A 53,604-nucleotide genomic window follows, 5' to 3' on the forward strand; every position below is an offset into this window, starting at 1 on the left:
ACCTCCGCCCATGCCCCGCCGATCGAGACGAACGACCCTATCCGGCCCATGTTGGCCACACTGTTGTCGAATTCGGCCTCGATCGTCTCGACGGTGTTGGGCTGGTAGTACTCCGGCTGCTTGGGGTTGGCGCCGTTGTCCGAGAGGAAGAACACGACGGTGTCCTCGCGCTTCCCGAGCTGGTCCAGCTCGTCGAGCAGGCGCCCGAGCTCGTGATCCATCCGCTCGATCATCGCCGCGTAGATCTCCATCTTCCGGGCCTCGCGCTGCCGGTCGTGCTCCGACAGGTTCTCCCAGGTGGGGAACAGGCCGCTTCCCGGATTGACCTCGAGGTCGGAGGAGATCAGGCCGATCTCTTTCATCCGCTCCATGCGCTCGTGCTTGATCGCCTCGTAGCCGGCGTCGTAATGACCGGCGTACCGCTGCAGATCGGAATCGGGGACCTGGAGTGGGTCGTGTGGGGCGGTGAAGGCGAGGTATCCGAGGAACGGACGGTCGTCGTCGTGCTCGCGCAGGTAGCCGATCATCCTGTCGACGAACGCGGTCGAGGTGTAGAAGTCCTCGGGTAGCTCGTCGGTGCAGAAGCGGTCGTCGTCCGCGTACATCGTCTGCTTGCCCTCGAACACGCTCAGCGGTCGTGCGTCGTGGAAGTGGCTGGCGCCGCCGCCGAGAAAGGCGAAGCTGCGATCGAAGCCACGCGCCGCCGGTCGGGTGCCCTCGGTGATGCCGACGTGCCACTTGCCGGCGAGATAGGTGCGATACCCCGCGTCACGCAGGAGCTCCGCCATCGTCGGCACCGAGTGGTTGAGGTATCCCTCGTAGCCCGGCTGCATGTACTGGTTGAGCGCGTGCAGCGGCTGCATCACGCCGAGGCCCGCCTGGTGGTTGTCGCAGCCGGAGAGCAGCATCGACCGCGTGGGGGCGCAGAGGGAACTGGTGTGGAATCCGCGGAACCGGGCGCCGGACTCCGCGAGACGCTGGAGGTGGGGTGTGGCGATCTCGCCGCCGAAGGGCTGGCAGTCGGAGTACCCCATGTCGTCGACGACCACGACGAGGAAATTCGGACGGGAAGCGGTAGCGGTGGTCATGCCGCCATCCTGTCGGCTCACGCCGGCACCCGCGTGGGAATCCCCGCCCCGATCGGCGCTCGGTCGAGCCGCGGCGGAGGGTCCGACCGCGCAGTGGGGCGGACAATGCCTAGGCTGTGCGCATGAGCTCCGGAACCGACATGCCTCGCCCAGGACACGCGGCCACCGGCCGCGAGGCCGACATCAAGCCCCGAAGCCGCGATGTCACCGACGGGCTCGAGAAGACCGCCGCCCGCGGGATGCTCCGCGCGGTGGGTATGGGCGACGACGACTGGGTCAAGCCGCAGATCGGTGTGGCCTCCTCGTGGAACGAGATCACGCCGTGCAACCTCTCGCTCGACCGGCTGGCCAAGGCCGTCAAGGAGGGGACCCACGCCGGAGGCGGTTACCCGCTGGAGTTCGGCACCATCTCGGTGTCCGACGGCATCTCGATGGGCCACGAGGGGATGCACTTCTCGCTGGTCTCGCGTGAGGTGATCGCCGACAGCGTCGAGACCGTCATGAGCGCCGAGCGGCTCGACGGCTCGGTGCTGCTCGCCGGCTGCGACAAGTCCCTGCCCGGCATGCTCATGGCCGCGGCGCGGCTGGATCTGGCGAGCGTGTTCCTCTACGCCGGCTCCACCCTGCCCGGCTTCGCCAAGCTCTCCGACGGAACGGAGAAGCAGGTCACCATCATCGACGCCTTCGAGGCCGTCGGAGCGTGCTCGCGCGGTCTCATGAGCCGGGAGGACGTCGACACGATCGAGCGGTCCATCTGCCCGGGCGAGGGCGCGTGCGGCGGCATGTACACCGCCAACACGATGGCGAGCGCCGCCGAGGCGCTGGGCATGTCCCTGCCGGGCAGCGCGTCGCCGCCGGCCCCGGATCGTCGGCGCGACGACTACGCCAAGGCGAGTGGCGAGGCCGTGGTCGAGTTGCTGCGCAAGGGCATCACCGCGCGCGACATCATGACCAAGGAGGCGTTCGAGAACGCGATCGCCGTCGTCATGGCCTTCGGCGGGTCCACGAACGCGGTCCTGCACCTGCTCGCGATCGCCAGCGAGGCCGAGGTCGAACTCACCCTCGACGACTTCGCCCGCATCGGCGCCAAGGTGCCGCACCTGGCCGACGTCAAGCCGTTCGGCGCCCACGTCATGACCGACGTGGACAAGATCGGCGGCGTCCCCGTGGTGATGCGTGCGCTGCTCGACGCCGGGTTGCTCCACGGCGACTGCCTCACCGTCACCGGCCGCACCGTGGCCGAGAACCTCGCCGGCATCGCCCCGCCGGACCCGGATGGCAAGGTGCTCCGCGCGATGTCCGAGCCGATCCACCCGACCGGCGGCATCACGATCCTGCGCGGGTCGCTCGCTCCCGAGGGCGCGGTGGTCAAGTCCGCCGGCTTCGACTCGGACGTCTTCGAGGGCACCGCCCGAGTCTTCGAGCGAGAGCGCGCGGCCATGGACGCCCTCGAGGACGGGACCATCACGGCGGGCGATGTCGTCGTGATCCGCTACGAGGGCCCCAAGGGCGGGCCCGGCATGCGTGAGATGCTCGCCATCACCGGTGCGATCAAGGGCGCGGGCCTGGGCAAGGACGTCCTGCTCATGACCGACGGGCGCTTCTCGGGTGGCACCACCGGGCTGTGCGTCGGCCACATCGCCCCGGAGGCCGTGGACGGTGGACCGATCGCGTTCGTGAAGGACGGCGACCGGATCCGACTGGACGTCTCGCAGGGGACCCTCGAGCTGCTGGTGGACGAGTCCGAACTGCGGTCCCGGCGCGAGGGGTGGGAGTCCCTGCCGCCGCGCTACACCCGCGGCGTCCTCGCCAAGTACTCGAAGTTGGTGCAGTCCGCCTCGACGGGCGCCATCTGCCGCTGAGGCCGGCCGCGCGGAACGCCGCGCCGCCCGCTGACGCGCGGGCGGCGGTCAGCCTCGCCTGACCGGGGGAGCGTCTCCGGACAGGGAGGCCGGCGTCATCGAGATCCGCGAGGAGGATCCGGTGATCTGGCCCGGTATCGCCGCGGTCGGTGCGGGTCAGTCGAGGACGGTGCCGTCGTCGAGGTGGGAGAGCGAGCCGCCGTCAGGGCGCTCCCCGGTGGCGAGGTAGACGATGCGGTTGGCGATGCTCACGGTGTGGTCGGCGAAACGCTCGTAGTACCGCGCCAGCAACGCCAGGTCGACCGCGCTGACCGACCCGTGCGGCCAGTCCTCCGACGAGATCTCCTTCATGAGGTCGGCGTGGAGTTGGTCCACGGCGTCGTCGTCGTCGTCGAGAGTCCGCGCCTTGTCGGCGTCGTGGTCGCTGAGCAGGGTCGTGAGCTGTCGGGCCATCACGCCGTCGCGGCGGGCCATCTCGCGGATGAGGGGGACGACGGGCTCGGGAACGACCGGGTGCGGATGCCGACGTCGGGCCACTCGTGCGATGTGGCCGGCGAGCGCGGACATCCGTGTGAAGTGTTCGACGATGTAGATGCCCGAGACCACCTGGCGGAGGTCACCGGCGACAGGCGCCTCGAGTAGGAGGAGCTCGAAGGCGTGCTGCTCGCTCACCTCACGGAGGTCCTCCAGTTCGGCGGCGCCGTCGATCACCTCTGTGGCGGCGACCTCGTCAGCGTCGAGCAGGGCGGCGGTGGCGCGCTCGAGCAACCGGGTGTTCGTCTCACAGAAGCGGATCAGCTGGTCCTCGAACTCGTCGAGCTTGGATCGGAAAACAGTACGCATGACACGACTGTAGTTGCGCGGTCGGGGCTCCGGCTCTCCGTTCTCCCAGTGTTCACCGCGCCGCCGTCCGGAAAGGGGGAGCCCGCCCGGGAATAGTTAGACAGAACTGTCTGTTCTCTCTACCGTGGGGCCAGACGACGAGACGACGCCCCGGGAAAGGAACACCCCCCCCCAATGACCCTCTTCCTCTACGAGATCACCCCCTCGGCGGAGCAGCAGACCGACCCCTCCGCGCTGATCGATTCCATCGCCTCGACCCTCGCGGGCTCCGGCGCCGAGGTCATCGAGACCCAGGTGACCAAGGGCGCCTCCCGCGTCTTCACCATCATCGAGCTCCCCGACGACGAGAACGGTGCCTGCGCCGTCGAGGCACCCGCCCTGGACGCGTCCGCGATCGGTGCGGCCGAGGTCACCGAGCCCGCGCAGGTGCGTCTCGTGGGCACCGACCTCGAGACCATCAAGGCGGCCCGTCCCGAGGCCGGCTACCTGGTCGAGTGGGACATCCCCGCCGAGATCGACATGGACACCTACCTCACGCGCAAGAAGGAGAAGTCCCCGAAGTACGCGGAGATCCCCGAGGTCTCCTTCCTGCGCACCTACGTCCGTGAGGACACGGACAAGTGCCTGTGCTTCTACAACGCCCCGGACACCGACGCCGTCGTCCGCGCGCGTGAGATCGTGTCCACCCCCATCTCGCGTCTGCACGAGCTGGCATGAGCGACTCCGCGACCGACACCATCACCCACGACCTCGGGGCTCCCAGGGCCCGGCTCGCCGCCGGTGAGTTCGGCAGTGTCGACGTGGCGGGTCTCGTCGCGGTGATCGACTCCGTCGCCGCACGCGCCTCCGCGCTGGACCGGAACGAGGCGGATCTGCGTCAGGACATCGCCGCACTCGCCGACCTCGGCCTCTTCGACGTGGACCGCACGCCGGTCTCCGCCGCCGCCGCGGTCATCGAGGCGGTGGCCACGGAGAGCCTGGCCGTCGCGTTCGCAGCGTGGGCGCAGCGGATGACCGCCGCCTACCTGCGGCACTCGGCCGACCGCTCCGACGCGGCGGCCCGGACCTACCGGGCCGTCGCGGACGGCGGCCGCCCCGGCGTCACCGGGATGGCCGCAGCCCAGCGGCAGGTAGTTGGCCTCGGCAACGTCCCGATCTCCGCGACGAAGGTCGACGGTGGTTACCGGATCGACGGACCGATCGCGTGGGCGTCCAACGTGTACCCGGACAGCACGATCGTTCTCGCGGCCAACACCGAGGACGGGCGCAGCCTGGTCGTCACCTTCGACGCCTCCGCGCCCGGCGTGGAGATCCGCAATGCTCCGGACCTCCTGGCACTCAACGCGACCGCCTCCATGATGATCGGTCTGGACGGCGTGATCGTCCCCGACGAGCAGGTGCTCGGCGAGGATCTCGCCGACTTCCTGTCCGGCGTGCGCCCCCAGTTCCTGGTCCTCCAGGCCGCGTTCTGCTCGGGCGTCGCCGCCCGGTCTCTGATCGAGGCCGAGGGGCGGCTCGAAGGACTCGGTGCCTTCTACTCGGACGAGCACGCCGACCTCGCTGCTCGTCATGCGCATATGCACTCCGAACTGCACCGACTCGGTGCGGCACCGCACGAGGCGTCGCTGAAGGATCTTCTGCTCCTGCGACTCGACGGGGCTGAGATCGCGCCGGCGGCGACCCGGCTCGAGGCCGTCCTCTGCGGGGGGATGGGGTACGCCCAGGCGGCCCCTGCGAACCGTCGGATGAGGGAGGCGGCGTTCCTTCCCGTGCAGTCGCCCTCCCAGTCCCAGCTGCGGTGGGAGCTCGACCGGCTCGGGGTCGCGCCGTGACGGCCGGAGTGCTCGAGAAGCCCGTGGCCGTCAGCGTCACGGGCCTCCAGCACCGGTTGCCCGGTGGTCGGCCGTTGTTCACCGACCTCGATCTGCAGGTCCGGTCCGGTGAGTCGCTCGTCCTCCTCGGCCCGTCCGGCGTCGGTAAGTCCACTCTCCTCCGGCTCCTGGCGGGGCTGGAGGAACCGGCCGGCGGCGAACTCCTTGTCGGTTCGGGCAGCATCGGCGGCGGTGGCCACTCCTATGCCGTGGTCTTCCAGAAGCCGCTGCTGTACCCGTGGCTCACGGTGCGGGAGAACGTGGCGCTGGGCGGCCGGTTCCGTGCACTGCGAGGCCGCGTCGACGCGCGTCACGTCGATGATCTTCTCGACCACTTCGGTATCGCCGAGCTCGCCGACTCCCGCCCCGATCAGATCTCGGGCGGGCAGGCGCAGCGGGTCGCGGTCGTCCGTGCCGCGGCGACGCGCCCGGAGATCCTCCTGCTCGACGAGCCGTTCAGCGCACTCGACCCGGTCACCCGGGCTGATTCGCAGCGGTGGCTCGTCGGTGTGACGGCCGACCTCGGGGTCACCACGGTGATGGTGACGCATGACGTGGACGAGGCACTGGTCGTGGGCTCTCGCATCGCGCTGCTCGGCTCCTCGGGCCGCGTGCAGCAGGAGTGGACGAACCCCTCTCACGGCACCACCGACTCGGATCCGGCCCTGCGAGAGAGCATTCTCGCCGCCTACCGGACCGCCTGACCGTCGCGGCGATGTCTGATTCTGCCGGGGCCAGGGGCCCCCTTCTCGACCGGCGGGCTCTGCTCAGGGCCGGAGGTGCCCTCGCCGTCGGGGCCGGTGCCCTCGGGGGCGCCGCCTCGCTCGGCTCGCTGGTCACGGCGGCGACGGCGTCGCGGGGCGCGGCCACCGACGACCTCCGGATCGGCTACCTGCCGATCACCGACGCGGCCCCCCTGCTCGTCGCGCACGGTGACGGATACTTCGAGCGGCAGCGGCTCATCGTCGGTCGGCCGGTGCTGTTCCGGTCCTGGTCGTCGCTCATGGAAGCGTTCCTCACCCGCCAGGTGGACCTCATCCACCTGCTCATGCCGTCGGCCGTCCAGCTCCGGTACGTGATCGGCGCGGACGTCAAGGTGGTGAGTTGGAACCACACCGGCGGCGGGGCGATCACGGTGGCCCCGGACGTGACGGAGATCGGCCAACTCGCCGGCACCCAGGTGGCGATCCCCGGTTGGTGGTCGATCCACAACATCTTGCTGCAGCGGGTCCTACGCGCGCACGGTCTCACTCCCGTGGCGCGACGGGCCCCGAGCCGGTCGGAGGACACCGTCGAACTCGTCGTCATGGGGCCGTCCGACATGATCCCGGCGCTCGCCACCGGCTCCATCTCGGCCTTCACCGTCGCCGACCCGTTCAACGCCGGTGCGGTCGCGCAGGGCGTCGGCGCGCTGCACATGCTGCTCGATCAGGTGTGGCGGGATCACGCCTGCTGCGTCACGGTCGTGCACCGGGAGCTGATCGACAACCGACCGGACACCGTCCAGGCTCTCGTCGACGCCGCCGTCGCGGCGCAGCTCGGGATCACCGCGGATCGCTCCGCGGCCGCCGCGATCCTGTCCGGAAAGGGCTATCTGCCGCAGCCGCCCAAAGCGGTCGACGTGGCCATGACCGGCACAGTTCCCGACCCCGACGGCGGACCCGCGCGCAACCGGATCGACTTCCACCCGTATCCGTTCCCCAGTTTCACCGCCGAGCTGGTGAGGCAGATGCGGACGACGGTCGTCGACGGGGAGACCCGCTTCCTCGACGGCCTCGACCCCGCGGGCGTACACGGCGAACTCGTCGACGACGGGTTCGTCCGCACCGCGATCGCCCGCCACGGCGGGCCCGCCGCCCTCGGTCTCCCCGCCTCGCTGACCCGACACGAACGGCTGATCTAGATGACACGCACCGACTCCACGCCGGATCCGGGCACCGACCCGGTGGCGGCCGACCCGATGATCGCCGGGCCCGGCGCCCCGGACGCCGGAGCCAGCAGTGCCACCGCCGACCGGGCAGGGGCCGAGCCGGCGGCACCGAGGGCTCGCCGGGGCCGAAGCGGCACGAGCGCCGGAGGCGGTCCCGCCGCGCGCTGGGGAGCCGGATTCGTCGGCTTACTCCTCGGCCTCGCGGTGTGGGCGCTTCTCACCTCCGGCCTCGTCACAGACGACCCGGTGATCGGAGGCATGTCCCCGGTCGAGACGTGGGCCGGATTCGGCGAGCTGCTCGACCGTGGGGTCTTGATCTCGGATGCCGCGGTCAGTCTGTACCGGCTGGTCGCGGGGCTCGCCGTAGCCGCCCTCCTCGGAGTTCCGCTCGGCCTGTGGCTCGGTCTCCGTCGACGCGCGGAGGCCGTCGCGGGCCCGCTCGTCCAGTTCCTCCGCATGATCTCGCCGCTGTCATGGGCGCCGGTCGCGATCGCCGTCTTCGGGATCGGCAACGAGCCGGTGATCTTCCTCGTCGCCGCGGCGGCGATCTGGCCGATCATGCTCTCCACCTCCTCCGGCGTCCACGCGATGGACCCGGGTTATCTCGACGTGGCCCGCACGATGGGCGCCAGCGGGTCGGAGCGACTGACGCGGGTCGTCATCCCGGCGGTGAGACCGGCCATCCTCGGCGGCATCCGACTCGCTCTCGGGACGGCGTGGATCGTGTTGGTGCCCGCGGAGATGCTCGGAGTTCGGTCGGGGCTGGGTTATCAGATCCTCAACGCCCGCGATCAGCTGGCCTACGACCAGGTCATGGCCGTGATCCTGGTCATCGGCGTGCTGGGGTTCGCGCTGGACTCGCTGTCCCGGCTCATCCTGCGGGAGCGCACCGCGCGCTGACACTCGGGCCCCGTCGATGGACGGTGCTGGTGCAGGTGCAGGTGCGGGCGCGGGGGTCACACCCGGCGCAGCTCCGAACGCAGGTGGTGCGTGAGGGGTACGCCGACGGCGGCCATCGCGAAGGTCGTCACCATCCGGTCGCCGGCGATCTCTTATCGGCGACGGGTGGTGACGACCTCCTTGGCGGTGGCAGTGCCCACGACGCGCGAGTCGAACTCCACCACCACGGTGTCGGCCTCGGCGACGACCGTGCCCTCGCACAGTTCGGTCTGCCCGGTGGGCTGGGCGAGGACGAACTCGGCCACGCCGTCGCGGGGCGCTCGGAGGTACCCCGTCTCGGTGTGCATGGGCGAGCCGTTCGGTGCCCACGTCCGCTGTATGTAGTGGAGGAAGGGCTTCCCGACATCCGTGAACGTGAGCTCCTCGGTGTAGGTGAAGTCGTCGATCGTCGGGTACGTTCCCGCGCCGTCGCCCTTCCAGGTGCCGAGAAGTGCCGCCAGGGGCGTGAGGTTCGGGGCGAGCGTCGATGCAGGGTCCATGGCCGTGAGACTAGGCCACGGCCGGACACGCGGCGATCTCCGCGCCGGGCTGACGCCGCTCGCGGTACTCGGGGCGCCTGCTGATCAGCCGTCCCAAACCGGGTTGCCGTCCTCGTCGAGCCGCAGGCCCTCGCTCGGGGTGTGCTCGGTGATCGAGCCCGAGTGCATCAGATGACCCACCGGTAGCTCGTGGACGGTCGCCACCACGTCCGCCACGATCCTGCGGTGGCAGCGCCACCACACCGATTCCGAGCACATCACCGCGACCCGCCGCTCGCGCGCGTCCGCCACGACGCGGGCGAGGGCCTCGCGGAAGGCGGGGTCGCGGGTCCAGGCGCTGTACGCCCGGAACGCTTCCACGCGCCACCACGTGTCGGGCGACCGGCGTCGTTGTTCGGCATTGAGGTGTCGGCGCCCGCCGAGGTCCTCCTCCCAGCGGTAGTCGATGCCGGCCTCGCCGACGATCTCGGGTACGGCGCCCTTGGCCGCCGCCTCGTTCGCTCGGCTACCGGGGAACCGCCGGATGTCCACGAGGAGCTCGACTCCGGCGCCGCGGAGCAGGCGGGCGAGTTCGTCGCGGTCGAGTCGGCCGTGTCCGACGGTGAGGAGCATCAGCGATCGGCCTCCCGTCCCGTCCCCTCGGTCGCCCGCGGGTCGCCGCCGCCCGCAACGCCGCCGCCGCGAGCCGCATCGCCGTGTTCGTCATCGGATCCCCGCCGCGGGATCAGGTGCATGACCGCGACGATCACCGCGCCCACGGCGAGTCCGAACACGAGGGCGCACGCCGTGTCGACCAGCCATCCGAGCACGGCGCCCACACCGGCGACGCCGGCCGCTGGCTCCGCAAGGACGTGCACGAGGTGGTACGGCGCGGTCACGCCGAGCTCGTCGAGGCCCACGAGGAGGATGTGACCGCCGACCCACAGCATCGCGAGCATGCCGACGAACGAGATCACCTCGAGGACGGTCGGCATCGCCTTGACCAAGCCGCGGCCGAACCGCTGGACCCCCGGGGAGTCCTTACCCGCGAGGTGCAGCCCGACGTCGTCCATCTTCACGATCACCGCGACGACGCCGTAGACGAGCGCGGTGATCCCCAGGCCCACCACGACGAGGATGATCGCGCGCGACCAGAACGACTCGGAGGCGACTTCGTTGAGGGCGATCACCATGATCTCGGCGCTGAGGATAAAATCGGTGGTCACCGCGCTGCGCACCATCCGCGCCTCGGCCTCGGGGCCCTTCTCCACGACGGGCGCGGTCTCCTCGTGGTGACCCGAGACGCGCTCCCACACCTTCTCGGCGCCCTCGAAGCAGAGGTAGAGGCCGCCGAGCATGAGGATCGGGGTGAGGAGCCACGGGACGAACTGGCTGAGCAGGAGCGCGAAGACGATGATGATCGCCTTGTTGCCCAGCGATCCGAGCGCGATCTTCCGGATGATGGGCAGTTCGCGGGACGGATCGACGTCGCGCACGTACTGGGGCGTGACGGCGGTGTCGTCGACCACCACGCCCGCGGCCTTGACGCTGGCCCGACCCGCGGCGGCCGCGACGTCGTCGGCACTGGCGGCGGCCATGCGTGCGAGTACAGCGACGTCGTCGAGCAGGGCGGCGAGTCCACCGGCCATGGAAGACCTCATTTCTGGCGGGCGGGCGCGGCCCGGTGATCGGGTGCGGCCCCGCGGACGGGTGATCCGACCGTGCCGGATCGCGTGGCCACAGCGTATCGCCGGGGCGGCGCCCGCGCCGCCGCAGACCCGGCGCTCAGTCCAGGGCGTCGAGGACCCAGCGCAGCGTGGACACGCCGGTGCGTCCCGCCGCCAGGCCCAGGTCGCGGGAACCGAGCGGCCCCGCGGGCAGCTCCAGCATCGCGCGCGCCCAGCCGGGCAGCGCCGCGACGGCGCCCGCCCGCAGGAGCGCGTACGCGGGCTTGTCGGTCCACGCCGTCGGCGGACCGTCGAGGAGGAAGCGGCGGGCGTCGAGCGCGGCGGGGGAGGCCTCCAGCTCGGGACGGTAGGACTCGAGGGCGTCCTCGAGCTCACGAACGGTCAGGGGTACGTCCCTCGCGCCGAGCATGAGGCCGGTCCGCGCGGCCTGGCGCACGTAGTCGTCCCGATCGGAGGCGAACAGCTTCTCGCGCCCGTAGAGGCGGTGGCACTCGAGGAAGCTCCAGATCTCGGCCACGTGCACCCAACGCAGCAGGTGGGGGTCGCGGGCGTCGTAGGGGCGTCCGCGGTGGTCGGTGCCCACGACCGTCCGGTGCGCGCCGTTGATGGCGCGGATGAGGGCGGAGGCGTCGGGGATGGTCCCGAAGGTGGTGGTCGCGATGAACTGCGAGGTGCGCTGCAGGCGGCCCCACGGGTCACCGCGGTAGTCGCTGTGGTCGGCGACCCCGGCCATGGCACCGGGGTGCAGGGATTGCAGCAGGAGCGCGGTCAGTCCGGCGGCGAACATCGAGGCGTCCCCGTTGACGCGGCAGATGGCGTCGTCGGGCGAGTTCCACCGTTCGCCCTCGGACAGCCAGATCTGGTGCCGGCGGGCGTCGGCGTCGTCGCCGGCGATCCTCGAGCGGACCACCAGGCCCACCCTGCGGCGGGCGCCGGTCAGGGCGCGGGACCCGGTCATCGTCACCGTGGTCATGGCGGACACCACCTTGTGCCGGAGCGGTCGTCGAGGGACGAGAGCCGTTGTGCGCGTCACCATACCCCCGGTACGGACCCGGCGCGAGGTATCGTCGGGACGATGTCACCGCACGACCGCGTCCTGTTCGACCGCTCTCGCCTCCGGGGGGTGGTCGGGGTCGTCGGGGTCCTGGGGACGTTGGTGGCCATCAACCTCACCGCGAATCTGGCGCAACTGCCGTACCGCGAGTGGATCGTGCCGCTGGCCGTGCTCATGATGGTCGTGGTGGTCAAGGCCCGCGGCATGCACTGGGCCGAATTGGGCCTGTCCGTGCGCCACATGCCGCGCGGACTGGCGTACGGCCTCGCCGCGACCGTGGCGGTGGCAGTGGTGGTGACGGCCGGGTGCCTCATCCCGGCGACCAGCCCGTTCTTCCTCTCCGAGCGCTACTCGGACCTGCGGATGGCGGTGTTCTCCGCGCTCGTGCTCATCCCGTTGATGACCGTCCTGCCCGAGGAGTTCGCGTTCCGGGGCGTCCTGCAGGGTGCCCTCGAGCGCACCTTCGGGACCACCGGGGTCTTCGTGATTGGCTCGTTGGCGTTCGGTCTGTGGCACGTCACGTCGTCGCTGGGTCTGACGGCCGGCAACGCCGGGCTGGCGGAGGTCCTGGGGACCGGCCTGGTCGGTCAGCTGGCCGGGATCGGCCTGGCGGTGGCCGCGACGTCCGTGGCGGGCGCGGGGTTCATCTGGATCCGCCGCCGCAGCCGGAGCCTGCTGGCACCGATCGGCCTGCACTGGGCGTTCAACGCCGTCGGCGCGCTGGCCGCGGCGCTCACGTGGCGCGCACTGGCCGGCTGAGGACCAGCCACGCGGCCACGACCGCGATCGTCGCGCAGGTGCCCATGACCGCGAGCATGGGGACGGCCGAGTGCGGTCCGGCGAGGCCGGTGAGCGGCGAGACCAGCGCGGCCAGGCTGAACTGTGCGGCGCCGAGCAGCGCGGACCCGGCGCCGGAGTTGCCGCGGGTGGCCTGCATGGCCAGGGCCACCGCGTTGGGCAGGACCGTGCCGATCGACAGCGTGAGCAGGATGAACCCGACCGTGACCGGCGCCAGTGCGAGGGTGCCGGCGGGGGAGAGGGCGACGACGACGACGAGGAACACGATCGCCACGACCATGCCCGTCACCCCGGTGCCCATGAGCTTCTCCGGTGCGAACCTGCCCACCAGCCGCGCACCCGCGAGGTTCGACACGAGGATGCCCAGTGCGTTGACGGTGAAGGCGATCGCGTAGGCGGTGGGCGACAGGCCCACCATGTCCTGGAAGATGAACGGGCTGGCCGAGATGTAGGCGAACAGGACGCCGAAGGTGAACACGAACACCGACACCCGGGCGGCGAACGCCCCGTGCGTGGCCACGGCCCGCATGCCGGAGAGGGTCGCGCGCACGCCGCCGGCGCGACGGTCCGCGGCCGGTAGTGACTCGGGCACGGCCACGGCCACGCCGACGGCCGTGACGGCGGCCAGTGCGGCGAGCAACCAGAACACGCCCCTCCACCCACCGAAGGGCACCACCGCGCCGCCGACGAGCGGGGCGATCACCGGGGCGACGGACTGGATGGCCATGAGCGTGGCGAACGCCTTGGCCACCCCGGCGCCCCGGCCCACGTCGACGACCACGGCCTTGGCCAGCACGACGCCGGCGGCGCCGAAGAATCCCTGGGCCACCCGCCCGGCCAGCAGCACCCAGATCGTGGGGGCGAGGGCGCAGACGACGGCCGCGAGCGCGGTCCCGATCGCGCCCGCCAGGAGGAGGGTCCGACGGCCCGTCCGGTCCGAGAGCGGGCCGATCACCAGCTGGCCCAGCGCCAGCGACACCATGAACGCCGTGAGTGTGAGCTGCGCGGTCGAGGCGGTGACCCCGAACTCGTCGACGATCAGCGGCAGCGCCGGCAGGTAGGTGTCGGTGGCGAAGGGGCCGATCGCCCCGGTCAGTGCCAACGCGACGAGCATCGTGGCCGGGACGGCACCGGCGGTCGGAGGCGGTGTCGGGGAGGGGGTCGGCGTCACGACTGGACGATATCGCCGCCGTGACCGCCCGGCCCGGCCGGGTCAGTCGGTCTCGACCTCGGCGACCCCGTCGAGGTAGGTGATGACGCCGCCCTCGAACGTGGAGATCCAGCCGCCGTCGGTTGTGGCCTCGTCTGCCGTGGGGAAGCCGAGATCGCCCGCCGGGCCGCCCGCCTCGCGGTAGGCGGCGAGGATCTCGCCCTGGACGACGAACGGGCGACCCTGCGGAGTCAGGACGATCGCGCCCCGCTCGAAGTCGACGACCGAACCACCCTCCACCTCCGTCGCGGGCCCCGTCACCCGGCCGAGCGTGCCCTGCTCGCCGCCGAGTTCCTCCCAGCGCTGGGCCACCGTCGCCGGGATGTCGACCGGGGAGCCGGCGGGCCCGGGTACGGGGGTCGAGCTCGTCGTCGTCGCCGTCTCCGCCGTCGTCACCGCGGTCGGTGACACCGGCGCGGCGGGGTCCCCCGGGGTGGGGCCGTCGTCGGACGAACAGGCCACCAGGCCGGCACCGGCGACCACCGCCAGGGCGAGAGGGGCGAGGACACGCGTGATCCTGTCCATGGCACCGATCCTAGTCGCCGGGTGCCACGGTGGGACCGTGGCCGAATCGCAACGCCGGTCCTCTTCCCGGCGACGCGCCCGGGGCGGAGACTGGGAGCCGACGCCGCCCGCCGCCGGCGGCCCGGTCGTGAGGAGCCCGTGATGGCCGAGATGAGCACCTGCCTGTGGTTCGCCACGGAAGCGCGGGAGGCCGCCGAGTTCTACTGCTCGATCTTCCCCGACTCGCGGGTGCGCGCGGTCGACACGTCGCCGATCGACACGCCGGGGCCACAGGCCGGCGACGTTCTGACCGTCGAGTTCGAGCTCGACGGGCGGCTGTTCGTCGCGCTCAACGGCGGGACCCCGCCCGAGTACACGGACGCGGTGTCCCTCGAGATTCGGTGCGACACCCAGAAGGAGCTGGACCACTACTGGGACCGCCTCCTCGCCGGCGGCGGTCGGGAGGTGCAGTGCGGCTGGCTCATCGACCGATACGGGGTCCGGTGGCAGGTCGCCCCGCGGATGCTCTACGACCTGGCCCGGGGCGACGACCCCGAGGCAGCGCGACGCGCGTTCACCGCCATGATGAGCATGGTCAAGCTCGACGTCGCCACGCTCGAGGCCGCCGCCCGCGGGGACTGAGCCCCGCGGACGACGGCCGGGAGGACGGATCAGAGGCCGGGGCGCTTGCCGATCGTCAACGTGACCTCACCGGTGTGGGCGAAGAAGTCCTCGCCCTTGTCGTCCACCACGATGAACGCGGGGAAGTCCTCGACCTCGATCTTCCACACCGCCTCCATGCCGAGTTCCTCGTACTCGATGATCTCGACGTGCTTGATGCAGTCCTGCGCCAGGCGGGCGGCCGGGCCGCCGATCGAGCCCAGGTAGAAGCCGCCGTACCTCGCGCACGCGTCGGTGACCTGCTTGGAGCGGTTCCCCTTGGCCAGCATGACCATGGAGCCGCCGGCGGCCTGGAACTGCTCGACGTAGGAGTCCATACGGCCGGCCGTGGTGGGGCCGAAGGACCCGGACGGCATGCCCTCCGGCGTCTTGGCCGGGCCCGCGTAGTACACGGGGTGGTCCTTGAGGTACTGCGGCATCTCCTCGCCCGCGTCCAGGCGCTCCTTGATCTTGGAGTGCGCGATGTCGCGCGCCACGACCAGCGGACCGGTCAGCGAGAGCCGCGTCTTGACGGGGTGCTTGCTGAGCTCGGCGAGGATCTCCGGCATCGGCCGGTTGAGGTCGATCTTCACCGCCGCGCCCTTGCCCGTGCCGGAGACGCCGTCGGTCGCGGCGTCGAGCTCCGCGTCCGTGGTGGCCGGCAGGTACTGGCCCGGGTTGAACTCGAGCTGCTCGAGGAACACGCCCTCCGGGGTGATCTTGGCCTTGGCCTGGCGGTCCGCCGAGCACGAGACCGCGATCGCCACGGGCAGGGAGGCGCCGTGGCGCGGCAGGCGCACCACACGCACGTCGTGGCAGAAGTACTTGCCGCCGAACTGCGCGCCGATGCCGATCTTCTGGGTGAGCTCGAAGACCTTCTCCTCGAGTTCCGTGTCCCGGAACCCGCGGCCGGTCATCGCGCCCTCGCGGGGCAGCTCGTCGAGGTAGTGCGCGGAGGCCAGCTTGGCGGTCTTGAGCGCGAACTCGGCGGACGTGCCGCCCACGACGATCGCCAGGTGGTACGGCGGGCACGCGGCGGTGCCGAGGGAGCGGATCTTCTCCTCGATGAACTGCATCATCCGCTCGGGGTTCAGGATCGCCTTGGTCTCCTGGTACAGGAACGACTTGTTGGCCGACCCGCCGCCCTTGGCCATGAAGAGGAACTTGTACGCGTTCTCGGACCCGGGCGTGGTGTTGGCCCCGATCTCGATCTGCGCGGGCAGGTTGGAGCCGGTGTTCTTCTCGTCCCACATGGTGATGGGCGCGTTCTGCGAGTAGCGCAGGTTGAGCCGGGTGAAGGCGTCGTAGACGCCGCGGGCGACCGCCTCCTCGTCCGGGCCGGGGGTCAGCACGTGCTGGCCGCGCTCGCCCTTGACGATGGCCGTGCCGGTGTCCTGGCACATGGGCAGCACGCCGCCGGCGGCGATGTTGGCGTTCTTCAGAAGGTCCAGCGCAACGAACTTGTCGTTGTCACTGGCCTCGGGGTCGTCGAGAATCTTGGCGACCTGCGCGAGGTGGTCACTACGGAGGTAGTGGGAGATGTCGTGCATCGCCGTCTCGGTGAGCAGGCGGATGGCCTCGGGGTCCACCTTGAGGAATGTCATGCCGTCGGGGCCCTGCACTGTCGAGACGCCCTCGGTGGTGAGAAGGCGGTACTCGGTGGTGTCCTCCCCGACGGGAAGAAGGTCCTCGTAGAGGAAGTCGGCCATCGACGGCTCCTGGGTCTGCAGGTGGATGATCTGCGCCCCAGGATAGTTGCCGGATCATGCTGGTCAGAATCGGGTGTGGATCAAGGGCACGAACCGATATCCGCCGTGCTCGCTGAGCTCGAGATCGCCGCCCGATCGCCGCACCCGGTGCATCCGGTTCGCCCACGGCGCGACCATGATCCCGTTCTCGCCGAGTTGGGCGACGAGGTCGCGGGGGAGGTCGTCGGCCATCGCGGAGACGAGGATCCGGTCGAACGGCGCGAGGCCCGGAAGGCCCAGGACGCCCGGTTCGGCGTGGTGGACGTGGACCCAAGGTTGATCGATCGCCTCGCGGGAGCGTTCCACGAGCTCCGGGACGAGTTCGACGGCGTGGACCTCCGACTCGGGCCCGCCGAGCTCGCCGAGGATCGCGGAGGTCCATCCGCTGCCGGACCCCACGTCGAGCACCCGCATACCGGGGAACGGCTCGAGGAGGGTCAACATGTCCGCCACGGTGGACGGTTGCGAGTTGGTCTGCCCGTACCCGATCGGCAGCGGAGCGTCGAGGGCGTGGTCTCCGACGACCTCCGGCGGGAGGAAGCGGCGGCGGTCCTGCGCGCGCATCGCGTCCGCGATGTCCGGCACGCTCACGGCGACACCTCCCTCCCGCCGGGGTCGGTCGCGTCTATCAGGCCTCGCCGAGGACCCGGGTCTCGCCGTCCGGGTCGAGCTCGTCGATCTCGTCGCGGGGCTCGGGGGAGACCCCCTCGTCTTCCGGCTCCGGGCTGTCGACGTCCGGACGCTCGGCCGCGAGCTTGTCGTCGAGGTCGTGGTTCTCCTCGATCGGCTTCCACGTCTCCGGCGCGTCGACGGTCAGGTCCTCGTTGTCGTTGGTGATGACGTCGGCGTCGAGGCCCTCGCTGCCGTCCAGCGTGTTCTCGTCGTAGTCACCGTCGGTGTCCTGGTCGTACTGTCGTTCGGTCATGCCCCCGATTGTCCTGAATCCGGGGCGTTCCCGCATCCGGTCCTCCGTCCCCCCCCCGGGACGACGTCAGCAGTGCGCGAGCCGTGGTAGTGAGGCAAGCCATACTTAAGACTTGCCTATCGGCCACGGGGGTGGTTAAGGTGAGCCTAACCTTCCGAACTAGCCCAGGAGTGAAATGAAGCGATTCCCCAAGATCGTCGCCGCGACGGCCGCGATCGCGTTGACCGGTGGCGCGGTCACTGCGTGCGGCAGCTCGGACGCACAGTCCGCCGGCTCCGAGGGGGAGGGACCGACCCGGGTGGTGCTCACGAGTCACGCGGCGGCCGACACCCTGGACGAGCTCGATCTGGAGGATCGGGTCATCGGTCTGGTGAAGACAGGAGTCTTCCCGGCGGCGTTGGACGTGTACGCGGGAGACGAGTACACGGACATCGGCAGCCTCAAGGAGCCGAAGATGGACGTCATCGCCGAACTGGGGCCCGACCTGATCCTGTTCGGTAACCGCACCCGGGAGATGGAGCCGGAGTTCGCGAAGATCTCCGACCAGGTGATCGCCGGAGATCCGGACACATCCGACACGATCGCGTCGAACCGCGCCAAGGTCGAGGAGATCGCGGCGCTGTTCGGAGCCGAGGACAAGGCTGTCGATGAGCTCGCCGAGATCGACGAGATGGTGGCCGAGACCCGGGCCAAGGCGGAGGGGGCGGGCACGGCCCTCGTCCTGATGACGTCCGGCGGCAAGGTGACCGGGTACGGACCGGGCTCGCGCTTCGATCTGATCTTCAACGAGCTCGGGATGTCGCCTGCAGGTGAACTCGAGGCGGAGGGCAGCCACGGTGCCCCGCTCAGCTGGGAGCAGATCGCCGAGCTGAATCCCGACCACGTCTTCGTCATCGATCGGGACGCGGCGATCGGTGCCGAGGGTGAGGCCGCCGCGGCCCTGCTCGACAACCCGCTCTTCAACCGGACCTCGGCTGCGGTCAACGACAACGTCCACTTCCTGGACGGCCAGAACTGGTACCTCGTCGGGGGCGGGCTCGGCGTCCTCGAGTCGATGATCGACGAGATCGACTCCGCCGTCTCCTGACGGTAGGCAGCCACCGCAGATGACGACGACCCTGGCCGAGCGCCGACCGCACCGTTACTCGCTGTGGCCGGCGCTCGGCGTCGTTGCGCTCGTGCTCTCGCTCGTCGCCAGCGTGTTCGTCGGCGCAGCGAATATCACTCTGTGGGACGCACTCACGGGTGGGCTCACCGAGGCGCACCGCGTCTACCTCGTCGAGGCCCGTCTCCCGCGCACGGCGGCGGCCGCCCTCGCGGGGGCCTCGCTGGCGATCGCCGGACTGCTGATGCAGCTGCTCACCCGGAACCGCTTCGTGGAGCCGTCGACCGCAGGCACAGTCGAATCGGCCGGTCTGGGTCTGGTGGTGGTGGCGATCATCGCGCCCGGTGCCCCGATCGTCGCCAAGATGATGGTCGCCATGGTGTTCGCGCTCGCCGGGACCGCGCTCTTCCTCGCGTGTATCCGGCGCGTCCCGGTATCGGACTCCTTCGTGGTGCCGCTCATCGGCATCATGCTCGGGTCCGTGATAGGTGCCGTCGCGGCGTTCCTCGCCTTGTCCCGCGACCTGCTACAGATGCTCAACTCGTGGATGCTCGCCGACTTCTCCGCGGTCCTGGCCGGACGGTACGAGTTGCTGTGGCTGGTGGCGGTGCTCGGCGGACTCGCCTACATCGCCGCCGACCGCTTCACCGTCGCGGGGCTGGGAGAGGACGTCTCGACCGGTCTCGGGCTCGACCACAAGACCGTCGTCGCGGCCGGGATGGCCATCGTGGCCGCGGTCGCGGCAGTCGTCGTGGTCACCGTGGGCGCGCTCCCGCTGCTCGGGCTGGTCGTCCCCAATGTGGTCTCACGGCTGGTGGGCGACGACGCCCGCCGCGGTCTGCCTCTCGTGGCGCTCCTCGGGGCGGTGACCGTCCTGGTCTGCGACATGGTGGGCAGGTCGCTCCCCGGTGTGTTCGCCGGCGGTGCCCCCGGCGCCGGCGAGGTTCCCGTGGGCACGATCGTCGGGATACTCGGCGGTGCCGTCTTCCTGACCATGATGCTGCGAGGAGTGCGCAATGCCTGAGACCGCCATCCTCGTAGCCCCGCCGGAGAGCCTCTCGCGCGGACGGACGCGAGTCGAGGCCGATCGTCGCCGTCGCTGGCTCGTGGTGCTCGTCTGCGCTGCGGTCGCCGTCGCGACGATCGCAGCCCTGGTCCTCTCCGGGCTCCCGGCCACGGTGGGGTCCAAGGCCTGGAGCTACTCGCTGGACCGACTAACACGCCACGCCGTGGCGATCGTCCTGGTCTCGGTCGCGGTCGGGGTCTCGACGGTGCTCTTCCAGACCGTCACCGGCAACCGGATCCTCACTCCGGCGCTGATGGGCTTCGACTCGCTGTATCTGCTCATCCAGACGATGCTCGTGTTCTTCATGGTCCCGCGCGACGCCGCGGTCATCGGGGGACTGACCAGCGGCGGTCTCTCCGGCTTCCTCGGCCAGACCGCGATCATGGTGGTCGCGTCGACCTCCTTGTACCTGTGGCTCCTCGGGGGCCGGAGAACTGACATCCACCTGCTGCTTCTGGTGGGTGTCGTGTTCGGCGTCTTCTTCCGCTCCGCCTCCACGTTCTTCCAGCGACTGCTCGACCCGGCGGCATACCTGCAGGTTCAGGACGCCATGTTCGCGAGCTTCCGCGGCGTCCAGCTCGACGTGTTGGTCGCCTGTGGGGTCATCGTCGTGGCGGGGCTCGTCGTCGTGGCGGTCCTCGGTCGGCGGCTCGACGTGATGCTGCTGGGGCGCGATCCCGCCGTCGCGCTGGGCGTCAACCACCGCAGGGCCACGATCGTGGTCCTCGTGGTGGTCTCCTTCCTCGTCTCGGCCTCGACCGCGTTGATCGGACCGGTGATGTTCTTCGGGCTCATCGTGGCGAACGCGGCCTACGCTCTGCTCGGCACCACCCTGCACCGGTTCACGCTCCCGGTGGCCTCGCTGCTGGGCGTGATCGCTCTGGCGGGAGGAGAGATGGTGCTCGGTGCCCTCGGCGTCGAGTCCGCGCTGAGCATCGTCATCGAGTTCGCCGGTGGCCTGCTGTTCCTGTTCCTGCTCCTGACCAACCGCGCACGCTGAAAGAGAGGCACGCCATGTCCCTTCTCCCGTTCCGACGCCGCGGCGACCGATCCGGTGAAAGCCGGTGGTCGGCCGGCTGCGGCATCGAGGCGCGGTCGGTGTGCTCGTCCTACGGCGACACGCAGGTTCTGCACGAGGTGTCGGCGTGCTTCGCGCACGGTGGCGTCACCTCTCTCATCGGGCCCAACGGCGCCGGAAAGTCGACACTGTTGGGAGTCATGAGCCGGCTCCAGACAGCGGATTCCGGAGAAGTACTCGTCGACGGGGTCGACGTGTCCGTCGACGGGGGGCGTGAGCTGGCCCGCCGCCTCGCGGTGCTGCGGCAGGAGAACGCCGTGTCCATCAGGCTCACCGTGCGTGAGCTCGTCGGGTTCGGCAGGTTCCCACACAACGGTGGTCGGCCCGGCCCGGGCGACGCCGAGCACATCGACTACGCCCTGGGGGCGATGGAGCTCGAGGACCTCGCCGACCGATATCTCGACGAGTTGTCCGGTGGCCAGCGGCAACGCGCGCACATCGCGATGGTGCTGGCGCAGGACACGGACTACGTCCTGCTGGACGAGCCGCTCAACAACCTCGATCTACGGCACGCCACCTCGATCATGCGGTTGCTGCGGCGCACCGCCGCGGACCGGGGCAAGACCATCGTGCTCGTCATCCACGACATCAATATCGCCGCGGCCTACTCGGACCGGATCATCGCCATGAAGGACGGCCGGATCGTCTCCGACGGCACTCCGGCCGAGATCATGCGGACCGACGTCCTCAAAGCGGTGTACGACATGGAGATGCAGGTCGCCGAGGTCGCCGGGCGCTACGTGGCGCTGTACTTCGACGGAGAAGAAGAACTGGACGAGTTCGGCATGGCGATGTCCACGGCCTGACCTCTCGGTACGGTGCGGGCGACCAGTGGGTGAGCGCTCCCGCTCCGGTTACAGTGTCGTTCTCAGACGGGGTCGGGTTTCCCCTCCCGCCCGGAAAGGAGCCCTCACATGGCACCGTTGTCCGTGGTCACGATCGTCCTCGCTGGTGGCGCGGGATCCCGCCTCCGCGCTCTCACCCGGGACAGGGCCAAGCCGGCCGTGCCCTACGGCGGCGGGTACCAACTCATCGACTTCTCGTTGAGCAACGCGGCCAACTCGGGGCTGAGAGACGTCTGGGTGGTCCAGCAGTTTCACCCGGTATCGCTTGGCTCACACCTGCGCAGCGGCCGCCCGTGGGATCTCGATCGTCTGGGCGGGGGACTGCTCGTGCTGCACCCGTCGCAGGGCACCGGCCGCGACGGGTTCCACTCGGGGACGGCCGACGCGCTGTGGAAGCAGGTCGAGCCGCTGCGTGAGGCCGGCCCGGAGGTGACCGTCGTGCTCAGTGCCGACGCGGTGTACCGCCTCGACTACGACCGGCTGGTCCGCGACCACCTGGAATCCGACGCCGAGGTCACGATGGTCACCACCCGCGTCGACCCGGAGGACGCGGGCCGGTACGGCGTGGTCCGCGTGTCGGACGACGGCACGATCACCGACTACGCGTACAAGCCCGACGAGCCGGCCACCGACCTCATCTGCGCGGAGATCTTCGCCTTCGACACCGCTGCCCTCATCCGCTACCTCGAGAAGGCGCACGCGGACGCCGCCGCCGACAGCGACGACGGGGGCGACGCCGACATGGGCGACATCGGCGACAACGTCCTTCCGGCGATGGTCGGTGCCGGGCGGGCCCGGGAGTGGCGGCACGACGAGTACTGGCGCGACGTGGGCACCGTCGAGTCCTACTGGGCGGGGCACATGGATCTGCTCGGCGAGCCCCCCGTGCACGAGCTCGACGTCCCGGGCTGGACGTTGCGGACCGCCTCGGCGTTCAGCGGACCGGCCAGGACAGGCCCGGCGGCCCGGGTGACGACGTCGCTGGTCGGTCACGGCGCGATCGTGGGTGGCGTCGTGGAGCATTCGGTCATCGGCCCCGGAGCCGTCGTCGAGGAGGGCGCGCGGGTCCGCGACAGTGTGATCCTGCCCGGCGCCATCGTGCGTTCCGGGGCGCGGGTGGAGACCGCGGTCGTCGACGCCGGGGTCGAGGTGCCGGCCGACGCGCGCATCGGGGAGCCGCAGCCGGGCGCCGACGAGTCCACGGTGCGGGTGGCGCTGTTGGGCTCCGCGCCCGACGGCGCACGGCCGTCCGGCTTCACGCTGGAGGCGGGGGAGCTGGATCCGCCCGACGACGACGAGGACTCCAGCGTCTGACGTGGGCCGGACGCCGGGTGGGTCGGGACCTGCCGGCTCGATCCCGCCGGGACGGCCGGCGCGGCGCTACGCTCGTGCCATGCGATTCGGTCTCTTCCTGCCCCAGGGCTGGCGCCTCGATCTGGTCGACGTGCCGGCCGACCGCCACTGGCCCGTGATCTCCGATCTCGCCGCCCGCGCCGACGCCGGCCCGTGGGAGTCGGTCTGGGTCTACGACCACATGCACACCTCGCCCCTGACCTCGTCCGAGGCGACCCACGAGGCGTGGAGCCTGATGTCGGCGCTCGGCGCGGTGACCTCGCGGGTGCGGCTCGGCCAGATGTGCACGTGTCTCGGGTACCGCAACCCGGTGCTGCTCGCGAAGATCGCCGCGACCGTCGACCACATCTCCGGTGGCCGGGTCGAGATGGGGATCGGCGCGGGGTGGTACGAACACGAGTGGCGCGCGTACGGATACGGCTTCCCGTCCGCCGGTGACCGTCTGGGGATGCTCGACGAGGGCGTGCGCATCATGCGTGAGGCGTGGGCGCAGGGCGTCGTCTCCCTCGAGGGCGAGCACTACCGGGTGGACGGGGCGATCGTGCAGCCGCGGCCGCTGCAGCCGGGCGGCATCCCCGTCTGGGTCGCGGGCGGGGGAGAGCGCAAGACCCTGCGGATCGCCGCCCGGTACGCCGACTACACGAACTTCGACGGCACCCCCGACGGTTTCGCCCACAAGGCGGAGGTCCTGCGAGGGCACTGCGCGGACCTGGGCCGCGACCCGTCGGAGATCACCATGACGGCCAACTACAACGTGGCCATCGGCGAGACGGAGAAGGAGGTCGCCGACCGGCTGGCGTCACTGCGCGACCGCATGGCCCGTCACGTGGGCGCGGACGAGGCGGATCGTCAGCTGGGGGCGTACCGGGGCCTGCCCGGCGTCGGGACGCCCGAGCAGATCGTCGAGAAGCTCACCGCGCTGCGGGACCTGGGCATGGGCTACGGCATCTTCTACTTCCCGGAGATCGCGACCGACACCTCTGGCCTCGAGCTGTTCGAGCGAGAGGTCGTCCCGGCGTTGAGCTGATACCCGTATTGGCGGCCTCCGGTGGCAGCGGTGCCGCGCCGGGGTTACGTTCCAGGATCATCCGACCCCGCAACGAGGGAGGCAGCCGTGGACCCCATGGTCTGGGTCGTCATCGGGGTGATCGCGTTGATCGTCGTCATCGCGCTCATCGCCCTGGCAGCGAAGAACAACAACCGTAGGAAGCTCACCGAGGCCGCGGAACTCCGCCGCGACGCCCGGGATCGCGAACGCCAGCTCGAGCGGCAGGACGCCGTCGCCCGCGAGCAGGAGCACCGGGCCGGCGCCGCGGAGCAGGAGGCGCAGGCCAAAGCCGCCGAAGCGGAACGCCTGCGAGCGGACGCGGAGAAGCACCGTGGCGCCCTGGACGAGCAGAAGCGGGACGTCAGTCGTATGGAGCAGACCGCCGAGAAGCTCGACCCGCGGCACCGCGCCGATGACCTCGACGGTGACGGCGGCAATGGTGGCCGTGGCGTTCGGGGCGACGGAGTGACCACCGGTGGCTCCGCGGGCGTCGGCGGGCGTCACGCCAGGGCCGACGACCACCCGGCCACCGAACCGCGCGCGTCCGCGGACCGGGGGCCGGGCATGTCCGGAGACCGCGCCGACCAGGCCGCCGGCCCCGTCGACCCCGCCGACCCGACCGGCCCGGCCACAGGCACCGGTGATCGGCCGACGATCGTCGACAAACTACGGGGAGGTTCGCACCGCGACGAACCGCGGCGCTGACCGGCCCCGCTGTCCGGCCCGCTGAGCGGCGTCAGCGCGCCGTGCTCCGGTCGCGCTCGCCGAACAGCGGGCCGTACAGTGCTCCGGCGATGAGGGCACCCGCGATCGGAGCCACCCAGAACAGCCACAGCTGACCGGGAGCGCCGTCCCCGTTGAAGAACGCGACGGCGGTGGACCGTGCCGGGTTCACCGAGGTGTTGGTGATCGGGATGGAGATGAGGTGGATGAGCGTGAGGGTGAGACCGATGGCCGCGGGCGCGAAGCCGGCAGGGGCCCGGCGATCGGTGGAGCCGAGGATGACCCACACGAAGACCGCCGTGAGGACGATCTCGATGAGCAGGGCCGAGAGGAGCCCGTAGCCGTCGGGGGAGTTCGCTCCGTAACCGTTGGCGGCCATCCGCCCGGTCGCCTCGAACCCGTCCTTACCGCTGGCGACCGCGAGGATCACCGCGCCCGCGACGAGCCCGCCGACGACCTGACTGACGATGTAGACCGGCGTTCGGGACCAGGGCAGACGGCCGGCGACCGCGGCGCCGACGGTCACCGCCGGGTTGAAGTGCGCGCCTGAGATGTGACCGAAGGCGTAGGCACCGGTGAGGACGGTGAGCCCGAACGCGATGGCCACACCGAGGTATCCGACGCCCACGGGAACGTCCAGGGTGTCGGCCGTGGCGATCTGCACCGCCGCGAACACGGCGGTGCCACATCCGCCGAGGACGAGCCAGAAGGTGCCGACGACCTCTGCGGCGATAACGGCGCTGATCGGCGGCGTCGCGGGTGGCGTGGTCGGCGCGTCGGCGGACGGGGCTAGTGGCGTGGACGGGGCGGTCGGGGACGTATCGGACATGTGGTGATCTTCTGGCCATTCCGCGGTAGCGGGGACACGGGGCCGCGGGAGTGAGGTCCCGTTCCGGTCACGCTAGCGCGACGATCGCGCGACGGCGGTGGAATCGCGAGCCGATGTGCGGAGGGAAGAGCGTGCGGCCGACGATCAGGGATCGAGCAGCGCGGGGAGGGACCGCCCGGCCGAGGCGCGCACGTGGACGGACACCTCGGGGCCGAGGCCGGACGGCCCGGGGTTCACCTCGACGACCGGGAGCCCGGCGTCGGCGGCGAGACCGGGGAGGGACGCCGCGGGATGGACCAGGCCGGAGGTGCCGACGACGAGGACCGCCTCGGCCGAGGTGACCGCGTCGACGGCGGCCTCCCAGGGCTCGCGCGGGAGCATCTCGCCGAACCATACGACCCCGGGGCGCGCCCGGCCGCCGCAGCGGTCGCAGCCCGGCGGGGTGAGCCGGTCGACCGGGTCGGCCGGCGGGGGACCGACGTCCAGCGGTGACCCGCAGGTGTCGCACCGGTGGGCGAAGAGGCTCCCGTGGACGTGGTGCACGCGCCGTGAGCCGGCGCGCTCGTGCAGATCGTCGACGTTCTGGGTGACCACCGTGACGTCGCGCCGGGCCTGCGCGCGGGACACCGCGAGGTGACCGGCGTTCGGCTGCGCACGGGAGACGAGGTGCTCGCGCCAGCGGTACCAGGCCCAGACCGTGTCGCGGTCGCGCGACCACGCCTCCGGGGTGGCCAGGGCGGTGGGGTCGTAGCGCTCCCACAGCCCGGTCTGCGCGTCGCGGAACGTGGGCACACCGCTCTCCGCGCTCATGCCGGCGCCCGTCAGCACGACCAGAGGCCCGCCGCCCGAGAGGGCGAGGCGGGCCTCGGTCAGTGCCTGGTCCGGGTCGTGTCCGGGCCGATCTGGCCCCGTACCCCCGCCGGTCACGGGACGAACGCGGTCCCCACGGTGGGGAAGGCGACGCAGTTGGAGGTCCCGCCGTTCTCGAGGTTCGTGGTGACCCCGCCCTGCAGGAGCATGAGAACCTGCCCGGGGCCGGTGTCGGCGACCCCGTTGATCGTGGCCGGTCCGCCCTCGTTGATGCCGTTGTAGCCCAGCACGGTGGTGCCGCGGCGACCGTTGTTGATGTTGAACCAGTCCACGGTCATGGGCTGGGCCTGCTGGGCGGCGACGCCCTCGGTGCCCAGGGCGGTGAAGATGAAGCCGAGATGGCCGGGCGCGACGCCGGGCAGCGGGAGATCCGCGGGGCCGGGGACCGCGGTCGCGGCGCCCACGGCGGTCTGCTCGCCGCCGATGCACTGCTGCATGATCGTCGGGTAGGCGAACTGCGCGATGACCGGGCCGTTCTCGGGCAGCGGCGTGCCGGGCTCGCCGGTGCCGCGGAAGAAGCCGACGAGACGGGCGATGGTGCCCCGGGTCTCCTCGGGGATCCACTGCTGCGCGGCGAGGTTCTCGACCGCCTGGAGAACGGGCTCGGTCGGGCGCCCCAGCTCGTCGAGTGACTGTGCACCGGCGGTGGCGGGAGCGGCGAGCCCCAGCACGACGGCGGCGGCGGCGCCGAGACCGAGGGTCCGGAACGAGGTCCTGAGCGAGTGGCGGGTCACTGGCGAGTCCATTCTTCGGCAGGGGCGGGCGGACCGGTCGGCGGCCGACCGGGCGACCGCTAGATGTTCTCACAGCGCCCCCGTATCGGGGACAGGCGGAGCCGGAACGGCGAGCTGACTGGGGCTGATGTTACAGAAGTTATACGTGATGTAAATAACATCGCAGGTCCCGGGTGGTGGCACCGGAGCTCGAGATAGCGGTCCGGAGCCGATCAGCGGGTAATGTGGTCACGCAACGCGCGCTCGACCGGACGCGCTTGTGGATCACGCGGGAGACCCCGCCGATTCCCACGCCACGCGCCCCGGCGGTGACCTCAGCCGCCTCGGCGCCGAAAGCCTCCGAGGGAGAACCCAGCGTATGGCCCAGACCGAGTTCCGTAACGTCGCGATCGTCGCGCACGTCGACCACGGTAAGACGACCCTCGTCGACGCGATGCTGCGTCAGTCGGGCGCGTTCGACGAACGCGCCGAGCTCGTGGACCGCGTGATGGACTCGGGGGATCTGGAGCGCGAGAAGGGGATCACGATCCTCGCGAAGAACACCGCCGTCCGCCGCCCGGGCGCGGGCTCCGGCGGTGCTGACCTCGTCCTCAACATCATCGACACCCCCGGCCACGCCGACTTCGGCGGAGAGGTCGAGCGCGGCCTGTCGATGGTCGACGGCGTCGTGCTGCTCATCGACTCGTCCGAGGGGCCCCTGCCCCAGACCCGCTTCGTCTTGCGCAAGGCGCTCGCCGCCTCGCTGCCGGTGATCATCGTGGTCAACAAGACCGACCGCCCGGACGCCCGCATCGACGAGGTCGTCGAGGAGGCCCAGGACCTCCTGCTGGACCTCGCCTCGGATCTCGAGGACCCCGACGCCCAGGCCGCCGCCGAGCGCGCCCTCGAGCTGCCGGTCGTGTTCGCCTCCGGGCGTGCCGGCAAGGCCTCGACCACCCAGCCGGCCAACGGCCAGGAGCCCGACGCGGAGAACCTGGACGACTTCTTCACGCTGCTCTACGACGTCATCCCCGCCCCCCGCGGCGACGCCGACGCGCCGCTGCAGGCACACGTGACCAACCTCGACGCGTCCAACTTCCTGGGCCGCATCGGCCTGGTCCGCATCCACAACGGTCGTCTGCGCAAGGGCCAGCAGGTCGCGTGGATCCACCACCTGCCGGACGGCGGGACGGAGACCAAGTCGGTCCGGATCTCCGAGCTCCTCGCGACCGAGGGCGTCGAGCGGGTCCCCACCGAGGAGGCCGTGGCCGGCGACATCGTCGCGGTCGCCGGCATCAGCGACATCATGATCGGCGACACCCTCGCCGACCCGGAGAACCCGGTCGCGCTGCCCGCAATCACCGTCGACGAGCCCGCCATCTCGATGACCATCGGCGTCAACACGTCCCCGCTCGCCGGCCGCAACGGCGGCACCAAGCTCACCGCTCGGATGGTCAAGGCACGTCTCGACCAGGAGCTCGTGGGCAACGTCTCCCTCAAGGTGCTCGACACCGAGCGCCCCGACGACTGGGAGGTGCAGGGTCGTGGCGAGATGGCGCTGTCCATCCTCGTCGAGACGATGCGCCGCGAGGGCTTCGAGCTCACCGTGGGCAAGCCGCAGGTAGTCACCAAGCGTATCGACGGCAAGGTCCACGAGCCGATGGAGCACATGACCATCGACGTGCCCGAGGAGTACCTCGGCGCGGTCACCCAGCTCATGGCCGCCCGCAAGGGCCGCATGGAGCAGATGAGCAACCACGGCACCGGATGGGTCCGGATGGAGTTCCTCGTCCCGGCCCGCGGCCTCATCGGCTTCCGCACCACCTTCATGACCGAGACGCGCGGCTCCGGCATCGCCAACTCCGTCTCCGCCGGCTACGAGCCGTGGGTCGGGGAGATCCGCTCGCGACACACCGGCTCGCTCGTGGCCGACCGCGCCGGCAAGGCCACCGCGTTCGCGCTGCTCGGCCTGGCCGACCGCGGCGACTTCTTCATCGAGCCCGGCTCCGAGGTGTACGAGGGCGTCGTCGTGGGTGAGAACCCGCGCTCCGAGGACATGGACGTCAACATCACCAAGGAGAAGAAGCTCACCAACATGCGGTCGGCGACCTCCGACGCCACCGAGACGCTGCAGAAGCACCGCAACCTCTCGCTCGAGGAGGCCATGGAGTTCTGCGCCGGCGACGAGTGCGTCGAGGTCGGCCCGGACGCGATCCGCGTGCGCAAGGTCGCGCTCACGGCGACCGAGCGGGCCAAGGCCCGCAGCAAGGCCAAGTCGCGCGACAAGGCCTCGGCCAACTGACGGGGGACCGGTGACGGCGAAGGGGGCGTCGGCGCGCCGGCGGGCATCTGCCACGCTGGGCGCTGCGCTCGCCCTCGTCGTCGTCGCCGGGTGCGTCGCCGACCCCCCGCCCCCGACGGTCGTGGGTGACGACCGCACCGACGGCACCACCGTCAGCCTCACGGACGGCGGCATCCTCCTCGCGCTCGACCGGGTCGAGGAGGGTTTCAACCCGCACCTCCTCGCCGACCAGGGCGTGGACACCGACCTCGTCGCCTCGCTGCTGCTCCCCAGCGCGTTCGTCCCCGGCGTCGACGGCGAGCCCGTCCTCAACCGTGACCTGCTGTTGTCCGCGACACCGCTGCCGGACGCCCCGGAGACCATCCGTTACACCATCGACCAGCAGGCCCAGTGGTCCGATGGCGTCCCCGTGGCGGCCGAGGACTTCGAGTACCTGTGGCGGCAGATGACCGGTCAGCCCGGCGTCGTCGACCCCGCCGGTTACGAGCGGATCGTCGACGTACGCTCCGGCGCCGGAGGCAAGGTCGTCGACGTCGTCTTCGAGTCCGTACCCGCGCACTGGCGGTCGCTCTTCCAGCACCTGCTGCCCGCGCACATCCTCAAGGGCGCCCCCGACGGTTTCCAGGGCTCGATGGAGGCGCTGCCGGTCATGAGCGCGGGGCCGTTCATGATCCGTGCGGCCGACATCGGCCGTGGCGAGATCGAGTTCGTCCGCAACGACCGCTACTGGGCCGGAGCCCCGGAGATCGAGCAGATCGTCGTCCGCCGCGCCACCGGCCCCGGCCAACTCGGGGCGGCCCTGCGTGACGGTCCGGGGTCGATGGCCCTGGTCTCCGCGACGCCGGTGGCCACGGACGTCTCCGAGACCGTCCCCGGGGTGACGGGCACGCCGTTGGCCGGCACCGCCCAGCTGGAGCTGGCGTTCAACACCGTCGCCCCGACCGTGTCCGAACCCGCGGTCCGTCGCGCCGTCGCCGCCGCTCTCGACCCGCAGGTGATCGGGCGGGTCGTCACGGGGGAGGCGCGGCCCGAGGTGACATCCCATCCTTTCCCGGCCGGGTCCGCCGTGACCACGACCGCCGATCCCGCGCTGACCGAACGCGCGCTGACGGGGGCCGGTTTCGCCCTGACCGGTCCGCGCTGGCAGCGCGACGAGGTCCCGCTCTCCCTCACGCTCGGCGTCGAGGCCACCGACGACCGCGCCGTGACCGCCGCGTACTCCGTCGCCGACCAGCTGCGCGGCGCCGGGATCGGCGCCCGGGTGTGGGAACTCGGGTCGACGGCTCTGTACGCCGACGCGTTGCCGCACGGTCTGGTCGACGCCGTCGTCGGCTGGCAGAGCACCGACGGGCAGCCGGAGCTCGCCGCCGTCTCCCGCTTCGCCTGCGCCCCGGCCGCTCCCCGACCGGGATCGGGGGCGTCCGCGTCCGCGTCCACGTCCGGCTCGGCCACGTCGGAGGAGGCGACCACGACACCGTCCCGGCCCCGCACGACCGTGCCGAGCCTGTCACCGCCCGAGCCGGACACCGGCCGGAGCCGCCAGCGCCGTACCACCGACACGAGTGCCAGCGCCGGAGCGACCAGCACCACGCCTACCACCCCGCCCCGGACGATCGGCCGGGACGCCACCGCCCGCGCCTCCGACGTCTCCGGGATCTGCGACCCCGTGCTCGACCGGGCGTTGGGCGTGTCCGGCGGGGACGCGTCGGCGCCGACGGCCACACCCGATCTGGTCGCCGCGGGAGAACGTGTCGCTGACCTGGCGCTGCGGGTGCCGCTCGTGCGCCCCACCCTGCTGCTGGCCACCGACGGGGTCGACGTGAGCGGACCCGGTACCGACCCCGGCGCCGACCCGGACGGCGGGGCACAGGTCACGCGGCCGGTCACCGACGTCTTCGACACCGCACCCACCTGGAGGAGGACCGGATGACCCCGACGCCCGCGACCCCGGCCGCGGACGGGCTGCGCGCCCTGTTCGTGCACGCCCATCCCGACGACGAGGCGATCACCACCGGTGGCACGATCGCCGCGCTGGTCGCGGCCGGCGCCGAGGTCCGCGTGATCACCTGCACCCTCGGCGAGGAGGGGGAGGTCATCGGAGACGCGTTGTCCGGGCTCGTCGCCGACCGCGCCGACCAGTTGGGCGGGTACCGGATCGGGGAACTGGGGATCGCGCTGCGCGGGCTCGGCGTGGACCGCACCCGGTTCCTCGGCGGGGCCGGCTGCTGGCGGGACTCGGGGATGGCGGGCACGCCGTCGGCCGGCCACCCTCGCGCGTTCGTCCGGTCCGGTGACGAGGCCGTCGCCGAGCTGGCGGCGATCCTCGACGACTTCCGGCCCCACCTCGTGGTGACCTACGACCCCCGTGGCGGGTACGGACACCCGGACCACATCCGGGCCCACGAGGTGGTGCACGCCGCGGTCGAGGAGTCCGCCCACCGGCCCGACCGCGTGGCGTGGACCGTCACCGCGCGCTCCGAGCTCGACCGAACGCACCCCGAGCCGCCCGCCCACCTCCGTCACGCCGAACCGGACGAACTGCCGTCTGTGCCGGACTCGCGCCTCACCCACCGCGTCCCGCTGGACGACGCGGACTACGCCGCCAAGCTGGAGGCCCTCACCGGGCACGCCACCCAGCTCGAGCTCGTGCCCGGGCCCGGGCCCGAGGGGGAGCCGTGGTTCCTCGCCTTGACCAACGGCGTCCTGCAGCCCGTCCCGCAGGTGGAGTGGTACATCGCCCACGACCGGTCCGGCGACGACGGGCCCTACGTCAGATGCCAGCCCGGCTCGGCCCACCTGTTCGACGGCCTCCGCGGGGACGCGTCGTGACCGCTGCGGCCGGTGCGGCCGCCGTGCCCACGGCCACCGACCCGGCCCGCCCGGCCCGGCCCGCCTCGGCGGTGGAGTTCGGGATCGCCCTGGTGCTCCTGGCGATCGCCGCGGCGACCAGCTGCGTGCTGGCCTCGGCCTGGCTGACGATGTACCTGGGCCCCGTGCCGATGCCCGTCAGCGTGCTGGCGGCCGGCGCCTGGTCTCTGTTCCTCGTCCGCGTCGCCTCGACGTGGTCGGACCGGAGGATCGTCGCGGCGTTCCCCGCCCTGGTGTGGATCCTCACGCTCGTCGCGCTCGACCTGGGCCCGGGCGGCGACATGCCGGTGCCCGTCGGCCTGCGCGGACTGGCGCTGCTGGTCTTCGGCGGCCTCATCCCGCTGTGGGTGGCCACCCTGCGGGTCTCACCCGCGCCGGACCCCCAGCGACGGTGACACGCGGACGCCCGGGTCGGTGTCGTGGTGCCAGACGTCGGTGATTCCCGGCGTCAGCGCCTCGGCCAGCGCCCACGCCTCGTCGGCGTCGATGTCCATCACGGAGTAGACACCGTTGCCGGCCGGGGTCGCCGCAGCCACCGTCGCCACGCCCGCCGAACGCTGGAAGACCGACTGGGTGACGGTCCAGCCGATGATCCCGTCGGCCTCGAGGACCGTCCGCTTGGCGGTCCACGACCCGTGCGAGGTGACCAGCATCCCCGGCAGCAGCGCGTGCCCGAGCATGCGGATGCGGTCCGCCGCGAGCAGCAGGAAGAACACGAGCGCGGCCGGGATGCCCCACTCCACCCAGATGTCGGCGGACGGGCCGGAGTCGATCCGCACGAGCACGATCAATCCCGCGACGATCCAGAAGGGCAGCAGGCCGCGCGTGATGCGACGCCGCGCCGCCTTCCACGGGTGACGACGCAGCGGGACGGTCACGGGCGTCGAATCCCCGAGGATGCGGATCGCCACGCGGCGCACGTCCTTGATCGGCGCCTGCGGCAGCAGCGTGGACGCCGTGGCGCCCTTCTTGGTGCCCGTCATGATCGGCTCGAGGCGGCCGCCCCCGAGCATCCGCAGGTACACCGGCAGACGCATCTCCACGCCGCGCAGCCGGGCCTTGTCCAGCGCCTGGTGCTTACGGCGCAGGACGCCGTTCTGCACGTAGAGCAGCTGGCCGTGGTCGGTGAGCGCGTACTTGCCGTAGCGGATCGCGTACGTGATGATCGCGAGCACGCCGGCGACCGCCCAGATGGCGATGCCCTTGCCCACGAACGCCCACGGCTGCCCCAGCGAGTCCAGCCAGGCGATGGTGCCCTCGACCACCGCGAGGTCCATGATCCGGTCGTGCATGTCGCCCATCTGCCACGTGATGAGCCACAGGGAGAACAGGACGCCGAACCCGATGAAGGAGAACGGCGCGAACCGGGCCCACGTGACCTTCCACTGCGCGATGTCCTCGCCGTACTTGGACCCCCACTGCACCTCGTCCTCCTCGGAGAGGGACGGGTCCAGCGCACGCCGGTGCTTGAGCAGCTCGTCGCGCAGCGGCTCCACGAGCGCCGTGTCGATCGCGTCCAGTCGGAACCGCTCGGCGTCGGACTTTCCCGAGTCCGCGCGGCCGGTGCCCACCTCCACGATCGAGACCCTCAGGACCCGGTGGAACAGGTCGGACTCGGTGTCCACGCTGCGGATCCGTTGCCGGGCCACCGTGACGACCTGGCGGCTGAAGAAGCCCTTGCGCAGGATGATGTGCGTGCTGCCGACCTGGTAGCTGGTCGAGAGCCACCGCAGCACGCCACCGAGGATCACCATCGAGACGATGACGATCTCGAACCAGTAGTTGCTCCGGTTGGAGCCCAGCCAGAGGGAGATGAGGAACAGCGGCAGGAGCCTGGTGAGCATCCCGAGGGGATAGACGAGCAGCATGCGCCACGAGAGGCGCTCCCACGGCGCCTCGGGGTCGACCTTCTCCGCCACCGCGGGTTCGTCGGCCGCCAGGACCTCCTCCGCCGGTCCGGCCTCCGGTGCGGTGGCGGTGTCGACGGTGGAGCGGCCCTCGTCGTCGTCGCCGTCAGGTCGTCCCCCCGCGCCGGGCGCGGTCACCGACCCGCTCACGTCCCGTCCCCCGCGTCCAGGTTGGCGATCGCGATGAGGTGCTGCGCCAGCGCCTCGGCGTCCGCGAGGTTCAGGCCGCGGATCTGCACCGTCCCCTGCGCCGAGGCGGTGGACGCGTTGACCGTCGCGAGGCCGAACCACCGCTCGAACAGCGTCCGCGTGGTGTACACGCTCTGCAGTCGTGCCAGCGGCGCGATGCGGAACTGGGTGGTCCACCACCCCTGGCGCGAGCACACCGCCGTGTCCGACACGTCCCACCGCGCGACGAGGTAGCGCCACCACGGGGCCACGACGATGCCCATGAACGCGAACGGCACCGTCACGCCCAGGGCGACCCAGTTCCAGAAGCCCATGACGTTGTCACCCCAGTAGAACCAGGCGACCTGCAGGCCCGCGAGGACCGCCCACGACCAGATCCCCTCGATCACGAACAGCAACGCGGTGCGCTTCTCGATACGGTGCCGCGGCGCGGTCACCAGCACCCGGTTGGAGGTGAGCAGGGCGTCGCCGGTGTCCAGCGCGGCGTCGGGGGAGCCACCGTCGGCCGGACGGGGCTCGCGGAGCGCGTGGGCGCCCCCCTGTCCGGGCGCCGCGGAGGAGACCAGGGGGTCCCCGTTCGTGCGGAGGGGCACTGCGTGATCGGGCATGGCGACAACAGTAACGCCAGCGGGGCGCCGGTAAGCCCGTGACCACCGTTGGAGCACCGCTCCGCTCGCGCCGCCACAGCGGTGGGGCATCATCCCGGGTATGGATCCCGCCGTGCCGCCCGCCGATCCCCACCCCACGCCGTCGGCCATGCGCCGCGCCCTGCGCCGCGCCTCCGACGGCCTCACGCTCGACGTGACCGAGGCCGCGGTGCTGCTGGCCGCGCGGGGCGAGGACCTGGACCGCCTGATGGCACTGGCCGCCGCCCGCCGGGACGCGCGCCTGGCAGACGAGGGCCGCGCCGGCGTGGTGACCTACTCGCGCAAGGTCTTCGTCCCGCTCACCCGCCTGTGCCGCGACCGATGCCACTACTGCACGTTCGTCACCGTGCCGGGCAAGCTCCGCGCGGCCGGCGAGGGGATGTTCCTCGACCCCGACGAGGTCGTCGAGCTGTGCCGCCGCGGCGCGGAGGCCGGCTGCAAGGAGGCGCTGTTCACCCTGGGGGACCGGCCCGAGGACCGGTGGCCCGAGGCGCGGGAGTGGCTCGAGTCGCGCGGCTTCTCCTCCACGCTGGACTACGTGCGCGCCATGGCGATCCGCGTGCTCGAGGAGACCGGACTGCTGCCACACCTCAACCCCGGCGTCATGAGCTGGGCGGAGCTGTCGCGTCTCAAGCCCGTCGCGCCGTCGATGGGCATGATGCTCGAGACCACCGCGACCCGCCTGTTCACCACCCCGGGCGCCGCCCACCACGGCAGCCCCGACAAGGACCCGGCCGTGCGGCTGCGGACCCTCACCGACGCCGGCCGCCTCGCGGTGCCGTTCACCTCGGGAATCCTCGTGGGAATCGGGGAGAACCGCACCGAGCGCGCCGAGAGCCTGCTGGCGCTGGCCGGGCTCGCGCGCGAGTTCGGGCACCTGCAGGAGGTGATCGTCCAGAACTTCCGCGCCAAGCCCGACACCGCGATGCGCTCGGCCGACGACGCCGGCCGGGACGAGTTCCTCGCCGCGATCGCCGTGGCGCGTCTCGTGCTGGGGCCGCGCGTGGCCGTGCAGGCGCCGCCCAACCTCGTCGACCGCGGCGACGTGCTGGCGCTCATCGACGCAGGAGTGGACGACCTGGGTGGCATCTCGCCGCTGACCCCCGACCACGTCAACCCCGAGCGGCCGTGGCCGCACCTGGATGAGCTCACCGCCGACCTCGCCGCGCGGGGGTGGGCGCTCACCGAGCGCCTCACCGCGCATCCGCGCTACGTCGGCGCCGGCGACGCGTGGATCGACCCGAGGGTGGCGGGCCACGTCCGCGCCCTGACGGACCCGGTCACGGGGCTGGCCCGGGTGGGGGACGACGACGAGGTGGTGCAGCCCCAGGGGCGGCCCTGGCAGGAGCCGGACGACGACTGGGACTCGAGCGGACGGACCGATCTGCACACGGCGATCGACTCCGAGGGCCGCAACACGGACACCCGGTCCGACATCGGCGAGGCGTTCGGCAACTGGGACGTCATCCGGGCCCGCGCCGCGGAGCTGGGGGCGGCGGCCCTGACTCCCGAGCGGGCGGACTCCGAGGTCCTCGCGGCGCTGCGGGCGGCCGAGGCGGACCCCGCCGGTCTCACCGACGAGCAGTACCTCGCGCTGGCCACCGCCACGGGGGACGGCCTCGCGGCGGTGGCCGGGCTCGCCGACCGGATCCGCGCCGACGTGGTGGGGGAGATCGTCACCTACGTGGTCAACCGGAACATCAACTTCTCCAACATCTGCTACACCGGCTGCCGGTTCTGTGCGTTCGCCCAGCGCAAGGGTGACGCGGACGCCTTCTCGCTCTCCGCCGCGGAGGTCGCCGACCGCGCGTACGAGGCGTACGTCACCGGGGCGTCCGAGGTGTGCATGCAGGGCGGGATCGACCCCGACCTGCCCGTGTCCGGCTACGCCGATCTCGTCCGCGCGGTCAAGGAGCGCGTGCCGTCGATGCACGTCCACGCCTTCAGCCCCATGGAGATCTCCAACGGCGCGTCGCGCTCGGGCGTCGGCGTGCGCGAGTGGCTCACCGAGCTGCGGGCCGCCGGTCTCGACACCATCCCGGGCACCGCCGCGGAGATCCTCGACGACGAGGTCCGCTGGGTCCTCACCAAGGGCAAGCTGCCCGCCGCCGAGTGGATCGACATCGTCACCACCGCGCACGAGGTGGGCTTGCGGTCGAGCTCGACCATGATGTACGGCCACGTCGACACCCCGCGCCACTGGGTGGCGCACCTGCGGACCCTGCGCGGCATCCAGGAGCGGACCGGCGGGTTCACCGAGTTCGTGCCGCTGCCCTTCGTTCACCGCAGCGCGCCGCTCTACCTGGCCGGGGCCGCCCGCCCGGGGCCGACGCGCGAGGAGAACGTGGCGGTGCACGCCCTGGCCCGGATCATGCTGCACGGGGCCATCGACCACGTCCAGACCAGCTGGGTCAAGCTCGGTGTCGCGGGCACGCGGACGATGCTGCGGTCGGGCGCCGACGACCTGGGCGGCACGCTCATGGAGGAGACCATCTCACGGATGGCGGGGGCGGAGAACGGCTCGGCCAAGTCGCCGGAGGAGATCGAGGAGATCGCCACCGGGATCGGCCGCCCGGCCCGCCGTCGCGACACCGTCTACGGACCCGCCCACCGACCCGTCGGGGTGACCGTCGTCACATAGGTCGATCGGCTCGCGGGGCGGCTTCCGCATCCGCGTGGCCTGTGACATACCATTCAGGTCATACCGCTACGAGGAAGGTGGCTGACGTGACCTACACGATCGCAGAGCCGTGCGTCGACGTGATGGACAAGTCCTGCGTCGAGGAGTGTCCTGTCGACTGCATCTACGAGGGTGGACGGATGTTGTACATCCACCCCGACGAGTGCGTCGACTGCGGGGCGTGTGAGCCGGTCTGCCCCGTGGAGGCCATCTTCTACGAGGACGACGTCCCGGACGAGTGGACCGAGTACAACGCCGCGAACGCGGACTTCTTCGTCGAGCTCGGATCGCCGGGCGGCGCGGCCAAGGTCGGCAAGGTCGACTACGACCACCCGATGGTCAAGGCGCTCCCGCCCATGAACCAGGAGTGACCCCGGTGGTGTCGCGCCCGGAGCGTCGACCGCCCGGGCGCGCGCTCCCGGTGTTCCCCTGGGACACCCTCTCGGACGCCCGCTCGCGCGCCTCCGCCCACCCGGACGGTCTCGTCGACCTCACCGTCGGTACGCCCGTGGATCCGGTCGCCCCGGTGATCCGCGAGGCGCTCGCCGCAGGCTCGGACCGGCCCGGGTACCCCACGACCGTCGGCACCCCCGCTCTGCGGCGGGCCGCGGTTGATGCGCTGGAGCGCCGGTACGGCGTCACGGGGCTCACTCCCGACGCCGTGCTACCGGCGATCGGCACAAAAGAACTCATCGCGGGCCTGCCCGCCCAGCTCGGACTGGGGCCGGGCCACTCGGTCGTCGTGCCCGAGGTCGCCTACCCGACCTATGAGGTCGGCGCACTGCTGGCGGGGGCCACGGTGGTTCGCGCCGACTCGCTCATGCAGCTCGGCCCGTCCTCGCCGACGTTGCTGTACCTCAACTCACCGTCGAACCCCAGTGGCAAGGTGCTCGGCGTGGACCACCTGCGCAAGGTGGTCGGCTGGGCCCGCGACCGCGGCGTGATCGTGGCCTCCGACGAGTGTTACCTCGGACTGGTGTGGGAGGGCGAGGCGCCCTCGATCCTCGATTCGCGTGTCTGCGACGGCGACCACACCGGTCTCCTCGCACTGCACTCGCTGTCCAAGACCTCGAACCTCGCGTCCTACCGCGCCGGGTTCGTCGCCGGTGACCCCGGCCTGGTCGCCGAGCTGCTCGAGGTGCGCAAGCACGCCGGGATGATGATGCCGCTGCCCGTGCAGTCCGCCACGGCCGCGGCGTTGTCCGACGACGCCCACGAGAACGAACAGCGCGAGCGGTACCGGGCCCGCCGCGCGCGTCTGCGGCCCGCCGTGGAGGCCGCCGGCTTCCGGATCGACCACTCCGAGGCCGGGCTCTACCTGTGGGCGACCCGCGACGAGCCCTGCCGGGACACGGTGGACTGGTTCGCCGAGCGCGGCGTACTGGTCGCCCCGGGCGAGTTCTACGGTCCCGCCGGCGCGCGACACGTGCGCATCGCGCTCACGGCCACGGACGTGACCGTCGACGAGGCCGTGCGCCGGCTGGCCTGACCGGCTTCCGGGCGCCCGCTCGCACGGTCCGCCGCCCGGCGCGGCGCCGCCCGGCTCGGGCCCCTCGTCCCCCCACCGCACATCGAAAAGACGGTTCCGCACACATCGCCCGAGTGGGGGTGTGCGGAACCGTCTTCTCGTTGCTGGACGGGTCTCAGTCGTTGGCGTGCAGGTCCGCGTTGAGCTCGACGCCCTCGCGCTTCCACGGCACGGCCTCGACCGCACCGGAGACGGAGTTGCGACGGAACAGCAGGTTGTCCATCCCGGACAGCTGCCCGGCCTTGACCGGCTCGCGCTCCGCCCAGGCCCCGGCGCGGACGTCCACCTTCGTGCCGGCGGTCACGTAGAGGCCGGCCTCCACCACGCAGTCGTCACCGAGCGAGATGCCGACGCCCGAGTTGGCGCCGAGGAGGCAGCGCTCGCCGATCGAGATGGTCTCCTTGCCGCCCCCGGAGAGGGTGCCCATGATGGAGGCCCCGCCGCCGACATCCGAGTCCGCACCGACGACGACGCCCGCGGAGATGCGGCCCTCGACCATCGACGCGCCCAGCGTCCCGGCGTTGAAGTTGACGAAGCCCTCGTGCATGACGGTGGTGCCCTCGGCCAGGTGCGCGCCGAGGCGGACGCGGTCGGCGTCGGCGATCCGCACGCCCGACGGGACCACGTAGTCCACCATGCGCGGGAACTTGTCCACCCCGTACACGGTCACCGGGCCGCGGGCACGGAGCTTGGCCCGGACCAGCTCGAAGCCCGGGACGGCGCAGGGGCCGAAGTTCGTCCACACGACGTTGGTGAGCTTGCCGAACAGGCCGTCCATGTTGGCGAAGTGCGGCCGGATGAGGCGATGGCTGATCAGGTGCAGGCGGAGGTAGGCGTCGTAGGCGTCCGCCGGGGGTTCGGTGAGGTCGGAGATCTCGACCCGCACGGCCACCCGCTCGACGCCGCGGTCCTCGTCCGGCCCGATCAGGGACGCGAGCTCGGCGGGCACCTCGTCGCCGGACAGGACGGTGTGACCGCTCGAGGAGGCGGCGCCCAGCTCCGGCTCGGGGTACCACACGTCGAGGACGGTGTGGTCGGACGTCAGGGTGGCGATTCCGGTGGCCACGGCTCCATGTGCACTCATGGCCCCGATGCTAGCGGTCCGCCCGGACCCACACCGGTCACGGTCGAGTCGCGCACCGGCCCGGGCAACTAGGGTGGAGACCGTGACCGCCGCCCTCGATCTGACCGCCGACCCGGTCGACCTCACCCGCGCCCTGGTCGACATCCCCAGCCCCTCGCGGCAGGAGGACGCGATCGCCACAGCCGTACACGCCGCGCTCGAGTCGACCGTCGCGGCCTTCACCGGCCCTGCCGCGGGGCGGACGGAGGTGATCCGCGACGGCAACCGGGTGCTCGCCCGAACCCGACGCGGGCTGCCGTCCCGGGTCGTGCTGGCCGGGCACCTCGACACGGTGCCGCTCGCCGACAACGTCCCGTGCCGGATCACCGGCGAGGCAGACGAGCGGATCCTGCACGGCTGCGGGACGGTCGACATGAAATCAGGCGACGCGGTGTTCCTCCACCTGTTCGCGCTACTGGCGGACAGTGAGGACCTGGCCCACGACCTCACCCTCGTGCTCTACGACTGCGAGGAGATCGAGGCGACGGCCAACGGCCTCGGTCACCTCGAACGCAGCCACCGCGACTGGCTGGGCGGGGACGTCGCGATCCTCGGGGAGCCCACCGGCGGACTGATCGAGGCCGGGTGTCAGGGGACCCTGCGGATCCGGGTCCACGGTCGCGGCGTGCGCGCACACTCGGCGCGCAGCTGGCTGGGCGACAACGCGGTGCACCGCCTCGCGCCGGTGCTCGCCGCACTCGCCGCGTACGAGGCCCGGTCGGTGGACATCGACGGCTGCGTCTACCGGGAGGGGCTGCAGGCGGTGCGGATGTCGGCGGGCGTCGCCGGCAACACCGTGCCGGACGAGGCCTGGCTCGACGTCAACTTCCGTTCGGCCCCGGACCGCGACACGGACGCCGCCCTCGCGCACGCGCTCGACGCCCTCGGACTCGCCGGGTTCCCGCGGGTGGAGACCGGAGAGGTCCCGCCGACCGAGCCGGGTCTGTACTGGGAGCTGACCGACCTGTCGCCGGGCGCGCTGCCGGGCCTGAGCGCCCCCGCCGCGGCGGACCTCGTCCGGGCGGCCGGCGGGCGGGTCCGCGCCAAGTACGGCTGGACCGACGTGTCCCGGTTCGCCGCACTGGGTATCCCGGCGGTCAACCTCGGACCCGGCGACCCCGGGCTGGCGCACAAGCGCGATGAGCATTGTCCCGCCGTCCAGATCACCGAGGTGACCCGGACGCTGCGCGACTACCTCACCACCTCGGGCTGAGACGGCCCCGGGCCCTGCCCGAGCCCGGGCCCCCGCGCCGCCGCCCGACACACCAGACCACAGAAGGAGACACGGCCATGGCCCCCAACGACCCGGTCCACATGCGTGGACCCGTCCTCGTCCGTCGGGAGAAGGACGGCGGGCGCACGACGACCGACCAGCGGCTGCTGGACAAGAACCAGGACACCGACTGGCTGCACACCGATCCGTGGCGGGTGCTGCGCATACAGAGCGAGTTCGTCAACGGCTTCGGCGCGCTGGCGGAACTGAAGGACGCCGTCAGCGTGTTCGGCTCGGCCCGCACCCGTCCCGGCGACCCCGCCTACGAGCAGGCGGTGGAACTGGGCCGCGCACTGTCCGAGGCGGGCTACGCGGTGGTGACCGGCGGCGGCCCGGGCCAGATGGAGGCCGCCAACAAGGGCGCGTGGGAGGCCGACGGGCAGTCGGTCGGACTGGGCATCGAGCTGCCCCACGAGCAGGGCATGAACCGGTGGGTCGACCTCGGTCTGCACTTCCGGTACTTCTTCATCCGCAAGACGATGTTCGTCAAGTACACGCAGGCGTTCGTGTGCACGCCGGGCGGATTCGGCACCCTCGACGAGTTCTTCGAGGCCATCACCCTGGTCCAGACGGACAAGATCACCCGGTTCCCGATCGTGTTGTTGGGCGTGGACTTCTGGTCGCCGCTGGTGGACTGGATCCGCGGCACGCTGGCCGAACAGGGGATGATCTCGGCGTCCGACCTCGAGCTGTTCCTCGTGACCGACTCGGTGCCCGAGGCGGTGGAGTTCATCCGCGAGGCGCACCACCGGGCCGCGCTGACATCCGAGCAGCGGGAGGACCTCATCGGCGAGGAGCACCGGGGGGTCGAGCGCTGATGGCGCCGGTCCCGAACCGTCGGGTGTGCGTCTACTGCGCGTCCTCGACCTACGACCCGCGCCTGCTGGAGATCGCGACCGAGGTCGGTGACGCGATCGCCCGTCGGGGGTGGTCGCTGGTCTCGGGCGGCGGCAACGTCTCCATGATGGGTGCGCTGGCCGAGGCGGCACGCGCGGGCGGCGCCCGGACGGTCGGTGTGATCCCCGAGGGGCTGCGGGTGCGGGAGGTCGCCGACACGGCGGCCGACGAGCTCGTCGTCGTCACCACCATGCGGGAACGCAAGCGGGAGATGGAGGAGCGCTCCGACGCGTTCCTCACCCTGCCCGGGGGGATCGGGACCATGGAGGAGATGTTCGAGATGTGGACCTCTGCCTCGCTGGGGTTCCACTACAAGCCGGTCGTGCTCTACGACCCCATCGGCTTCTACCGCCCGCTGCTCGACTGGGTCGACGGGCTGGCGGAGGCCGGGCTGGTCAAGCCGGAGGCGCTGGAGTGCCTCGTGGTGCGCGAGGACCTCGACGCCGCTCTCGACGCCTGTGGAGGGCGCAGGTGACCCCGCCCGGCCCTGCCCCGCGGCCGGTCGCGGCTCCCACCCTCTGCGGGCGGCCGGTCCCGGTGGACCGTCCCCTGGTCATGGCGATCGTCAACCGCACGCCCGACTCGTTCTACGACCGCGGCGCGACGTTCACCGACTCCGCGGCGATGCGCCGCGTCGACGAGGTCGTGGCGGCGCGGGCGGACATTCTCGACATCGGCGGCGTCAAGGCCGGGCCGGGGGACCTCGTCGACGCCGAGGAGGAGACCCGCCGGGTCGTGCCGTTCGTCGAGGCGGTGCGCGGGCGGCACCCCGACGTGTTCATCTCGGTGGACACATGGCGCGGTGAGGTGGCGCGACGCGCGCTCGCGGCCGGCGCGGACCTGGTCAACGACACGTGGGCGGGCCACGACCCCGGGGTGCTCGCCGCGGCCGGGGAGGCCGGCGCGGGCTTCGTGTGCTCGCACACCGGCGGCGCGGTGCCGCGGACGCGCCCGTTCCGCGTGGGATACGCCGACGTGGTCCGTGACGTCGTCGAGGAGCTCACGTCCGCGGCCGAGCGCGCGTTGGCCGCCGGGGTGCCGGCCGACGGCGTCCTCATCGACCCGACCCACGACTTCGGCAAGAACACCTTCCACGGTCTCGAGCTGCTCAGGCGGATGGACGAGATCGTGGCGGTGGGCCACCCCGTGCTCATGGCGCTGAGCAACAAGGACTTCATCGGCGAGACCCTGGACGCCGGGGTCGACGACCGGGCGGAGGGCACGCTGGCGGCCACCTCGGTCGCCGCCTACCTCGGCGCGCGGGTGTTCCGCACGCACGACGTGCCGGGCACGCTGCGCGCTCTGGAGATGGTCGCGTCGATCGTGGGCACCCGCCGACCTGCGCGGACGGTACGCGGTCTGGCCTGAGTCGTGTGGGAGACTGGGCGCGGCGGTCGTCACTACAGGAGGGGAGCGCGATGCTCACCATCGTCGTCTACGTGGTCGTGACGCTGATCGTGGCCGCGGGGCTGTTCGCGCTGTCGCTGCTGGTGTTCGGGCGCTCGGAACTGCTGCCCCCCGTCGAGGCGGGCCACACCGTCACCCGTCTGCCGCAGGGCCCGCTGTCCGGGGACGACATCCGGGCGGTGCGCCTCGGGGTGTCCGCGCGCGGGTACACGATGGCCGAGGTCGACTGGACCCTGGAGCAGGCCGCGCTGGAGATCGACCGGTTGCGGGCGCGGCTGGGGGAGACCGCCGTCGGTGACGCGGCGTCTGACGCGGCGTCTGACGGCGCGCCCGTCGGGGCGCCCGTCGGGGCGGATGGTGCGGATGGTCGGTCTGCTACGACGTCCGAGTCGGGCCGGACGCGCTAGAATCTGTTGTATCCACTGGAGCAGTACCGATCGTGGGCACGGGCGCCCGGCAGGGCGCGCCCCGCGGACTAGGACGAAGGGAATCGACCTGATGGCGGCTATGAAGCCCAGGACCGGTGACGGACCGATGGAGGCGGCCAAGGAGGGCCGCGGGATCGTCATGCGCGTCCCTCTCGAGGGCGGCGGTCGACTGGTCGTCGAACTGACCCCCGATGAGGCCAAGTCGCTCGGCGAGGAGCTGACGCAGGCCACCTCTTGATCGATCGTCCCACCGATGCCGGCGCATCCGACCCTCGTGGCGGGTGCGCCGACTCATGTCACCGGAAGGTTCCGCCGATGTCGGATGTCCCCAGTCGCCCCCTGCCCGCGGTCCGTGTCGCGTCCGGGGAGGTCCCCGCGTCCGCGCGAACCGTCGTCGTGCGTCGTCCGGAGGCCGGTCGGGTGACGCGCGGCCTGGCCCGGGAGGTCCGTGCGACCGTCCGTGACGGGCGTGCCGCGCTGGAGGTGGAGGTCGACGCGTCGACGCCGCGAGCGGGCTGGTCGGGCGCCGTGGACCACGGCCTGGGGCATCGCCGCGCGGGTGCGGCGCTCGCGCGTCACCTCCGCGAGGCGCGTTCGGTCGAGCCGGTGGCGGTCGCGGTGCCCGGGGAGGTCCCGACCGACCGGGTGGCGGACGTGGTCCTGGGCTACCTGTTGGGCGCGCGCGGCCAGGACGTGTTCGCGGCAGACCCCGCGCCGGTGGCGCCGGAACTCGTCGTGGTGGTCGCCGCGGGACCGGGAGGGGGCGACGACGACGAGGAGCGCGTCTTCCGTGAGGTGGCGGCCGCCGTGGAGGCCGCGCGGGCGACGGCCGTGGCCCGCGATCTCGCCGGCGCCCCCTCGGACCTGAAGACGCCGGAGTGGCTGGTGGGCCGCATGGCCGGGGCGCTGCGCGCCGTGGGGATGCGCACGGACGTCCTCTCGGGCGACGACCTCGTCTCCAGCGGGTTCGGCGGGGTGCTCGCGGTGGGCGGTGGCTCGGCGAACCCGCCGGCCGTCCTGGTGGCCCGTCGCCCCGGCCCGGGCCCGCGGGTGCTGTTGGTGGGCAAGGGCATCACGTTCGACACGGGCGGGATCTCGGTGAAGCCGGCCGACGGCATGCACCTCATGCGGACGGACATGGCGGGATCGGCGGCCGTCGTGGCGGCGGCGGAGGCGTTCTGCGCGGACCCCTCGCCCGCGTACGCGGGGGTGGACCTCACGGTGGTGGTGCCGTCGGCGGAGAACATGCTCTCCGGCTCCGCCTATCGTCCGGGGGACGTCGTCACCCATGTGGGCGGGACGACCTCCGAGGTCACCAACACCGACGCGGAGGGCCGAATGGTCCTGGCCGACGCCCTGGCCCACGGTATCGCCGAGTGCGACCCGGAGGTGGTGATCGACGTCGCGACGCTCACCGGCGCGATGAAGGTGGCGTTGGGGATGCGGACGGGCGCGGTCATGGCCACCGACGACGACCTCGCCGACCGGGTCGCCGCCGCGGGGGCGCGGGCGGGGGAGCGGTGGTGGCGGCTGCCGCTGCCCGACGACCTGCGCTCGGCGGTCCGCTCCGACATCGCCGACCGTCGCCAGGCGCCGAAGGGGCCGGGCGCCATCACCGCGGCGCTCTTCCTCGAGGGCTTCGTCGACGGCCGCCCGTGGGCGCACCTGGACATCGCCGGGCCGGCCCGCTCGCCCGAGGAGATCGACGAGGTCGGGCCCGTCGCGACGGGATTCGCCACCCGTACGCTGCTCGGGGTGCTCCGCGACCTCGCGGATCGACCGCGCCCGTGACCCCCGGACCCGCACTCGGGCGGATCCTGCCCCTGCTACGCTGCCCGCTCTGCGGAGAGGCGATGCGGGCGACCGATCAGGGCGTCACCTGCGGTTCCGGGCATCCGTTCGATCGGGCCCGCCAGGGGTACCTCAGCCTCTTCGGCCCCCGGGGTCGGCGCTTCCCCGGGGACACCGCCGATCAGGTCGCGGCCCGCGACCGGGTGCTGTCCTCGGGGCTCTTCGACGGGGTCCTCGACTCGCTGGCGGCGGTGGCCCGTGACGCCCTCGGCGCCGGTGCCGCGCAGCCGGCCCCGGACGCAGCGGGCGCCCAGGCCGAGCCCGTCTCCCGCCGCGTCGTCCTCGAGGCGGGCGCGGGAACCGGCCACTACCTCGCCGGGGTGCTCGACGCCGTCAGCCGGGACGGGGACGGGGCCGACGTGGTGGGGATCGGTACGGAGATCTCCGCGGCGGCCGCCCGACGGCTGGCCCGCGCGCACCCCGCGGCGGCCGCGTTGGTCGCGGACACATGGGACGGGTTCCCGCTCGCCGACGACTGCGTCGACCTCGTGCAGGTGGTCTTCGCGCCCCGCAATGCGGCGGAGTTCGCGCGGGTGCTGCGCCCGGGCGGGACACTGGTCGTCGCAGTGCCCGGGGAGGGGCACCTCGAGCCGTTGCGTTCGGCCGGGGGGCTTCTCGAGCCGGCGCCGGACAAGGCCGCGAGGCTGGGCTCCGAGCTGGCGGGCGCCTTCGAGCCGGGCCCGGTCCGCGTCGTCGACCAGCACCGCGAGGTGCCCGCGGCGGTCGCCGTCGACCTCGCTCTCATGGGGCCCAGCGGGGTGCACCTCGACCGGGCGCGGCTGGAGGACGCCCTCGGCGCCGACGACCAGCCGGTCCGCCTCCACGTCGAGGTACACACCTACCGCGTGCCGCTCGGCGACCTCCGACCCTGACGGGGCGCTACAGAAGCGAGGCGTACATCCGGTGCGTCTGCTCGGCGATCGCCTGCCACGAGAACCGGGACACGGCCCGCTCCTTCCCGGCCCGGCCCATCCGCGTCGCCCGCTCGGGGTCCGCGATCAGCTCGTTGACCGCCTCCGCGAGCCCCTGCTCGAACGCCCCGGTCGCCGACTCGTCGTAGTGGACGAGGACGCCCGTCTCGCCGTCGACGACGACCTCCGGTATCCCACCGACGTCGGAGGCCACGACGGCGGTGTCACACGCCATGGCCTCGAGATTGACGATGCCCAGCGGCTCGTACACCGACGGGCAGGCGAACACCGTCGCGGCGGACAGGATCTCGATGACCTCCTCGCGCGGCAGCATGTCCCGCAGCCAGAAGACGCCGTCACGCGCCGCCCTGAGCTCGGCGACCAGTGACTCCATCTCGGCCGCGATCTCCGGGGTGTCCGGCGCACCCGCACACAACACCAACTGGGCGTCCGGGTGGAAGTCCCGGGCGGCCCGCACGAGATGGGGCACGCCCTTCTGGCGGGTGATGCGCCCGACGAACGCCACGATCGGCCGGTCCGGGTCGACCCCGTGCCGCCGCAGGACGGAGTTCTCCCCGGAGAACGTCTCGACGGGTGCCCACACCGCGGTGTCGATGCCGTTGAGGATCACGTGGATGCGGTCCGGCTCGACCTCGGGGTAGACACGCAGGATCTCGTCCTTCATCCGGGCGCTCACCGCGACCACGGCGTCAGCGCCTCCGAACGCGTTGCGCTCCGACCACGACGAGACCCGGTAGCCGCCGCCGAGCTGCTCGGCCTTCCACGGGCGGCTCGGTTCGAGCGAGTGCGCCGACACCACGTGGGGGACGCCGTAGAGCTGACCGGCCAGATGCCCCGCGAGCCCGGCGTACCAGGTGTGGGAGTGGACGAGGTCCGCCCCCTCGGCCGCGACGGCCATCCGCAGACCGGCGGACAGGGTCTGGATCGCGGGGTTGGCGTCCGGCCCCAGTTCCGGGTCGGGGCGGAACGCGCGAGCGGTGTCGCGGTCCGCGCCCATGCACAGCACGTCCACGTCGCACAGCGGTCGCAGGTTCGCCACCAGTTCGGTCACGTGCACGCCGGCCCCGCCGTAGACCTCCGGCGGATACTCCCTCGTCATCATCGCTACTCGCACACCGGCCAAGGTAGTCGCTCGGCCCCCCGCCCGAGGCGTGCCCGGTGAACACCGTCCGTCGCCGGGGTGAGCACCGGGCGTGGGACGGGGGTCAAAGCGCCCGTTGCCCCGTGACGAGTCGCGCGGAGTCGATACGGTGGGGTCGTGAGGAACCAGCCGCATGTCCTAGCAATCGTCCTCGCCGGCGGCGAGGGCAAGCGACTCTTCCCGCTCACGGCGGATCGCGCGAAGCCGGCCGTGCCGTTCGGCGGGTCCTACCGGCTCATCGACTTCGTGCTGAGCAATCTCGTCAACGCCGGGTTCATGCGGATCTGCGTCCTCACCCAGTACAAGTCCCACTCCCTGGACCGCCACATCGCGCAGGTGTGGCACATGCGGGGCATGGGCGGCGAGTACGTGGCCCCCGTTCCGGCCCAGCAGCGACTCGGGCCCCGCTGGTACACGGGCTCGGCCGACGCCATCCTGCAGTCGCTGAACCTGGTGCACGACGAGAAGCCCGACCACATCGTCGTCTTCGGCGCCGATCACGTGTACCGCATGGACCCGCGCCAGATGCTCGATCACCACATCGCCACCGGTGCCGCGGTGACGGTCGCCGGCATCCGCGTCCCCCGCGAAGAGGCGTTCGCCTTCGGCTGCATCGACGCCGGCGAGGACGACATCATCCGCGGCTGGGTGGAGAAGCCCTCCGACCCGCCGGGCACCCCCGACGACCCGGACGCGACCTTCGCATCGATGGGCAACTACATCTTCACCACGGACGCGCTCATCGAGGCCCTGAGGGCGGACGCCGAGAAGCCCGACTCCTCCCACGACATGGGCGGCGACATCATCCCCGCCCTGGTGGAGCAGGAGCGCGCCTACGTCTACGACTTCGCCCGGAACGACGTGCCCGGTGAGACCGAGCGCGACCGCGGCTACTGGCGCGATGTCGGCACCATCGACGCGTTCTACGACGCCCACATGGACCTCGTCTCGGTCCACCCGGTGTTCAACCTCTACAACGACCGGTGGCCCATCCGCACCCAGCAGGACAACCTGCCGCCGGCGAAGTTCGTCAACGGCGGGATGTCGCAGGAGTCGATGGTCGGGGCGGGCACGATCATCTCCGCGGCGACCGTGCGCAACTCGGTCGTGTCCAACAACGTGGTCGTCGAAGACGGCGCCGTGGTCGAGGGCAGCGTCCTCATGCCGGGCGTGCGCATCGGCCGTGGCGCGGTGGTGCGCAAGGCGATCGTCGACAAGAACTGCCACATCGGTGACGGGGACCTCATCGGCGTCGACCACGAACGCGACCGGAAGCGGTTCCCCATCAGCGCCGGCGGCGTCGTCAGCGTCGCCAAGAACACCGTCACGTCCCTGCCGGGCTGATCGCCGGGCTGCGCGACGGGTCAGAGCGTGACGACGGTGAGCCCGACGCCCACGGGCAGCAGCGTGACGTGGGCGTGCTCCGGCAGGTCCGTGTCCTCGGGCAGGGGCGCGTGCTCGCCGATGAGCACGAGTGCCCCGCCGGAGCGCAACAGCTGATGCGAGCGCGAGATCAGGCGCGTCACCGAGTGGGCGGGGACGTCCGCTACCACCAGGTCGTACGCGCCGTCGGCGAGCTTGTCCGCGACCTCCAGCGGGCGGGCCGCGATGTAGCGCGCCGCCGAGGAGGGATGGCCCGCCCCGCGGACCGCGGCCCGCGCGGCGTCCAGGTGGTGCGGATCCTCGGTGATGCACGTGACCACGGCCCCGGAACCCTGGCCCGCCGCGGCGAGGATCGCGAGAGCGGGAACGCCGGGGGCCGGCGTGATACACACCGCGGCGCGGGTGCCGTTCAGCCGGGCGATCATCCGGATGGTCTCCGCGGTCGCGGCGTCCGGCGAAGGGGCACCCAGTTCGTCGGCCTCGGCGCGGGCCGGGGCGTAGAGCGAGTCGTCGACGAGGGCCGCACTCCTGTGCGCCAGCCCGTCGGTCCCGGAGCGGTCGGTGGCGGGGAGATCAGTGGAATCGGACACCCGAGCAGCGTATCGCCGCGGACGGGCGCAGCGGCGAGCAACGCGCGGTGACCGGATCGGTATACAACTCTCAGCGCGATCTCAGTACTCGTATACCGGGAGGACAGCCCGATAGGGGACAGTGGTCAGACGTCGCGCCACGAGGGCGCGAACCACCACCGCGCGGGGACATGCCCCGCGCCGGAAGGCGGCGGCAGCGCATGTACTCACGAACCGTGCACGGGACGACGATCGCCCCGGTGGCCCCCGACGAGTCGGCAGGCACCGCACGATTCGACTCGACCGGCGACGCGGCGGACATGCCGACGTGGTCCGAACTGGTGGCCCAGCACGGGGACCGCGTCTACCGCCTCGCGTTCCGCCTCTGCGGCAACGCCCATGACGCGGAGGACATCACACAGGAGGCGTTCATCCGCGTCTTCCGGTCCCTCGACCGCTACAAGCCGGGGACCTTCGAGGGGTGGATGCACCGGATCGTCACCAACCTCTTCCTCGACATGGCCCGGCGGCGCTCGCGCATCCGCTTCGAGACCCTCCCCGAGGATGCCGAACGCGTCCCCGGGCGCGAGCGGAGTCCGGAGCAGGTCCTGTCGGACGAGACATTCGACCCGGTCCTGCAGGCGGCGCTCGACAACCTGACCCCGGAGTTCCGTGCGGCCGTCGTCCTCAGCGACATCGAGGACCTCAGCTACGAGGAGGTCGGGCGGATCCTCGGGGTGAAGATGGGTACCGTCCGCAGCCGTATCCACCGCGGCCGCGCCGCCCTTCGTGCTGAGCTCGAGGCGGCCGGTGTCACCGGAGCGCACCAGCGTTCCAGCTGAGCCGCCGCGTCGGACGGCGGGAACAGCGGAGCCGTGCCGGACGTTGACCCATCGAGACCGGGGCGGGATACCGCCCCGCAGGCCGACGGTCGGGAGGGCGTGGCGTGGATCGACATCGTCACGGGCGCGGCTCCGCGCCCGAGTTCAGGTTGTCGCAGACGTCCGCGCGGGAAGTGGTCGGCCGGACCGGGCCGCCGCGGACGCGGGAGCACTTCCTGTCCACCGACCACCTCTCCATCGAGGCCGCGGCCGCGTACGTCGACGGCCGGTTGCCCGAGGCCGGCCAGTCCCGCGCGGACGCGCACCTCGCCCGCTGCGCCGACTGCCGCCGTGAGGTCGAGGGGCAGCGCGAGGCGCGCCACGCGCTGCGGGGCTCGGGACCCATCCACATGCCCCGCGAGCTACTCGAGCGACTACGCAACCTGGACGATCTGACCGTGGCCGCTCACGGGCGAGCCGACGACCGGGACGGGACGCCCGCTCCCGTGGAGACGTCCGCGACCGCGTGGGCGAGGCTACTTCGCCGGCTGCGGCGACGCGGCCGTTAGGGTGGTCCGGGTGGAGGACCAGAGTGGCGTGCGCGGGTCGACGGGGCGCGACGAAGAGCCGGACCGCCCCCTGCGCGAGCCGGCACCCATCCACCCACCGGCCGTCGATCCGGACGTCGTCGCCCTGTTCTCCCGCCCCGAGGGCGTCTCCGGTGGATTCGACCCCACGACCGCCACCGGCGCCGTGGGCAGCGCCGACCCGGGCGTCGTCCGTGACGCCGATCCCGCACTGGCGCAGGCGTTCGGCCCCGGTCCTGAGAGCCCCCGGGGTATCGAACGTCATCCGGAGTGGCAGGACGAGGCCGCCGCGCCCCCGGCGCGCACACCCGACCCCTGGCGTGACCCGCAGGCCCCGGTCGGTCTCGGCGCGCCCGCCGTGGCGGCCACACCCGAGCCGCGCCCCGTCGACCTGTCCGGTGCGGACGAGGCCCCACCGGCCCGGCTCTCGCTCTCCGAGGCGCTGTTCGAGCGCCGACTGAGCAGGCGAGCGCTGGCCGGGGCGATCGCGGCCGTCGCCGTCGTCGCCCTCGCCGGCGGTGCCATCGGCGCCGTCGTCGCCGATTCCGCCCGCGTCCTCACCACCTCGACCGTCCGCATCGCCGACGCGCCGGACAACGTCCTGCGCCCCGACAATCCGGTCGGCGAGGTCGCACGGCGGGTCCAACCCGCCGTCGTCAACATCCAGGTCTCCACCCCGTCGGCCCGCGGGGAGGGCTCCGGCATCGTCATCGACCCCCAGGGATACATCGTCACCAACAACCACGTCGTCACCATGGACGGTGCCGCCGACCGCGCCGACATCGACGTCATCTTCCCCGACGGCTCCCGCGCCGCGGCGGAGATGGTCGGCCGCGACCCCGCCACCGACCTGGCGGTCCTCAAGGTCGAGGACGTCCAGAACCTCACCGTCGCCACCCTCGGAAACTCCGACGACGTCCAGGTGGGGGAGCAGGTCATCGCGATCGGATCCCCACTCGGACTCGCGCGGACGGTCACCGAGGGTATCGTGTCCGCGACCCGGCGGCCGATCGCGCTGGGGGAGTCGACCTCCGACGGCGACGTGGTGATCGACGCCATCCAGACCGACGCCGCCATCAACCCCGGCAACTCCGGCGGGCCGCTCATCGACGGCACCGGAGCGGTCATCGGGATCAACACCTCAATCTTCACCCAGTCCGGCGGATCCATCGGCCTCGGCTTCGCGATTCCCGTCAACGACGTCCGCGACATCGCCACCTCCCTCATGACCGAGGGGTCGGTCCGGCACGCGACGATCGGGGTCAACGCCCGTAAGGCGGACAACGGCGCGGTCGAGGGCGCGGAGATCGTCAACGTGCGCGAGGGATCGCCCGCCCAGTCCGGCGGACTACGCGAGGGCGACGTCGTCACCCGCGTCGGGGAGCGACGGGTGCGCTCGTCCGACGAACTCGTGGTGGCGGTCCGCCGCGCCGGTGCGGACGTCGACGTCCCGGTCGAGGTCATCCGCGGCGGATCACGCGTCGAGCTGACCGTCCGTCCCACGCTCGGCTGAGCCCGGGGGGCACCTGCGCAGGTCACGCTCCCGCTCGCGCGCGCCACGACGTATCCTGACTGCGATGTTCACAAACGTGGGGTGGTCCGAGCTCCTGGTCCTCGGGGTGATCGCACTGGTCGTCCTGGGGCCCGAGCGTCTGCCCGAGGCCGCCCGCTGGCTGGCGTCCGCGATCCGCAAGGTCCGCGAGTTCGCCAGCAACGCGCAGCAACAGCTCAAGGACGACTACGGGACCGACTTCGAGGAGTTCCGCGAGCCGCTCAAGCAGCTCAACGACCTGCGCGGCATGAGCCCCCGCGCCATGGTCACCAAGCACCTGCTGGACGGCG

At 71.9% G+C, this 53,604-nt stretch carries 53 protein-coding genes and 1 pseudogene; 35 read left to right on the top strand and 19 right to left on the bottom strand.

The genetic code is table 11. The features are described 5' to 3' along the window. The coding region (locus KHA85_RS05050) for a sulfatase-like hydrolase/transferase (protein WP_213185038.1) at window positions 1-1,088 on the bottom strand (1,088 nt) is incomplete at its 3' end. A gap of 122 nt (window positions 1,089-1,210) precedes the next feature. Here KHA85_RS05050 and ilvD point away from each other — a divergent pair. Continuing rightward, entirely contained in the window at window positions 1,211-2,950 is a 1,740-nt protein-coding gene (gene ilvD, locus KHA85_RS05055; RefSeq protein WP_236885206.1) for a dihydroxy-acid dehydratase, read from the top strand. 156 nt (window positions 2,951-3,106) lie between these two features. On the opposite strand, the gene KHA85_RS05060 is transcribed toward ilvD, so the two are convergent. Continuing rightward, the gene (locus KHA85_RS05060) at window positions 3,107-3,793 is read right to left on the bottom strand and encodes a phosphate signaling complex PhoU family protein (protein ID WP_182643052.1); all 687 of its coding nucleotides are present in this window, start codon (window positions 3,791-3,793) and stop codon (window positions 3,107-3,109) included. A gap of 174 nt (window positions 3,794-3,967) precedes the next feature. Here KHA85_RS05060 and KHA85_RS05065 point away from each other — a divergent pair, with 174 nt between their 5' ends. From KHA85_RS05065 to KHA85_RS05085, 5 genes are read left to right on the top strand one after another with little or no spacing between them, the layout of a single operon-like run. Next, entirely contained in the window at window positions 3,968-4,510 is a 543-nt protein-coding gene (locus KHA85_RS05065; protein ID WP_007629770.1) for a DUF4242 domain-containing protein, read from the top strand. Then, a complete protein-coding gene (locus KHA85_RS05070; RefSeq protein ID WP_213185003.1) occupies window positions 4,507-5,625 on the top strand; it encodes an acyl-CoA dehydrogenase family protein in 1,119 nt (372 codons plus the stop codon). Before KHA85_RS05065 ends, KHA85_RS05070 begins: the two co-directional genes overlap by 4 nt. Window positions 5,626-5,681: 56 nt before the next feature. Further along, entirely contained in the window at window positions 5,682-6,368 is a 687-nt protein-coding gene (locus KHA85_RS05075) for an ABC transporter ATP-binding protein (protein WP_213185040.1), read from the top strand. 11 nt (window positions 6,369-6,379) lie between these two features. Further along, window positions 6,380-7,567: an ABC transporter substrate-binding protein gene (locus tag KHA85_RS05080; protein WP_213185004.1), complete on the top strand. Its 1,188-nt coding sequence runs from the start codon at window positions 6,380-6,382 to the stop codon at window positions 7,565-7,567. Further along, entirely contained in the window at window positions 7,568-8,494 is a 927-nt protein-coding gene (locus KHA85_RS05085; RefSeq protein ID WP_368858493.1) for an ABC transporter permease, read from the top strand. A gap of 56 nt (window positions 8,495-8,550) precedes the next feature. Here the strand turns inward: KHA85_RS05085 and KHA85_RS05090 are convergent. The 4 genes and pseudogenes from KHA85_RS05090 to KHA85_RS05105 form a co-directional block, all read right to left on the bottom strand. Next, window positions 8,551-9,033: pseudogene (locus KHA85_RS05090) on the bottom strand (heme-binding beta-barrel domain-containing protein). Between the two features lie 84 nt (window positions 9,034-9,117). Continuing rightward, window positions 9,118-9,645, bottom strand: a complete 528-nt coding sequence (locus KHA85_RS05095) for a DUF488 domain-containing protein (RefSeq protein WP_007629780.1) — start codon at window positions 9,643-9,645, stop codon at window positions 9,118-9,120. After that, window positions 9,645-10,661 (bottom strand): DUF808 domain-containing protein, encoded by a 1,017-nt coding sequence (locus KHA85_RS05100; RefSeq protein ID WP_213185005.1) that lies wholly within the window; start codon window positions 10,659-10,661, stop codon window positions 9,645-9,647. Before KHA85_RS05100 ends, KHA85_RS05095 begins: the two co-directional genes overlap by 1 nt. Before the next feature lie 136 nt (window positions 10,662-10,797). Beyond that, window positions 10,798-11,673: an oxygenase MpaB family protein gene (locus tag KHA85_RS05105; protein WP_213185006.1), complete on the bottom strand. Its 876-nt coding sequence runs from the start codon at window positions 11,671-11,673 to the stop codon at window positions 10,798-10,800. Between the two features lie 102 nt (window positions 11,674-11,775). Between KHA85_RS05105 and KHA85_RS05110 the strand changes: the two genes are divergently transcribed. Next, window positions 11,776-12,513 carry a CPBP family intramembrane glutamic endopeptidase gene (locus tag KHA85_RS05110; RefSeq protein WP_213185007.1) on the top strand — a complete coding sequence of 246 codons (738 nt, stop codon included), beginning with the start codon at window positions 11,776-11,778 and terminating at the stop codon, window positions 12,511-12,513. Here the strand turns inward: KHA85_RS05110 and KHA85_RS05115 are convergent. Then, a complete protein-coding gene (locus tag KHA85_RS05115; RefSeq protein WP_308936859.1) occupies window positions 12,488-13,723 on the bottom strand; it encodes a multidrug effflux MFS transporter in 1,236 nt (411 codons plus the stop codon). The two genes, KHA85_RS05110 and KHA85_RS05115, sit on opposite strands and share 26 nt — an antisense overlap. A 42-nt stretch (window positions 13,724-13,765) precedes the next feature. Further along, a complete protein-coding gene (locus tag KHA85_RS05120; protein ID WP_213185008.1) occupies window positions 13,766-14,287 on the bottom strand; it encodes an LGFP repeat-containing protein in 522 nt (173 codons plus the stop codon). Window positions 14,288-14,428: 141 nt separating this feature from the next. On the opposite strand from KHA85_RS05120, the gene KHA85_RS05125 reads away from it, so the two are divergent. After that, the gene (locus KHA85_RS05125; protein ID WP_063972123.1) at window positions 14,429-14,908 is read left to right on the top strand and encodes a VOC family protein; all 480 of its coding nucleotides are present in this window, start codon (window positions 14,429-14,431) and stop codon (window positions 14,906-14,908) included. A 29-nt stretch (window positions 14,909-14,937) separates the two neighbouring features. On the opposite strand, the gene KHA85_RS05130 is transcribed toward KHA85_RS05125, so the two are convergent. From KHA85_RS05130 to KHA85_RS05140, 3 genes are all read right to left on the bottom strand, one after another. After that, window positions 14,938-16,635 (bottom strand): fumarate hydratase, encoded by a 1,698-nt coding sequence (locus KHA85_RS05130; protein WP_213185009.1) that lies wholly within the window; start codon window positions 16,633-16,635, stop codon window positions 14,938-14,940. A 63-nt stretch (window positions 16,636-16,698) separates the two neighbouring features. Further along, window positions 16,699-17,265, bottom strand: a complete 567-nt coding sequence (locus KHA85_RS05135) for a protein-L-isoaspartate O-methyltransferase family protein (RefSeq protein WP_308936860.1) — start codon at window positions 17,263-17,265, stop codon at window positions 16,699-16,701. A 37-nt stretch (window positions 17,266-17,302) separates the two neighbouring features. Further along, on the bottom strand, window positions 17,303-17,599 hold the full coding sequence (locus tag KHA85_RS05140) for a hypothetical protein (RefSeq protein ID WP_070721658.1): 297 nt from the start codon (window positions 17,597-17,599) through the stop codon (window positions 17,303-17,305). A 175-nt stretch (window positions 17,600-17,774) separates the two neighbouring features. Between KHA85_RS05140 and KHA85_RS05145 the strand changes: the two genes are divergently transcribed. The 7 genes from KHA85_RS05145 to KHA85_RS05175 all read left to right on the top strand — a co-directional run bounded on the left by KHA85_RS05145 (window position 17,775) and on the right by KHA85_RS05175 (window position 24,799). After that, the gene (locus KHA85_RS05145; RefSeq protein WP_213185010.1) at window positions 17,775-18,686 is read left to right on the top strand and encodes a siderophore ABC transporter substrate-binding protein; all 912 of its coding nucleotides are present in this window, start codon (window positions 17,775-17,777) and stop codon (window positions 18,684-18,686) included. 19 nt (window positions 18,687-18,705) lie between these two features. Further along, on the top strand, window positions 18,706-19,728 hold the full coding sequence (locus KHA85_RS05150; RefSeq protein ID WP_213185011.1) for an iron chelate uptake ABC transporter family permease subunit: 1,023 nt from the start codon (window positions 18,706-18,708) through the stop codon (window positions 19,726-19,728). Next, window positions 19,721-20,770: an iron chelate uptake ABC transporter family permease subunit gene (locus tag KHA85_RS05155; RefSeq protein WP_082904164.1), complete on the top strand. Its 1,050-nt coding sequence runs from the start codon at window positions 19,721-19,723 to the stop codon at window positions 20,768-20,770. Before KHA85_RS05150 ends, KHA85_RS05155 begins: the two co-directional genes overlap by 8 nt. Window positions 20,771-20,784: 14 nt before the next feature. After that, a complete protein-coding gene (locus tag KHA85_RS05160; protein ID WP_082904165.1) occupies window positions 20,785-21,654 on the top strand; it encodes an iron ABC transporter ATP-binding protein in 870 nt (289 codons plus the stop codon). Window positions 21,655-21,762: 108 nt separating this feature from the next. Further along, the gene (locus tag KHA85_RS05165; protein ID WP_213185012.1) at window positions 21,763-23,007 is read left to right on the top strand and encodes a glucose-1-phosphate adenylyltransferase family protein; all 1,245 of its coding nucleotides are present in this window, start codon (window positions 21,763-21,765) and stop codon (window positions 23,005-23,007) included. Between the two features lie 79 nt (window positions 23,008-23,086). Beyond that, the gene (locus KHA85_RS05170; RefSeq protein WP_213185013.1) at window positions 23,087-24,073 is read left to right on the top strand and encodes an LLM class F420-dependent oxidoreductase; all 987 of its coding nucleotides are present in this window, start codon (window positions 23,087-23,089) and stop codon (window positions 24,071-24,073) included. 87 nt (window positions 24,074-24,160) lie between these two features. Continuing rightward, a complete protein-coding gene (locus tag KHA85_RS05175) occupies window positions 24,161-24,799 on the top strand; it encodes a hypothetical protein (RefSeq protein WP_213185014.1) in 639 nt (212 codons plus the stop codon). A 31-nt stretch (window positions 24,800-24,830) separates the two neighbouring features. Here the strand turns inward: KHA85_RS05175 and aqpZ are convergent, their stop codons facing one another. The 3 genes from aqpZ to KHA85_RS05190 form a co-directional block, all read right to left on the bottom strand. Continuing rightward, window positions 24,831-25,646 (bottom strand): aquaporin Z, encoded by an 816-nt coding sequence (gene aqpZ / locus KHA85_RS05180; RefSeq protein WP_213185015.1) that lies wholly within the window; start codon window positions 25,644-25,646, stop codon window positions 24,831-24,833. Between the two features lie 144 nt (window positions 25,647-25,790). Then, entirely contained in the window at window positions 25,791-26,573 is a 783-nt protein-coding gene (locus KHA85_RS05185) for an SIR2 family NAD-dependent protein deacylase (protein ID WP_213185016.1), read from the bottom strand. Next, the gene (locus tag KHA85_RS05190) at window positions 26,570-27,250 is read right to left on the bottom strand and encodes an Rv1157c family protein (protein WP_213185017.1); all 681 of its coding nucleotides are present in this window, start codon (window positions 27,248-27,250) and stop codon (window positions 26,570-26,572) included. Before KHA85_RS05190 ends, KHA85_RS05185 begins: the two co-directional genes overlap by 4 nt. A gap of 358 nt (window positions 27,251-27,608) precedes the next feature. Between KHA85_RS05190 and typA the strand changes: the two genes are divergently transcribed. From typA to KHA85_RS05210, 4 genes are read left to right on the top strand one after another with little or no spacing between them, the layout of a single operon-like run. After that, complete coding sequence (gene typA / locus KHA85_RS05195) at window positions 27,609-29,531, top strand: translational GTPase TypA (RefSeq protein WP_213185018.1); 1,923 nt, start codon at window positions 27,609-27,611, stop codon at window positions 29,529-29,531. 10 nt (window positions 29,532-29,541) lie between these two features. Then, entirely contained in the window at window positions 29,542-31,461 is a 1,920-nt protein-coding gene (locus KHA85_RS05200; RefSeq protein WP_213185019.1) for an ABC transporter substrate-binding protein, read from the top strand. Next, the gene (gene mshB / locus KHA85_RS05205) at window positions 31,458-32,360 is read left to right on the top strand and encodes an N-acetyl-1-D-myo-inositol-2-amino-2-deoxy-alpha-D-glucopyranoside deacetylase (RefSeq protein WP_213185020.1); all 903 of its coding nucleotides are present in this window, start codon (window positions 31,458-31,460) and stop codon (window positions 32,358-32,360) included. The genes KHA85_RS05200 and mshB overlap by 4 nt, the downstream gene beginning before the upstream one ends. Further along, window positions 32,357-32,794, top strand: coding sequence for a hypothetical protein (locus tag KHA85_RS05210; protein ID WP_308936861.1), 438 nt, complete (start codon window positions 32,357-32,359; stop codon window positions 32,792-32,794). The genes mshB and KHA85_RS05210 overlap by 4 nt, the downstream gene beginning before the upstream one ends. On the opposite strand, the gene KHA85_RS05215 is transcribed toward KHA85_RS05210, so the two are convergent. Together KHA85_RS05215 and KHA85_RS05220 are read right to left on the bottom strand one after the other, a co-directional pair. Beyond that, window positions 32,765-34,456: a PH domain-containing protein gene (locus KHA85_RS05215; RefSeq protein WP_308936862.1), complete on the bottom strand. Its 1,692-nt coding sequence runs from the start codon at window positions 34,454-34,456 to the stop codon at window positions 32,765-32,767. The genes KHA85_RS05210 and KHA85_RS05215 overlap by 30 nt on opposite strands. Beyond that, entirely contained in the window at window positions 34,453-35,103 is a 651-nt protein-coding gene (locus KHA85_RS05220) for a PH domain-containing protein (protein ID WP_213185021.1), read from the bottom strand. The genes KHA85_RS05215 and KHA85_RS05220 overlap by 4 nt, the downstream gene beginning before the upstream one ends. 100 nt (window positions 35,104-35,203) lie before the next feature. Between KHA85_RS05220 and KHA85_RS05225 the strand changes: the two genes are divergently transcribed. The 3 genes from KHA85_RS05225 (at window position 35,204) to dapC (ending at window position 39,311) form a co-directional block, all read left to right on the top strand. Then, entirely contained in the window at window positions 35,204-37,783 is a 2,580-nt protein-coding gene (locus KHA85_RS05225; RefSeq protein ID WP_213185022.1) for a bifunctional FO biosynthesis protein CofGH, read from the top strand. 86 nt (window positions 37,784-37,869) lie between these two features. After that, a complete protein-coding gene (fdxA, locus tag KHA85_RS05230) occupies window positions 37,870-38,193 on the top strand; it encodes a ferredoxin (protein WP_067718452.1) in 324 nt (107 codons plus the stop codon). Between the two features lie 5 nt (window positions 38,194-38,198). Continuing rightward, window positions 38,199-39,311, top strand: coding sequence for a succinyldiaminopimelate transaminase (gene dapC, locus KHA85_RS05235; protein ID WP_308936863.1), 1,113 nt, complete (start codon window positions 38,199-38,201; stop codon window positions 39,309-39,311). Between the two features lie 154 nt (window positions 39,312-39,465). Here the strand turns inward: dapC and dapD are convergent, their stop codons facing one another. After that, entirely contained in the window at window positions 39,466-40,434 is a 969-nt protein-coding gene (gene dapD, locus KHA85_RS05240) for a 2,3,4,5-tetrahydropyridine-2,6-dicarboxylate N-succinyltransferase (RefSeq protein ID WP_043568527.1), read from the bottom strand. 82 nt (window positions 40,435-40,516) lie between these two features. Between dapD and dapE the strand changes: the two genes are divergently transcribed. The 8 genes from dapE (at window position 40,517) to KHA85_RS05280 (ending at window position 47,201) form a co-directional block, all read left to right on the top strand. After that, on the top strand, window positions 40,517-41,686 hold the full coding sequence (dapE, locus tag KHA85_RS05245; RefSeq protein WP_213185023.1) for a succinyl-diaminopimelate desuccinylase: 1,170 nt from the start codon (window positions 40,517-40,519) through the stop codon (window positions 41,684-41,686). 77 nt (window positions 41,687-41,763) lie between these two features. Further along, entirely contained in the window at window positions 41,764-42,564 is an 801-nt protein-coding gene (locus KHA85_RS05250; protein ID WP_007632561.1) for an LOG family protein, read from the top strand. Further along, entirely contained in the window at window positions 42,564-43,118 is a 555-nt protein-coding gene (locus KHA85_RS05255; RefSeq protein ID WP_213185024.1) for an LOG family protein, read from the top strand. The genes KHA85_RS05250 and KHA85_RS05255 overlap by 1 nt, the downstream gene beginning before the upstream one ends. 80 nt (window positions 43,119-43,198) lie before the next feature. Then, on the top strand, window positions 43,199-44,011 hold the full coding sequence (folP, locus tag KHA85_RS05260) for a dihydropteroate synthase (RefSeq protein ID WP_236885222.1): 813 nt from the start codon (window positions 43,199-43,201) through the stop codon (window positions 44,009-44,011). A 50-nt stretch (window positions 44,012-44,061) separates the two neighbouring features. Next, complete coding sequence (locus KHA85_RS05265) at window positions 44,062-44,457, top strand: DivIVA domain-containing protein (RefSeq protein ID WP_213185026.1); 396 nt, start codon at window positions 44,062-44,064, stop codon at window positions 44,455-44,457. Between the two features lie 91 nt (window positions 44,458-44,548). Beyond that, window positions 44,549-44,716 (top strand): DUF3117 domain-containing protein, encoded by a 168-nt coding sequence (locus KHA85_RS05270; RefSeq protein ID WP_007629831.1) that lies wholly within the window; start codon window positions 44,549-44,551, stop codon window positions 44,714-44,716. A 77-nt stretch (window positions 44,717-44,793) separates the two neighbouring features. Beyond that, window positions 44,794-46,269, top strand: a complete 1,476-nt coding sequence (locus tag KHA85_RS05275; RefSeq protein WP_213185027.1) for a leucyl aminopeptidase family protein — start codon at window positions 44,794-44,796, stop codon at window positions 46,267-46,269. Further along, entirely contained in the window at window positions 46,266-47,201 is a 936-nt protein-coding gene (locus KHA85_RS05280; protein ID WP_308936864.1) for a putative RNA methyltransferase, read from the top strand. The genes KHA85_RS05275 and KHA85_RS05280 overlap by 4 nt, the downstream gene beginning before the upstream one ends. A 7-nt stretch (window positions 47,202-47,208) precedes the next feature. On the opposite strand, the gene glgA is transcribed toward KHA85_RS05280, so the two are convergent. Then, window positions 47,209-48,375 (bottom strand): glycogen synthase, encoded by a 1,167-nt coding sequence (gene glgA, locus KHA85_RS05285; RefSeq protein WP_213185028.1) that lies wholly within the window; start codon window positions 48,373-48,375, stop codon window positions 47,209-47,211. 144 nt (window positions 48,376-48,519) lie between these two features. Here glgA and glgC point away from each other — a divergent pair, with 144 nt between their 5' ends. Then, on the top strand, window positions 48,520-49,746 hold the full coding sequence (gene glgC, locus KHA85_RS05290) for a glucose-1-phosphate adenylyltransferase (protein ID WP_213185029.1): 1,227 nt from the start codon (window positions 48,520-48,522) through the stop codon (window positions 49,744-49,746). Between the two features lie 20 nt (window positions 49,747-49,766). On the opposite strand, the gene KHA85_RS05295 is transcribed toward glgC, so the two are convergent. Next, window positions 49,767-50,375, bottom strand: a complete 609-nt coding sequence (locus tag KHA85_RS05295; protein WP_007629842.1) for an O-methyltransferase — start codon at window positions 50,373-50,375, stop codon at window positions 49,767-49,769. 200 nt (window positions 50,376-50,575) lie between these two features. On the opposite strand from KHA85_RS05295, the gene sigE reads away from it, so the two are divergent. From sigE to tatB, 4 genes are all read left to right on the top strand, one after another. Continuing rightward, entirely contained in the window at window positions 50,576-51,196 is a 621-nt protein-coding gene (gene sigE / locus KHA85_RS05300; RefSeq protein WP_213185030.1) for an RNA polymerase sigma factor SigE, read from the top strand. Between the two features lie 104 nt (window positions 51,197-51,300). Continuing rightward, complete coding sequence (locus KHA85_RS05305; protein WP_213185031.1) at window positions 51,301-51,744, top strand: anti-sigma factor family protein; 444 nt, start codon at window positions 51,301-51,303, stop codon at window positions 51,742-51,744. 10 nt (window positions 51,745-51,754) lie between these two features. Further along, window positions 51,755-53,275 carry a S1C family serine protease gene (locus KHA85_RS05310; RefSeq protein WP_308936865.1) on the top strand — a complete coding sequence of 507 codons (1,521 nt, stop codon included), beginning with the start codon at window positions 51,755-51,757 and terminating at the stop codon, window positions 53,273-53,275. Window positions 53,276-53,339: 64 nt separating this feature from the next. Beyond that, on the top strand, window positions 53,340-53,604 hold a 265-nt coding region (gene tatB / locus KHA85_RS05315), incomplete at its 3' end, for a Sec-independent protein translocase protein TatB (RefSeq protein ID WP_213185032.1).

Origin of the sequence: Dietzia massiliensis, assembly GCF_018390595.1 — a bacterium.
Taxonomy (GTDB): domain Bacteria; phylum Actinomycetota; class Actinomycetes; order Mycobacteriales; family Mycobacteriaceae; genus Dietzia; species Dietzia massiliensis.

What these genes read in the sequence shown, in the direction of transcription:
- ilvD (WP_236885206.1), top strand. Translation starts at nt 1,211, where the DNA reads ATGAGCTCCGGAACCGACATGCCTCGCCCAGGACACGCGGCCACCGGC.
- KHA85_RS05060 (WP_182643052.1), bottom strand. Translation starts at nt 3,793, where the DNA reads ATGCGTACTGTTTTCCGATCCAAGCTCGACGAGTTCGAGGACCAGCTG.
- KHA85_RS05065 (WP_007629770.1), top strand. Translation starts at nt 3,968, where the DNA reads ATGACCCTCTTCCTCTACGAGATCACCCCCTCGGCGGAGCAGCAGACC.
- KHA85_RS05070 (WP_213185003.1), top strand. Translation starts at nt 4,507, where the DNA reads ATGAGCGACTCCGCGACCGACACCATCACCCACGACCTCGGGGCTCCC.
- KHA85_RS05080 (WP_213185004.1), top strand. Translation starts at nt 6,380, where the DNA reads ATGTCTGATTCTGCCGGGGCCAGGGGCCCCCTTCTCGACCGGCGGGCT.
- KHA85_RS05085 (WP_368858493.1), top strand. Translation starts at nt 7,568, where the DNA reads ATGACACGCACCGACTCCACGCCGGATCCGGGCACCGACCCGGTGGCG.
- KHA85_RS05095 (WP_007629780.1), bottom strand. Translation starts at nt 9,645, where the DNA reads ATGCTCCTCACCGTCGGACACGGCCGACTCGACCGCGACGAACTCGCC.
- KHA85_RS05100 (WP_213185005.1), bottom strand. Translation starts at nt 10,661, where the DNA reads ATGGCCGGTGGACTCGCCGCCCTGCTCGACGACGTCGCTGTACTCGCA.
- KHA85_RS05105 (WP_213185006.1), bottom strand. Translation starts at nt 11,673, where the DNA reads ATGACCACGGTGACGATGACCGGGTCCCGCGCCCTGACCGGCGCCCGC.
- KHA85_RS05110 (WP_213185007.1), top strand. Translation starts at nt 11,776, where the DNA reads ATGTCACCGCACGACCGCGTCCTGTTCGACCGCTCTCGCCTCCGGGGG.
- KHA85_RS05120 (WP_213185008.1), bottom strand. Translation starts at nt 14,287, where the DNA reads ATGGACAGGATCACGCGTGTCCTCGCCCCTCTCGCCCTGGCGGTGGTC.
- KHA85_RS05125 (WP_063972123.1), top strand. Translation starts at nt 14,429, where the DNA reads ATGGCCGAGATGAGCACCTGCCTGTGGTTCGCCACGGAAGCGCGGGAG.
- KHA85_RS05130 (WP_213185009.1), bottom strand. Translation starts at nt 16,635, where the DNA reads ATGGCCGACTTCCTCTACGAGGACCTTCTTCCCGTCGGGGAGGACACC.
- KHA85_RS05140 (WP_070721658.1), bottom strand. Translation starts at nt 17,599, where the DNA reads ATGACCGAACGACAGTACGACCAGGACACCGACGGTGACTACGACGAG.
- KHA85_RS05145 (WP_213185010.1), top strand. Translation starts at nt 17,775, where the DNA reads ATGAAGCGATTCCCCAAGATCGTCGCCGCGACGGCCGCGATCGCGTTG.
- KHA85_RS05150 (WP_213185011.1), top strand. Translation starts at nt 18,706, where the DNA reads ATGACGACGACCCTGGCCGAGCGCCGACCGCACCGTTACTCGCTGTGG.
- KHA85_RS05155 (WP_082904164.1), top strand. Translation starts at nt 19,721, where the DNA reads ATGCCTGAGACCGCCATCCTCGTAGCCCCGCCGGAGAGCCTCTCGCGC.
- KHA85_RS05160 (WP_082904165.1), top strand. Translation starts at nt 20,785, where the DNA reads ATGTCCCTTCTCCCGTTCCGACGCCGCGGCGACCGATCCGGTGAAAGC.
- KHA85_RS05165 (WP_213185012.1), top strand. Translation starts at nt 21,763, where the DNA reads ATGGCACCGTTGTCCGTGGTCACGATCGTCCTCGCTGGTGGCGCGGGA.
- KHA85_RS05170 (WP_213185013.1), top strand. Translation starts at nt 23,087, where the DNA reads ATGCGATTCGGTCTCTTCCTGCCCCAGGGCTGGCGCCTCGATCTGGTC.
- aqpZ (WP_213185015.1), bottom strand. Translation starts at nt 25,646, where the DNA reads ATGTCCGATACGTCCCCGACCGCCCCGTCCACGCCACTAGCCCCGTCC.
- typA (WP_213185018.1), top strand. Translation starts at nt 27,609, where the DNA reads ATGGCCCAGACCGAGTTCCGTAACGTCGCGATCGTCGCGCACGTCGAC.
- mshB (WP_213185020.1), top strand. Translation starts at nt 31,458, where the DNA reads ATGACCCCGACGCCCGCGACCCCGGCCGCGGACGGGCTGCGCGCCCTG.
- KHA85_RS05220 (WP_213185021.1), bottom strand. Translation starts at nt 35,103, where the DNA reads ATGCCCGATCACGCAGTGCCCCTCCGCACGAACGGGGACCCCCTGGTC.
- KHA85_RS05225 (WP_213185022.1), top strand. Translation starts at nt 35,204, where the DNA reads ATGGATCCCGCCGTGCCGCCCGCCGATCCCCACCCCACGCCGTCGGCC.
- dapD (WP_043568527.1), bottom strand. Translation starts at nt 40,434, where the DNA reads ATGAGTGCACATGGAGCCGTGGCCACCGGAATCGCCACCCTGACGTCC.
- KHA85_RS05250 (WP_007632561.1), top strand. Translation starts at nt 41,764, where the DNA reads ATGGCCCCCAACGACCCGGTCCACATGCGTGGACCCGTCCTCGTCCGT.
- KHA85_RS05255 (WP_213185024.1), top strand. Translation starts at nt 42,564, where the DNA reads ATGGCGCCGGTCCCGAACCGTCGGGTGTGCGTCTACTGCGCGTCCTCG.
- folP (WP_236885222.1), top strand. Translation starts at nt 43,199, where the DNA reads ATGGCGATCGTCAACCGCACGCCCGACTCGTTCTACGACCGCGGCGCG.
- KHA85_RS05265 (WP_213185026.1), top strand. Translation starts at nt 44,062, where the DNA reads ATGCTCACCATCGTCGTCTACGTGGTCGTGACGCTGATCGTGGCCGCG.
- KHA85_RS05270 (WP_007629831.1), top strand. Translation starts at nt 44,549, where the DNA reads ATGGCGGCTATGAAGCCCAGGACCGGTGACGGACCGATGGAGGCGGCC.
- KHA85_RS05275 (WP_213185027.1), top strand. Translation starts at nt 44,794, where the DNA reads ATGTCGGATGTCCCCAGTCGCCCCCTGCCCGCGGTCCGTGTCGCGTCC.
- sigE (WP_213185030.1), top strand. Translation starts at nt 50,576, where the DNA reads ATGTACTCACGAACCGTGCACGGGACGACGATCGCCCCGGTGGCCCCC.